Raw genomic sequence first — 57,671 nt, 5'->3', positions numbered from 1 at the left:
GAGCACGAGTGCCCCCGCCGCCAGCACGGACAATGTGGCGTAAGTACGGCGTCCGCCCCTACTCATCACTGAAGTCTCCACCCATCTATGTGTCGCCTGATGCGAAGAAATGGCTGTACGTATCCGGGCGAGGACGCCCACGAACTCTCGGTCAGCGAGCCGTCTTTGGATCGAAGGCATCCCGGACCGAGTCCCCGAGCAGGTTGAACGCGACGACGAAGATGACCATCGAGACGCCGGGGAAGAACATGTAGGTGATGTCGTTCTGGAGCACGAGTTCGGTCGACGCCTTGGAGAACATCTGCCCCCAGTCGGGCGTGGGCTCGACGATGCCGACACCGAGGAACGACAGGCCCGCCTCGATCGTGACGAAACTGGGGAGCATGTACGTGGTCTGCACCAGCAGCGGTGTCACCACGTTCGGCAGGATCTCCTTGCGGATGATCCGCCAGGGCGAGGCGCCGCTGACCCTCGCCGCCTCGATGAACTCCCGTTCGCGCAGGGCGAGTGTCGTGCCGCGCAGGATGCGCGCGAGGCTCATCCAGCCGAGCGCCCACTGCACGACGATCAGTGCGACCACGCGCACATACGTCGGCGTCTCGTCCCGGGGGCTGACGAACAGCGAGACCACGACGGGCATGCTGGCGATGAAGAACAGCTGCGAGGGGAAGGCGAGCAGGAAGTCGATGAACCGGCCGATGGCGTAGTCGGTCTTGCCGCCGAGGTAGCCCGCTGTGATGCCGAGCAGGATGCCGGTCACGACGACCGAGAGGGTGACGGCCACGGAGATCGTCAGCGAGGTGCGGATGCCGTAGATCAGCTTGGTGAACACGTCGTAGCCGTTGCCCGGTTCGAGTCCGAACCAGAAGTCGCTGCTGATACCGCCGTTGGGCTGCACCGGCACACCCGCGCTGTCGAAGAGCTCCGGGCGCTCGTCGGCGTAGATGGTGTAGGGGTCCTTACCGTACAACTTCGAGATCAGTGGCGCCGCGGCCGCGATGACGAAGAAGAAGAGCACGACGAATGCCGAGACGACGCCGGTGCGGTCGCGCCTGAAGCGGATCCACATCAGCTGGCCGGGAGACCGGCCCTCAAGTTTCTTGACCTCGGGTTCGGTCTGCGGCCCTGGTTCGCCGTCGACGACGACCGAGGTCCCGCCGTCCTCAATGTCGATAGGACTTGTCACTGTTCGCCCATTTCACAGGTGTGGATGTGCCGAGCGGGCGACCGGCGCAGGGTGTGCGCGATCACCGATCGGATCTAGGAGAGGTGTCCGGAGCGTCCGGCACGGCGGGAGATCCCGCAGTCGGACGCGCGTAGTTGAACGGCGGCACTAGGCCACCGGCCGACTCCTCAGAGCCAATCTCCGTATGGGCGGGCGAGGTTGCTACTGACGGACGGCGTGTCCCACCTGGCGTTCGTGACACCACGCATGGGGCTCCTCCTCATGACTCCACGTGTTCACCAACAGGAGGGGGTTCACGTCTTTCCCCCGTCACCCCTGACGGAGGGTCAGACACCCCCTGGTGCTCGCGAGTCGGCGCCGTCCCCACGGCGCGGTGACCCATTGACCCGAGCGCTACGCGGCTAACTATCTGCCATGCGCCAGGTGCCGACCACTGTCTTTAAATCTCAATTCAGTCACAGCTCACGCGTACATCTTCCAAAACATGGACAAACTGTTCGAGCAGAGAAGGCCACGAAACGGACTTGTTACATGGCTATCGGGCGAGGATCTCCGCATTACGGACAGACCGCTCCAGGGAACGGGACTTAAATCGGTTGCAAAAAGCCCGGGCGCCCCCAAGATGGGGGCACCCGGGCTCAGTTGGCCGGTAATCAGCGCTTCAGATCGCCTCGGATTGCATGCATCAGCCGTGCTTGGCTCGCCTGCATCAGCCGTGCTTGGCGCGGCTCGCGGAGCGACCGCGCTCCTTCTGGTCGAGGACGACCTTGCGGATGCGAACGGACTCCGGGGTCACCTCGACGCACTCGTCGTCGCGGCAGAACTCCAGGGACTGCTCCAGGGAGAGCTTGCGCGGCGGCACGATCGCCTCGAACGAGTCGGCGGCGGCCGAGCGCATGTTGGTGAGCTTCTTCTCCTTGGTGATGTTCACGTCCATGTCGTCGGCGCGCGAGTTCTCGCCGACGATCATGCCCTCGTACACCTCGGTGCCGGGGTCGGTGAACAGCACACCGCGCTCCTGGAGGTTCGTCATCGCGAACGCGGTGACGGCGCCGGCGCGGTCGGCGACCAGCGAACCGTTGTTCCGGGTCGTCAGCACACCGAACCACGGCTCGTGGCCCTCGTGGATGGAGTGGGCGATGCCCGTGCCGCGCGTCCCGGTCAGGAACTCGGTACGGAAGCCGATGAGACCGCGGGACGGGACGACGAACTCCAGCCGGACCCAGCCCGAGCCGTGGTTGGACATGTTGTCCATCCGGCCCTTGCGGACACCCATGAGCTGCGTGACCGCGCCCATGTGCTCCTCGGGCACGTCGATCGTCATGCGCTCGACCGGCTCGTACGTCTTGCCCTCGACCTGCTGGGTGACGACCTGCGGCTTGCCGATGGTCAGCTCGAAGCCCTCGCGGCGCATCTGCTCGACCAGGATGGCCAGCGCCAGCTCACCGCGGCCCTGCACCTCCCAGGCGTCGGGGCGCTCGGTGTCGAGGACGCGCAGCGACACGTTACCGATCAGCTCGCGGTCCAGGCGGTCCTTGACCTGACGGGCGGTGACCTTGCGGTCCTTGACCGCGGCCTTCGCGGAGGCGCCCTTGCCGGTGCCGCCGCGGCCGACCAGCGGCGAGGTGTTCGTGCCGATGGTCATGGAGATCGCCGGCTCGTCGACCGTGATGAGCGGCAGCGCGATCGGGTTCTCGGGGTCGGCGAGGGTCTCGCCGATCATGATGTCCGGGATACCGGCCACGGCGCAGATGTCACCGGGGCCCGCCATCTCGGCCGGCTTGCGGGTGAGCGCCTCGGTCATCAGCAGCTCGGTGATGCGCACGTTGGACATCGTGCCGTCGCGCTTGATCCACGTGACGGTCTGGCCCTTGCGCAGCTCGCCCTGCTCGACGCGGAGCAGCGCGATACGGCCGAGGAAGTTGTCCGCGTCCAGGTTGGTGACGTGCGCCTGGAGGGGGGCGGCCTCGTCGAACTCGGGGGCCGGGACGTGCGACAGGATCGTGGTGAAGAACGGCTCCAGGCTGTCGCTGTCCTGCGGGACCGTGCCGTTCTCGGGCTTGGTCAGCGAGGCCACGCCGTCGCGCGCGCACGCGTAGACGATGGGGAACTCGATCTGCTCCTCGTCCGCGTCCAGGTCCAGGAACAGGTCGTACGTCTCGTTGACGACCTCGTCGATCCGGGAGTCCGGGCGGTCCGTCTTGTTGATACACAGGATGACGGGCAGGCGCTGCTGGAGCGCCTTGCGCAGCACGAAGCGCGTCTGGGGCAGCGGGCCCTCGGACGCGTCGACGAGCAGCACCACCGCGTCCACCATCGACAGACCGCGCTCGACCTCGCCACCGAAGTCGGCGTGGCCCGGGGTGTCGATGATGTTGATGGTGATGACGTCGCCGCCATCCTTCGGGTGGTACTTGACGGCCGTGTTCTTGGCCAGGATCGTGATGCCCTTCTCACGCTCCAGATCGTTCGAGTCCATCATTCGGTCGTCGAGCGATTCGGCGGCGTGCGCAGCGAAGGCACCGGCCTGCTTCAGCATGGCGTCGACGAGGGTCGTCTTCCCGTGGTCGACGTGGGCGACGATGGCGACGTTGCGGATGTCGTGGCGCGTGGCCATATTGCGGCGAACTCCCGGAGAGTGAGGAAGGCCTGCGCGTACGTCTGTGTTACGCGGACCCTGCCGGGCTGGACACGCCACGGCCTTACCCCATCGTACGTGGCGTACGGGGAAGGGGCCTCCGCAGGGCCTTACGGGCGACGCCGGGACCGGGTCAGAAGGGCTCGGTCGCCGGGGATCCGGCCGGGCACAGCCGCAGGGCCGCGGCGTGCGCGGCCTGCTCGGCGATGTCGTACAGGGGCTCGGAGCAGGGCAGGAACCCCACGCCGACCGTCTCCCAGGTCCGCACATGGCCCCGCACCGGTGCGGTGGACCCGCAGGTGTAAGTGAAGTCGGCCTCAACGAGGCTGATCGACCCCCAGGCGTAGTACGGGCCCTCCAGGTCCCCGGTGTCGGTGAAGTACTGCGACTGCTCGGGCCGCATCACCTCCGACGGGTCGGCCAGGGGCACGTCCACCTTCAGCCGGTCGCCCAGCGCCGTGATCACGCGGGCGGCGCCGACCCCCTTGGGCACACGGGAGACGACGACGCGGTAGACGGTGTCGTCGACGGGCTTGAGGGTCGACTCGTAGTGCTCGGTCCCCTTGGGGAAGGTGGCCGGGTCGGCGAGCGCGGTGAGCTGCTGCCACTGCCGGACACCGGACCAGTGGTACGTCCCGTGCGCGCAGATCGTGGCCGCGTCGGCGGCAAGCCGGCTGCTGCCGGCCGTGACGCCACAGCCCGCCGAACCCGCCCCCAGTACCACCACGGTCAGCGCCGCTCCCCAGCCCCGCATGTCCCACCCCCGTACGACGACCGCCGCCCCGCAAGTCGCTGCGGGACGGCGGCGGTGCTCGTCACGTGCGGGTGATGCTAATCCCTCAGTCCTTGGTCGGGCTCGCCGAGGGGTGGGCGCCCTTCTTCAGGAAGCCCATGTCCTCGTAGACCGGGGTCTGGAAGCCGAAGGAGCCGGCGTTGACGATCGTCCTGCGGGCGGCGGTGAGCTGGGGGCGCTGGTAGAGGGGGATCGAGCCGGCCGTCGCCCAGATGCGGGCGTCGGCCTTGCGGACGAGGGCGGCGGACTCGTCCTCGTCGAGGGTGGAGGCGGCCTGGTCGAAGAGCTGGTCGACCTGGTCGGTGCCGACGCGGGTGTAGTTCTGCTCGACGTTGAGGGAGCCGTCCGCGGCCGGGACCGGCTTGGCGAAGATCGGGCGGGCGTCGGTGGCGGGGAAGGCGGACGCGGGCCAGGAGTAGAGGGCGAGGTCGTACTGGCCGGACGCGATGTGGTCCTTGAAGTAGCTGTCGTCGGAGACCTTGGTGATCTCCGTGCGGATGCCGACCCTCTCCAGCATCCGGGAGATGCTGTCGGCGACCGCGTTCAGCGACTCCGAGCCGGTGCCGGAGGGGAGCACGAAGCGAAGGGTGAGCGGCTTGCCGTCCTTGGCGAGCGGCCCGGTCTTCGCGCCGGCGGGGGCGGCCGTGCCCTTCGGGGCGTACGCGCCGGGCGCACCACCCTGCTTCACCTTGCGGCCGTCGTACTGCTTGCCGTCGGCGAGGTGCTTGGAGCCCTCCTCGCCGCCGTGCCCGGAACTCTTCTCGTCCTTCTTGGTGTGGTCCTGCGGGTCCTTGTTGTCCTCGCCGACGATGTACTGCCCGTCGGAGCCGCCCTCGGACTCGTCGTCGGCCTTCTTGCTCTTCTTGCCCTCGGCGCCGGCCGCCTTCTCGCCCTTGTCCTTGAGGGGTCCGCCGGGCACCCATCCGGCGTCGGCGAGGAGCGCCTGCGCCTCCATGGTGTCCTGGCCGCCGAGCGCGCCGCTGTTGTCGGCGTACGCGGCCTGCCCGGAGAGCGCGAGGTGGCTGCCGACCGGCACGGCGGGCAGGCCGAGCGGCTTGAGTACGACCTGTGCCAGCTCGGTGCGGTCGAGCGCGCGGGCCACGGCACGCCGGACGCGTTCGTCGGCGAGGGGGCCTTCGGAGCCGTTGAGGGCGAGCTGGGTGTAGGCGGGCTCGAAGGAGCGGCGGACGGTGAAGGCGCGCAGCGCGTCCTGCTCGCGGACGTACGTGGCGAGCGCCTTGCGCTGCTTCTTGCTGAGCTTCTTCTCCTGCCGGCTCTCGTTCTTGCTCTCGTCCTTGCTCGTGGGGCTCGCGCCCTGGAGCGGGGTGCTCGTGCCCTTGGCGCGGCCCGCGACCGCGATACGGCTCGCGTCGGCGGGGTCGATCTCGGCCAGGTCGACCGTGCCGTCGGCGAGCGCGGCGGCCCGCTTGTCGAGCGGTACGGCGTGCAGCACGATCTGGGAGAGCTTCGCGGGCCGGCCCCACCAGTGCGGGTTGCGGCCGAGGACGATCTCCTTGTCCTTGCGGTCGATCTTCTGCACGGCGAAGGCGCCGGCGGTGACCTTCAGCTTGCGGCGCGCGCCGTCGTTGAAGGCGTCCGGGGTGCCCATGACGTCCTTGGGGTACAGCGGCGAGAACAGGGACTTCCAGTCGGCGTACGGCCTGCTGAAGGTGACCTTGACCTGAAGGTTGTTGGCGCCGCGCTCGATCTTCTCGATGCGGTCGTAGCCGGCGTTGCGGGCGGTCCAGTACGCGGAGTCCTTGCCGGACAGGGCGCGCCACTGGGCTGCGAAGTCGGCGGCGCCGATCTCGCGGCCGTCGCTCCACACGGCCTGCTGGTCGAGCTTGTAGAGGACGACCTGCTTGGGCTCGGTGTCGACGACCTTCGCGGACTCCAGGTAGTCGGCGTCGCGCTGCGGGCGGCCCTGGGCGTCGAGCCGGAACATGGCGGGCAGGACGGCCTGGGCGACGCGGGTGGTGGTGTCGTCGGCGTCGGACTGGAACGTGTTGAGGGTCTCCGGTACGTCGTCCACGGCCCAGTTGAGAGTGCCGCCGTCGGCGACCAGGTCACGGCCGACGGGCGCGATGTCCTGTCCGGCCAGCGGCTTGCCCGACTCGTCTTCGGAGCTGCACGCCGCGAGGGTGGGCACCGCGAGCGCGCCCGCGGTGAGGAAGGCGACCGAGCGCATGACCGCGCGCAGTCTGACGCCGTCGTGGGACATCACTGCTACCTCCGGTAGACCGCGGGACTTCTGATCACTTTTGGCCGTATATGGTGCTGATCAGATCTTTGCGGCCACTGAAGAGGAAACGGTTCGGCCATGAGGGGCGACACGGCGGGGGACGCCGGGAAGCCCACCCGTGCGGCGCAATGTTCGAATCTGCCCCCGTACACACCAACGCACCCCGGCCAATCCGTGCACACCGCTTCCCACCGGTAGGTGTGGCGCGCAACACTCGCAGGCGCATGAACGTTGCCGTCCAGGGCCGACGCCCGCGGAAGTGAGGTCACGTCATGTCCGTGCACGACGAACTGACGTCAGTCCAGCGCTGTCTCGACGACCTGTTCAGGTCGGTGGGACGGCTGGAGAACCAATTCGGCAGCGGCGGCCTGGAAATGCGCAGGGTCAAGGCCGACGCCGACCGGCTGCGCGAGAGCGTCGCGCTGCTGCGCGACGCCGCACCAGGGATCGAGCGCCCCCGGCGCCCCGATCTCGTCCCCATCTCCGACGCCCCGTACGACAAGAGCCTGTGGACGGACACGGACGACGAGGGACTCGGCGCCCACCACGGCCCCGGCCACTGAGCGTCCCCAGCAACCGACCGGAGTCTTCAAGTTGGCCACTGGTACGGAACCCCATCTGAACAGCGGCGGCGTACACACCGGTACGCGCGCCGCGATCGACGCCCCGCATCTGCGGACCGACCGCTGGTGGCTGGCCCCGGCCGTCACCGCCGCCGGACTGCTGGCCTTCGTCGTCTACTCGACGTGGCGGGCCTTCGCGGACTCGAACTACTACTCGGCGCCCTACGTCTCGCCGTTCTACTCGCCCTGTCTGGCCGACCGGTGCAGAACCATGCACGCGGGCCCGAACGCCGACCTCTTCGGGAGCTGGTGGGGCATCTCCCCCGCCATCATCATCCTGATCTTCCCGCTCGGCTTCCGCCTGACCTGCTACTACTACCGCAAGGCCTACTACCGCGGCTTCTGGGCCTCGCCCCCGGCCTGCGCGGTGGCCGAGCCGCACAAGAAGTACAGCGGCGAGACCCGCTTCCCGCTGATCCTGCAGAACGTCCACCGGTACTTCTTCTACGCGGCGCTCCTGGTGGCGGGCACGCTGACGTACGACACCGTGCTGACCTTCCGCGACGAGCACTACCACTGGGGCCATATGGGCCTCGGCACCCTCGTCTTCCTGGCCAACATCGTGCTGATCTGGGCGTACACCCTCTCCTGCCACTCCTGCCGGCACATCGTCGGCGGCAAGCTCAAGCACTTCTCCAAGCATCCCGTGCGCTACAAGACGTGGAAGTTCGTGGGGAAGCTGAACAACCGTCATATGCAGCTCGCCTGGGCGTCGTTGATCAGCGTGGCGGCTGCCGATTTCTACGTGTACCTGGTCGCATCCGGAGCTTTCAATGATCCGCGCTTCTTTTAGATTGGATGGGGCCTTCTGATGTCCGTGGTCGAGCGACAGGAGTGGGACGTCGTCGTGGTCGGTGCCGGTGGCGCCGGTCTGCGGGCCGCCATCGAGGCGCGCGAGCGCGGTGCCCGTACGGCGGTGATCTGCAAGTCGCTGTTCGGCAAGGCGCACACGGTGATGGCCGAGGGCGGCATCGCGGCGGCGATGGCCAACGTCAACGAGCACGACAACTGGCAGGTCCACTTCCGCGACACCCTGCGCGGCGGCAAGTTCCTCAACCAGTGGCGCATGTCGGAGCTGCACGCGAAGGAAGCCCCGGACCGGGTATGGGAGTTGGAGACCTGGGGCGCCCTCTTCGACCGTACGAAGGACGGCAAGATCTCCCAGCGCAACTTCGGGGGCCACGAGTACCCGCGCCTCGCACACGTCGGCGACCGTACGGGACTTGAGCTGATCCGCACGCTCCAGCAGAAGATCGTGTCGCTCCAGCAGGAGGACCACAAGGAGACCGGCGACTACGAGTCCCGTCTGAAGGTCTATCAGGAGTGCACCGTCACAAGGGTGTTGAAGGACGGCAGCCGAGTCTCCGGGGTCTTCGCCTACGAACGCGAGACCGGCCGCTTCCTGGTCCTCGAAGCGCCCTCCGTGGTGATCGCGACGGGCGGGATCGGCAAGTCCTTCAAGGTGACGTCCAACTCGTGGGAGTACACGGGCGACGGGCACGCGCTCGCGCTGCTCGCCGGGGCGCCGCTCCTCAACATGGAGTTCGTGCAGTTCCACCCCACGGGCATGGTCTGGCCGCCGTCCGTGAAGGGCATCCTCGTCACGGAGTCGGTGCGCGGCGACGGCGGAGTGCTGCGCAACTCCGAGAACAAGCGGTTCATGTTCGACTACATCCCCGACGTCTTCAAGGAGAAGTACGCCGAGTCGGAGGCGGAGGGCGACCGCTGGTACGAGGACCCGGACCACAACCGCCGTCCCCCCGAGCTGCTCCCCCGCGACGAGGTCGCCCGCGCCATCAACTCCGAGGTGAAGGCGGGCCGCGGCTCACCGCACGGCGGGGTCTTCCTGGACGTGTCGACGCGTATGCCGGCGGAGGTCATCCGGCGCCGACTCCCGTCCATGTACCACCAGTTCAAGGAACTGGCCGACGTCGACATCACGGCGGAGGCGATGGAGGTCGGGCCGACCTGTCACTACGTGATGGGCGGTATCGCGGTCGAGTCGGACACGGCGGCGGCGCGCGGGGTTGAGGGGCTGTTCGCGGCCGGTGAGGTGGCGGGCGGCATGCACGGCTCGAACCGGCTCGGCGGCAACTCCCTGTCCGACCTGCTGGTGTTCGGCCGTAGGGCGGGCTGGCACGCGGCGGACCACGCGGCGGACCTGGCGGACAGCCGCCCGCTGGTGGACGACACCGAGGTCGACCTCGCGGCGGCGGAGGCACTGCGCCCCTTCTCGGCCGAGGGCCCCGAACCCGGCAAGGAGAACGGGCGTCCACCGGAGAACCCGTACACCCTCCACCAGGAACTCCAGCAGACCATGAACGACCTCGTCGGCATCATCCGCCGCGAGGGCGAGATGGAGCAGGCGCTGGAGAAACTGGCCGATCTGCGGGTGCGGGCCCGCCGGGCCGGGGTCGAGGGCCACCGGCAGTTCAACCCCGGCTGGCATCTCGCCCTGGACCTGCGGAACATGCTGCTGGTCAGCGAGTGCGTGGCCCGGGCCGCCCTGGAACGCACCGAGTCGCGCGGCGGACACACCCGCGAGGACCACCCCGGCATGAACCGCGACTGGCGCCGCATCAACCTGATCTGCCAACTGACCGACCCCACCGGCGGGTTGGCGGCCACGGATCCGGTGTCCGGCCAGATCAGCCTGACCCGCGAGACCACCGACCCCATCCGCGCCGACCTGCTCGCTCTCTTCGAGAAGGAAGAGCTGGTCAAGTACCTCGCCGAAGAGGAGCTCTACGAGTGAGCAGCTACGAGGCCCGCTTCAAGGTGTGGCGGGGGGACGTCAAGGGCGGCGACCTGAAGGACTTCGAGGTCGAGGTCAACGACGGCGAGGTGATCCTGGACATCATCCACCGCATCCAGGCGACCCAGGCCTCCGACCTCGCCGTGCGCTGGAACTGCAAGGCGGGCAAGTGCGGTTCGTGCTCGGCGGAGATCAACGGGCGCCCCCGGCTGATGTGCATGACCCGCATGTCGACGTTCAACCGCGAGGAGACGATCACCGTCACCCCGCTGCGCGCCTTCCCCGTCGTCCGCGACCTCGTCACGGACGTCGGCTTCAACTACCAGAAGGCCAGGGAGGTTCCGGCGTTCGTGCCGCCGGAGGGTGTGGGTCTCGGCGAGTACCGGATGATGCAGGAGGACGTCGACCGCTCGCAGGAGTTCCGCAAGTGCATCGAGTGCTTCCTGTGCCAGGACACCTGTCACGTCGTCCGCGACCATGAGGAGAACAAGACGGCGTTCGCCGGTCCCCGATTCCTCATGCGGGTCGCGGAGTTGGACATGCACCCCCTGGACGCGGCGGCCGAGAGCGGCCTCGACCGCAAGAAGACCGCCCAGGACGAACATGGCCTCGGCTACTGCAACATCACCAAGTGCTGCACCGAGGTCTGCCCCGAGGGCATCCACATCACGGACAACGCGCTGATTCCCTTGAAGGAACGGGCAGTTGACCGCAAGTACGACCCGCTGGTGTGGCTGGGGTCAAAGATCAGGAGGCGTTCTTCGTAGGCTTCCCGGGCCTGGCGGCGGCCTGCTGGACGAAGATCCCGACGAACGCCACGACCATGCACGCCACGGCGAGGTACGGGTGCGAGTGCGGACTCAGGTACGGGCCGAAGTAGATGAACCCGGCCAGTCCCGCGTCGCTGACCAGCAGGCCGTACCCCCACCGCCGGGGCCACGCGATCCCTCTCCGTCCGGCGAGAGGGGTCCGGCCGAGCGTGATCGCGCCGATACCGACGCACCCCACGGCCGCGAGGACCAGCGCGGCCACGGCCAGTTCGGGGCTGCTCATGTCCGCTCCGCGAGGCACAGGGCCTGCTGGAGGCTGTGTTCCGCGATGCCGCGCATGAACTCCGGGTCGTGGAAGTCCCCGACGTCGAGGAGGCGCAGGGGGCCGGCCACCAGGGAGAGGTGCATCGCCAGGCGGTAGAGGCGCAGGCGGTCGTCGTCGAGGTGTTCGGTGCGCAGGGCGTCGTAGTGGCGGCCGAAGCGCTGGCGCAGGAAGACGTGTTCCCACTCGGCGTCGAAGTACATCAGGCCTTCGATGTCGATGAGCGCGAGGTCGCCGTCGGGGGTCACGAGGACGTGGTCGCCGCCGAGTTCGCCGTGGATGAGGGCGGGTGGATCGGTGCGGGGGCGGACCCGGGCGGCCAGTGTCCTTACGGCGTCGGCCAGTTGGGGGTGGGCCGCGGCGGCCCGTGGATCGCGGTCGGGCAGTTCGTCGAGGTCGCTCAGGGCGCGTGTGACGACCAGCTCCTCGCACGAACCGCCGTACGAGGAGCCGCCGTTGTCGACGACCGCGACCTTCCCGAAGCGCGGGCCCGTACAGGCGTGCAGGGTGTCCAGGAGGGCCGCCATCCGCTCCAGGGCCTCCGGCGCGGCGGCCGGGTCCCCGTCCAGCAGGTCCTCCAGGGTGCCGCCGGGGAGGTCCTCGACGATCGCCGTGTCCGCCGGGAGGTGGGTGTGGGTGGGGTCGGCGTACAGGAGCCGGGGTGCGCGGACGCCGACCGCGGCGAGACGGTCGGCCGCCGCGGTGAACAGGCCGAGGCCCGAGGCGGGGGAGAAGGGGTCGCGGGGGTCGCCGGGGCCGGCGTCCCAGAAGTCCTCCTCGGGGGACCAGACGTAGGCGACGGCGGTCGAGCCGTCCTCGAAGGCGAGCCGGTAGACGCCCTTCTTCGTGCCGCCCCGGAGACGGGCCACATCCTTCAGCGTGTGGCCGATGGCGTGTGCGAGCGGTGCCAGGTCGTCGCGGGTGAGGGGCCTGCGGGTGACGGTCACCGGAGCGCGGGGCGCTGCGCACGCCACTGGAGTACACCGCCGAGGACGAACAGGGCGAGCGCCGTCGCCGCGCCCGCGTTGTCCATGGCCAGGGAGTCCGCCCACCAGTGCAGGGACATCCCCGCCCCCATGCCCAGCGCCGAGATCAGCACGCCGTATCCCCACAGGTCCGGCCGTACGACCCTGCCGCGCGCCGTCGGTGGCGTCCAGCCGGTCGTCACCGCGACGACTCCGATCACCGCCACGAGCAGCCAGGCCACCGCGGCCAGCACCGTCCACATCATCGCCCACCCCCATCGGACCGGGCAGATCATCTCACCCACAGCTGTGAACAGCACAGTGTTTTCACCGCACTTGAGCGCCCGTTCAGTGCACCCAGCCGTCCCGGTACGCCGTCCAGTCCGCCTCCGTCGCCGCGAAGTCGACGTACAGGGCGACGCCGAAGTTCGTGCGGTCCGCGTCCGTGCGGGACAGGCCTAGGCGTACGCCCCGGACGGCGGCGGGGACCGTCTCGGCGGCGCCGCGGTGACCGAAGCGGTTCTCGTGGAAGAAGGGCAGGCCCATGAGGAGGTCGGTGGAATCCGGGGTGACCTCCAGGGCGAGCGAGGTCTGCTGGGCGACGTAGCCGCCGTAGAGGCTCTGCAGGGGCTGCATCGTGTCGTACGACATGACGGCGATCTGGTCGACGCGGCGGGCGACCTGGCCGAAGTACGCCTGCGACCACCACTTGGGGTGGTCGGTGAGGGTGCCCCAGAAGGAGTGGAAGGCGGGGAGCGGGTCGATCTGGTGGGCCGCGACGGAGAGAAGGGCGTGGTGGGAGCGGGTGAGTGCGCGCAGTCTGTCGAGGAGGTCGAGGTAGTCGGTGTCGCCGGAGTGGAGGGGTTCCAGGTCGAAGTGGGCGCCCTCGAAGCCGGCGGCGAGGATCTGGCGGGTCGAGGCGACGACGGCGGCGCGGGTCGCGTCGTTCTGCAGGCGCAGGCCGTCCGGGCTCTCGGTGGCGAGCTTGTCGCCCAGCCAGGCCTGGACGCGGACGCCGGGCAGTTCCCGGTGGACCGACTCGATCAGCCAGGCGGCCCTGGGGTAGTCCGACTCCGGGAGGGTGCCGTCGTGCTCCAGGGGGCCTGAATGGACGTACAGGTCACGGATGCCGGTGCCTTGCAGGCTGCGGGCGAGGGCTGCCATGTCCGCGTCCGTCTTACGACCGTCCACCCACGCGTGGCCGAGCCAGATCGCGTCCCGGTTCCTGGTGTACGTGCCGTCGGACGGGTCACCGGTGTAGTTCACCCGGAGGGCGATCTCGGCGGCGAGGGTCGGGAGGAGCACGGCGAGGACAAGGCCCAGGACGCTGCGGCGGGCCCACCGGACCCACTTGCTTTTCCCACCCGCACCACCCGTACTACTTTCGTCGCCGGGTGCGGGTGGCCCCTGCGGGGGTACGACACCATCGGCGGCCTCGGGTGGATCGGCGGCCTCGGGCGCGCCGGCCGCCACAGGCCCGCCGGCCGCTTCGCTCCCGCCCCGCTTCCCGGTCTCCGGTCCGACCGGCTCAGCTCCGGCCTCCGGCCCCGCTGCCGCTTCCTCCTCCCCTGCCCCCTCCCCCACGCTCACGCCCACGCCCGTTCCTGCCCCGGTCTCCGCGCCCCCTGTGTTCCCCATCCCCGCGTCTCCCCTCCCCGTAGCCCTAGCCGTACACACCGCACCGCACCGCACCCCACCCGTCCCCCGCGCGCCCCCACCTCCCACCCCCGCCTCACCCCGGTCGCGCGCCCGCATTCCTGCTCATACGCTCCGAAATGTGACGTCATCCTTGATACGAGGCAGGCCGCGGCGCGGTGCCTCTCACATATCCGTGCGGGTGGCGCATGCCGTGCTGGGTGGGGCGGCCGGGGTCGTGTGGCTGGTGTTGCCGGTGATGACGATCAATGCGGAGGTTCCGGTTGCGGGTACCGGGGCCGGGCCCGTCGCCGCCGCGGCCGAGCAGGAGGCCGACGGGACGTCCGCGGCCGACCTCGTCCTGCCGCTCGTCGCGGTGGGCGGGGTGGGGGTACTCGCGGGGTACGGGTACGTACGGCGTACCCGTAGGGCCCGGACCCGTACGACTCCCGGTGTGGTCTCGCACCGGCCGCCCGAGGCCCCGCTCCCCGTACGGGAACGGCAGGCCGCCGCGGCGCTCGTCCTGGCCGACGACTGCATTCGCACCAGCCGGGACGAACTCGCCTTCGCCGAGGCCCGGTTCGGGGCGACGGCCGTCGGACCGTACGTCCGCGTCCTGCGGGAGGCCGAGCGCGAACTCTCCGCCGCCTTCGCGATACGCCTGCGCTACGACCAGGGGGTCCCGGAAGAGGAAGCGGCCCGGCGTCAGGCGCTCGCCGGCATCGTCGGGCGGTGTGCCGAAGCCGGACGGCTGCTGGACGCGGAAGCCCCCGCGTTCGATCAACTCCGGGCGCTGGAGCGGGAGACGGGCGAGGCGCTCGGTGTCGCGGAAGGACGGTTCCGGGAACTGGCGGGCCGTACCGGGGCCGTGGAGGCCACCCTCGCCGACCTGGACACGCGCTACCCGGCCGCGGCCACCGCCGCGGTCACCGGATACGTCGAACAGGCCAAGGACCGGCTCGTGTTCGCGACGACCCACCTCAACCAGTCCCGCCAGGCAGCCGACTTGGGACACGCGGACCGGGCGATACGCGATCTCCGCGCCGCCGAGGGGGCCGTAGGCCAGGCCGATGTCTTCCTGACGGACGTCGGCCGGCTCGCCGACTCGCTCGCGGCGGCTGCCGAACTCGTCCCGGCCGCGCTCACCGGCGCGGAGTGGGAGATCGCGAGGGCGGCGACGGAGGGTGAGCCGCGCTCCCGGCTGGCTCAGGCCGACTCCGACCTCGCCGCCGTACGGGAAGAGCTGACCGGTGACGGGCCGTACGACCCCCTCGGCGCCCTGCGTCGCGTCGTGCGGGCCGTGCGGGCGCTGGGGGTGGGGCGGGACGGGGTGCTCGGTGCCGCCGCGTGGCTCGTCGGCCGGAGTGACGTGGCTGCGGCGGGCGGCTTCGTGGCCACGCACCGGGGTGCCGTGGGCGCCGGGGCGCGGACGGCGCTGGCGGAGGCGGAGCGGCTGCTCGGTACGGACCCCGGCGCGGCCGACGTGCCCGCGCTGGCGGCCCGGGAGGCGGCCGAGCAGGACGTACGTGTGCACGGGAACCCGTACGCCGGTGCCGCCGAGCACGTGGGCGGGGTCGGCGGGGCCGTCCTCGGCGGAGTCCTCCTGGGGGAGGACCCGGACGGCGGCCCGCCCCTCGGCTTCGGCGGACCCGACACCCGGAAACGTCGGGGTCTTCCCGTACGGGCCGAGTAAGCCCGAGTAAGCCCCCCTCAGAACAGGCTGAGCAACGCCTCCGCCGGATCCACCATCCCGGTCTCGCCGTCGGGTAGCGGGAGTTCGAACCACACCGTCTTGCCGCGAGGTGTCCGGCGTGAGCCCCACGCGGCCGAGAGGAGGCCGACCAGTTGCAGGCCCCGGCCGCCCTCGTCCGTGTCGCGGGCGCGGCGGCGGCGCGGCTGGACCAGGCCCGCGTCCCAGACCTCGCACACCAGGGTGCGGTCCAGCAACAACCTCAACCTGATCTCGCCCTCGCCGTACCGCAGCGCGTTCGTCACCAGCTCGCTGACGAGCAACTCGGTGGTGTCGATGAGGGGTTCGAGGTCCCAGGACTTCAGCTGGGCGCGCGCGTACTCACGGGCGCGGCCCACGCTGCGCGGCTCGCGCGGCAGGGTCCAGTCGCCGACCGAGTCGGCGGGCAGGCCCTGGACGCGGGCCATGAGCAGCGCGATGTCGTCCTCGCCGTGATGGGTGTCGAGGGTACTGAGGACGTGGTCGCAGACGTCCTCCAGGTCGCGGTGGGTCTCGGCGTTCAGTGCCGCCGTCGAGGGGTGACCGGCGGGTGACGAGTGGACGGGGTCGGTGAGGGCGCCCACGAATGCCTGGAGGCCCTCGTCGAGGGGATGGTCGCGGGATTCGACCAGTCCATCCGTGTAGAGCGCCAACAGTGCGCCTTCGGGCAGTTCGACCTCCACCTCCTCGAAGGGCTCGCCGCCGACGCCGAGCGGCATGCCGGGCGGTACGTCGAGCATCAGCGCCGCTTCGCCGGGTTCCACCAGGACCGGCGGGAGGTGGCCCGCGTTGGCGAAGGTGCAGCGCCTGGTCACCGAGTCGTAGACCGCGTAGATGCAGGTCGCGAGGTACACCTCGGAGAGGTCGGCCTCGCGGGGGCGGCGGGCGGCGCGGGTGGCCTGTTGGACTCCGCCGGGGGTGCCGAGGCCGCGGGCGATCTCGTCCAACGCGGAGAGTACTTCGGCCGGTTCGAGGTCGAGGAGGGCCAAGGTGCGGACCGCGGTGCGGAGTTCACCCATCGCGACCGCCGCGCGCAGTCCGCGGCCCATGACGTCTCCGACGACCAACGCCGTGCGGTGGCCGGGGAGTTCGATGACGTCGAACCAGTCGCCGCCGACCTCCGTCGCCGCGTTTCCGGGCAGGTAGCGGCAGGCGATGTCGAGGCCGGAGGCCTCCGGGTCGCCGGGCGGGAGGAGGGATCGCTGGAGTATCAGGGCGCGTTCGTGCTCGCGCCGGTACAGCCGGGCGTTGTCGATACAGACGGCGGCCCGCGCCGCCAGCTCCACCGCGAGATCCCGGTCCCGGTCGCCGAACGGCTCGCTGCCCTTCGTCCGGGCGAACTGCGCGAGTCCTACGACGGTGTCGTGGGCGACCATCGGCACGGCCAGCGTGGACTGGACGGGGCCGCCCTCCTCGGCGGGGACGTACTGCGGGCGGGCGGTGCGCAGGGCGTCCGCGCAGGGCGAGTTGAAGGGGTAGTGGTGCACCGCGCCCACCGTGACGGGTGCGCCCCCGCCGGCGAAGGGGGCGTCGGAGACGGCGCTGGCGAAGGCGACCCGGCGCAGTTCGGCGCTGCCGTCGGAGCGGCCCGGCGGGGTCTCGTCGCCGGCCAGGAGGCCCTGGTAGAGGTCGACGGTGGCGAGGTCGCAGAAGCCGGGGACGACGACGTCGAGGAGTTCGCGGGCCGTGGTCTCCAGGTCGAGGGAGTTGCCTATGCGGGCGCCGGCCTCGTTCAGAAGGGCGAGATTGCGCCGTGCGGAGGCGGCCTCGCGGGCGGCGGCGCGGCGGGCGGTGACGTCGGTCCCGAGCCAGGCGATGCCGATGGGGCGTCCGCTGCCGCTGTGCACGCGGTAGAGGTTGATGGACCAGTGCCGGCGCTCTTCGGAGCCCGGCACGAAGCCGGTGACGTGCATGTCCGTGATGGAGTTGCCGGTCTCCAGGACCCGGCGCAGCGTCGCGGTGACCCGCTCGGCCTCGGGGCTCTGCAGGTAGTCCTGGACGCCGTTGCCGCGGTGGTCGTCGGGGGTGCCGCCGAAGGTGTTGGCGATCTGCTGGTTGGCCCGCCGGACCCGCAGCTCGGGGTCGATCAGCAGGAACCCGAACGGAGATTGACCGAATATCGACTGCGAGGCGGCGAGGTCGGTCTCGATACGACGCAGGATGCGGACGTCGACGACGATGCAGACGGCGGCCCGCTCGCCCTCCTCGGTCCGGGTCGGCATCACATAGACCTCGGCGAGACCCTCCTCGCCCAGTTCGCGGTCCGCCGACGGCGGCACCCGGAAGGGGACCACTCCGGTCCACTCCCGGCCGTCGAGGATCTCGGCCATCTTCCGCTGGCCCCGCTCACGCAGCTCGGGGTCGACGAACGCCTCGATGGGGTCCATGCCGACCGCGTGCTCCGTGGGGATGCCGAAGAGCTGCTCGGCCCGCAGACTCCACTGGTCGACGAGCCCGTCGGGGCCGATGGAGAAGGAGGCGACCTTGATGTAGTCGTAGATCGAGCCGGGCGGGCTGCTCTGCCACATGGCGTCACCGACGGACATGGCGTCGCCCGAAGGCACGTCGACGAAACCCGCGGCCTCGGCCCTGGCGCCGCCCGACGGGTCCTCGGACTCCGTGGCCTTCGCTGGTATCTCGCTCACGCGAACCGTCCCCTCCAGCTCACCGCGTCCGGCACCGGTCACCGGGGGCGGCTGCCCGCAGTATCCAGCACTACGGCCCCCCACAACACGGTGTTCACGATCACAGGACAATCCCGATGCATTTCGGACCTGCCCGCGACAACACTTCCAGTCTTCTAACCAGCGGACACGCAGTCGAACCACGCGGATCGACAACCGTCACAGGCCTTGACCAATCGATGGACACCACTGTCCGGTTCGTACAGGCACATGCGACTGTGCGCCGGCCGCGGTTCACCGGGGCACCGCGAGTTCGAACCACACCGTCTTGCCCGTCTCCCCGGGCCGGGTGCCCCAGCGACTGCAGGCGCCGGCGACCAGCTGGAGGCCTCGGCCGCTCTCGTCCTCGGGGCGGGCGACGCGCTCGCGTGGCGGGTCGGGCAGCGGGTCGGAGACCTCGACGAGCAGCACGCCGTGCGGGCCGACGGGGCGGACCAGCCGGACGCCGATGGGGCCGGTGGCGTGCCGCAGCGCGTTGGTGACCAGCTCGCTGACCAGCAGCGTCGCGATGTCGGCGAGGCTGTCGAGGTCCCAGTCGCGCAGCTGTCCGCGGACGGCGGAGCGTGCGGTGCGGACGGCTCCGGGGTCCGCGGGGAAGGTCCACTCGGCGCAGTCGCCTTCGGTGTCGATCAAGCCGATCACATCCCGGGCCAGCCAGCTCACCCATGTCCGATTTCATGGGGTTAATGGGCACATACCCGATATTCAGGGCCCGGTACCGTCTCCGAGGGCGCACTGTGGCACGAACGGCGTACGCCGAGCCCGACGCGCTCCGCCCTCACGACGCAAGACGGGTTCAGCGCGCCCGGATATCGAGGTGCACGAGCGTCTCCTTTACGGCGGGCACATCCTGGTCGAGCCAGTCGACGGCCCAGACGTCCGCGGGGGCCAGCCAGCGCAGCTCGTCGTGGTCCTCCAGGGGCCGCGGCGCGGCCGAACCGGGGAGCAGCCGGGCCGTCCAGACCTGGAGGACGTACGGCGGCTTCAGCGGCCACTCCCCCGGGACGCGCGCGACGGTCTCGGCGTCGACGCCGAGTTCCTCGCGCAGCTCGCGCACCAGCGCGGCCTCGGGGCGCTCGCCGGGCTCGACCTTGCCGCCGGGCAGTTCCCAGCGCCCGGCCAGTTCGGGGGGAGCGGTGCGGCGCGCGGCGAGCAGTCTGCCGTTGTCGAACAGGGCGGCTCCGACCACCACGATCCGTTCCGTCATGCGCCGGAGCCTACGGGGTGGGGTCAGTTGCGGGTGACGTCGCCGTGCTGCCCGATCTGCTCGACCCAGTAGAGCTGCTTGTGCCCGCGGTCGTCGAGGCTGTCCGCGATCTTCTGAGCCTCGGCGCGGGTCGCGTACCTGCCCACGCGGTAGCGATTGCCGTTGTCGTCCTGCCGTATCACGAGCCAGGGCAGGGTGATCGTGTTGTCGTTCATCGCGCCCCTCCGCTTCCCGCTCGCGGTTCGTGCCGTGCCCCACCCCATAAGGAAACCGCAATCCGCATATGCCGGAGCCTACGCCTAACCTTCACGCAGCGAATACGGCTTTTCACAAAGAGGTACGCAACCAGCCAAGACGCAGGGGGCGCACGATGACGAACGCGCCGTTGGCGCACCTCGATGCATCCGGTCGGAGGCGCGCCACAGGTGCCGTGGACGACCTGCGAGAAGGGCCGGAATCCAACGGCGGGCAGGACAGGGCGGATTGACCGGTTCCGGCGCCAAGTACGGGGAGGCGTGCGCTACTTCACCGGAAGGTGGTACGCGATGCGGTAGCGGTCGGCCGGGACGACCACGTCGGCCGTCTCCACCGGGCGGCCCGAGGCGTAGTACGTGCGCTGGATGACCAGGACCACATGCCCGGGGACTCCCCCCAGGGCGAGCAGCTCCTCGGCGAGGCCCGGCCGGGCGCCGACCTCCTCCGTGACGTTGTCCACGACGACGTCGATGGCGCGCATCCGCTCGACGACCCCCATGCCGCCGAGCGGGCCCTCCTCGGGCAGCATCACGGGCGTACGGCCGGTCACCGCGAGGGGCTCCCAGGACGTGGAGAGCATCATCGTCTCGCCGGCGTCCCGGAACACGTACTTCGTGCGCATCACGCGCTCACCGGGCTGGAGGGCGAGCCGCTCGGCGATCGTGCCGCCGGCCTCGACCTGCTCACTGCTGGACTCCCAGGTGCCGCGCGCCTCCCCCTCGGCCTGCTCCTGGCGGAAGGGTGTCGCACCGGCGGGCGGCCGGAACCCGGAGCGGGAGACGCGCCGCGGCACGGGACGCTCGCGCACGTACGTCCCCGAGCCGGAACGGCCCTCGACCAGCCCCTCGGCCATCAGCACCTTGCGCGCTTCGAGGGCGACCGTGTCGGAGACGCCGTACTCCTCGCGGATCCTGGCCTGGGAAGGCAGCCGGGTGTGCGGGGGGAGCAGGCCGTCGGCGATCTTCTTGCGGAGATCACCCGCGACGCGCAGATACGCCGGCTGCTCACCGAATGTCACTGGCCACTCCCATCAGGTTGTACAGACAGCTACAGCCTGGCAACCGTGGGTTGTGCCATGCAAGCAAAGGCCAGAGAATCACTCGATGTGATGACTTGTGCCCGGCGTGGGCTTTACCCAGGCACTTTCTCCCCGCTATAGGAGCCGTCACACCTCCAGGCCGGTGTCGCCTCCCCCGCTGTCCCCGCCGTCGTTGTTCTCGTCGTACGACGGAGGGGTCGTGGCGAGCCCCAGAGCCTTGCGGGCGGTGACCGACTTCTTGGGGTCGATGAGCTCGGCGCCCTTGTCGTAGTGCGCGTAGAACTCGTCGGCGTCGGAGGCCTCGGCCGCCTGCGCCCACTCCTTCTGCGCCGCCCGCAGGTCCTTGACCAGGGCCGCGACCGGCTTGTCGGAGGCGCCCGGCCACTGGTGGCCGTCCAGCAGGTCGGCCTGCTCGGTCAGCGCGGTCGAGACCCGGCCCGCCCATGCCTTGTGCCCCGGCAGGTCGTCCTCGACGTACTGCGCGTCGGGCGCCGAGTCCAACGCCGCGTTGAGGACGTGGGCCGCCTTCAGATACGCGACCTGGTCGGAGTCGAGGGTCGTGGCGTCGTTGCGCAGCGAACCACCGGGCAGGCTCGCCTCCTCGTCCGTGTTGCCGAACGCGCAGGTGATCTCGCGGTCGCCGAGACTCCAGCTCTGCGAGGTCGGGGTGACGTAGTAGATGTCCACGTCGTCGGGTACGGCCCAGCCGTCCATGGCGTAGGAGTCCTGGAGCGCGTAGCACCTGTCGTCGGCGGTGGCGGTGACCTTCTTCTCGCCGGGGTAGGAGTCGCCGCTCATCCGCACGACGGCGAACACCTCCCCGTCGTGCTCACCGGCGCAGGACACCACGTCGAAGTCGTAGGCCATGCCCTCCAGCGAACCGCTGGGCGCGTCGAAGCACTCGCCCTTCACGGGAGAGGCGCTCGTGTTGTTCCGCGCGCTCTCCTTGACGTCGTCCCAGAGGCCGGTGGCGGCGCCGGTCACCCCGAGCACCCACACCATCAGCCCGAACGACGAGAGCACGATGCCGGCCGCCGCCATGCTCCGCCCGCGCTCGCCCCGCTTCTTGATCTGGCTCAGCGCGATCAGCCCGAGGACCAGCCCGACGCCCGGTATGCAGCACAGGATGCCGAGGACGAGGGCGGCGACGGACATGCTGTTGAGGGGCGCGGGGTTGTTGTACGGGGTGTAGCCCTGGGCCCAGGGCTGGTAGGGCTGCGGGCCGTACGGGGAGGGGGGACCCTGGGGGTACGGGGCGTACGGGGGTTGGGGCTGTGCGCCGTAAGGGCCCGGGGGCGGCGGGGTGTACGGGTCCTGTGACGGCGGGGCGTAGGGGTTGTACGGGGTGGAGGGCGCCTGGTCCTGGGGCCCTTGGGGCTCCGGAGGCTGGAACGGCCCGGGGGGCGGGGGTATGGACACAGGTACCGTGCTCCTGGTTCAGGCGGGGATCTTCAGCGCGAGGCCTTCGGACGGAGGGCCCTGGAGAGCTGAAGATCTTCAGATGCGGAACTGACGTACGACTCGCGCATGGTAAGCGCGAGGTGAGCGGGGGTGGAATGCGGGCTGCGGAGACGACGGTCCGGGCGGTGAACGCGCTGACCGCGCGATGGGCCGGGGTCGTCGACGGGGGCACGGTGTTCTCGGCGGCGGGGGTGTGGCCGTTGCTTGCCTTCCTCGCGGACGGTGCCGGAGGTGCGGCGCGGGCGGAGCTGGCGGACGCGGTGGGGATACCGGCCGGCCAAGCAGCCGCCGCCGCACGGGAGTTGCTGGGCGGGCTGCCCGCGATGCGAGGAGTGGATTCGGCCCTCGGGCTGTGGACCAAGCGGACGCTGGCGTTGCGGGAGGAGTGGTCGGCGGGACTGCCGACGGAGGCGCACGGGGTGCTCACGGGCGACCTCGGCGCCGACCGTGCCGCCCTGGACGCGTGGGCGGCGAAGCGGACCGGTGGGCTGATCGAACGGATGCCGGTGGCGCTGACGGACGCCACCGAACTGGTGCTGGCGAGCGCGCTGGCCCTGCGCACCGAGTGGCTGCGGCCGTTCCGCGAGGTGCCGATGGAGAGCGTGCACTGGAGCGACCGGGTCCCGCTCGGCCTGCGCCGCGAGACCGTCCTCCTGGACCGGATCGGCGTGGCGGACACACCGGACGGCCATGTCACCCGACTGAAGGTCCTCGGCAACGCGGCGCTCGACGTCCATCTGCTGCTCGGGGAGGAGGGAATGACGTCCGGACAGGTGCTGGGCGCGGGCGTGGAGATCCTCGACGGCCGTCATCCCGTAGTACCCGGAGACCGACTCCCCTACGGCGCCCCTGGCCCCGGCCTGCACGTGGCGAAGGAACACCGCACGAGCCCACGGCCGCCGACGCTCGACGTGACGACGGTGGCGTACGACATGAGCGCGCGGCACGATCTCCTGCGCCTGCACCGCCTGTTCGGCCTCACGACGGCGCGGGACAGCGCGCGGGGTCACTTCCCCGGGATCAGCGGGTTCCCGCTGGCGATCGGGTCGGCCGGGCAGTCCACGACGGCGAGGTTCGGCGCGCGCGGCTTCCGCGCGGCGGCTGCGACGGCCTTGGCCGCCGCCCCCGGCGGTGCCCCGCCCGACCTCCGCTACGTGACCACCACCGTCACCGCCCGCTTCGACCGCCCCTTCGCCTTCCTCGCCCTGCACCGTCACTCACGGCTGGTGCTGGCGGCGGGGTGGGTCACGGACCCGGAGCTGTTCCCGGGCACGACCGGGGCTGATCGTCGGAGGCCGGGCGGCCGACGATAATCTTCCCGTGCGCGATCTTGCGCCACGGCACTCACGGGGGCGGAATTGGGAGCGGTCCAGGGGACGGCGGTTCAGGGCGCGGCGGTCGGGGGGACGGTCGACGCGGTCAACCGGCTGACGGCGCGCTGGGCGGACACGGCGACCGGTGGGACGGTGTTCTCGGCGGCCGGTGTCTGGCCGCTGCTCGCGTTCCTCGCCGACGGGGCCTCGGGCGCCGCGCGGGCGGAGCTGGCGGACGCGCTGGGCATGCCGGCCGACCAAGCAGCCGCCGCCGCACGGGAGTTGCTGGCCGCGCTGGGGTCGATGCCCGGTCTGAACTCCGCGCTCGGCCTGTGGACCAGGCGCGAACTGACCGTACGGGAGGAGTGGCGGGCGGGGCTGCCGGCGGACACGCACGGCGTGCTCACCGATGATCTGCGCGCCTCCCAGCAGGCGTTGGACGCGTGGGCGGCCGAGCGGACGGGCGGGCTCATCGAGCGGATGCCGGTCACCTTGGACGAGGACGTGCTGATGGTCCTGGCGAGCGCGCTCGCGCTCCGCACGGAATGGCCGCGCCCCTTCGACGAGTTGACGCTCCGCCCGGACGCCGGACCGTGGCAGGGACGGCAGTTGGCGGGCCTGCACCGCACCGGCGTCCGCCTCGACCGGGTCGGCGTGACGACCGGCCCGCACGGCTACGTCACCGAACTGAAGGTCCCCGGCGACAACGGAATCGACGTCCACCTCCTGCTCGGCGAGCAACGCATGACCCCGGGCCAGGTACTGGGCACGGGAGTCGACATTCTGGCCCGCCGTCTTCCCGTCGTCCCGAGCGGCCAACTCCCGTACGGCGACGTGGGACCGGGCCTGCGCGTCGAGCAACAGCGGTGCGCCACACCGCAACCGCCACAGCTGTCCGTGACCACGGTGGCGTACGACATGCGGGCGCGGCACGATCTCCTCGACCTGCACGCCCTGTTCGGGCTCACGACGGCGAGGGACACCGGCCGCGGCCACTTCCCCGGCATCAGCCCGTCCGCGCTGGCCGTCGGGCAGGCCCAACAGTCCACGACGGCCCAGTTCGGCGCCCTCGGCTTCCGTGCCGCCTCGGTGACCGCGGTCGCGCCCGGCTACGGCGCCGCCCGGCCCGAACTCCGCCACACGACCACCGTGGTCACCGCCCGCTTCGACCGCCCGTTCGGCTTCCTGGCCGTGCACCGGGAGTCGCGGCTGATCCTCACGGCGGGCTGGGTCACGGATCCGACGCCGTACGGAAGGTAGCGAGGGCTCGGGCCGGCGGGGCTGCCGCGTGCGCTCCGTCCGTGGGAACCGCCCGCGCGCTTCCCACCCCCGCCCCGCGGCGCACCGCATCGTCGGACGGTGACCAAGCCGACCCGTCTGCTGCTCCCACTCCTCGCCGCCGCACTCCTCCTCCCACCGCCCCCGGCATCCGCCGCACCACGCCCTCTCGACGACTGCGCGGTGCGCGGCTGGGCGCCCTCGGCCACCCGGATCGACCCGACCGACACGTACCACCCATACGTCGGCAACGGCTACCTCGGCACCCGCGTCCCGCCCTCCGGCGCGGGCTACGCGGCGTCCGGCGAGAAGACCGGCTGGCCGCTCTACACCCCGCGCTACGACGGCGCGTTCGTCTCCGGTCTCTACGGCCGGGGCCCCGCGAACACCGCCGGACGCGAGGCCCTCGCCGCACTCCCGACCTGGACCGGCCTCGACGTCACGGCGGGCTCCGAGACCTACGGCGGCGACAGCCACGGCCGGGTCACCCACTACCGACAAACCCTCAACCTCCGCTGCGGCTACGTCCGTACGTCCCTCACCTGGACCACGACGGACGGCCGCCGCACCGACCTCACCTACGACCTCCTCACCGCTCGCGACACCCCGCACACCGGCGCCGTGCACCTGCGGGTGACCCCGCACTGGGACGGCGAACTCACCCTCACCGACCGCCTCGACGGCCGCGGCGCCCGCCGGATCACGCAGACGGACGGCGGCCGGGTCGGCGACCACACCATCGGCGTGGCGTTCCGCACGGACGGCACGGGTGTCGACGGGGCCGTGGCGTCCGTACTGGATGCACCCGGGCGCGTCCAACAGGCCCGCGAACAGGGCAAGTTGAGCGCCGGCCAGTCGACCGTCCTCGCCGTCAGTTCCGGCCGCAGCTACACCGCCACCAAGTACGTCGGCGTCGACACCTCCCTCACCTCCCACGATCCCCGTTCCGCCGCCCAGGACGCCGCCGGGCGGGCCGCGCGGCGCGGATGGGACGCGCTGCTCGCCTCGCACACCGCCGCGTGGCGGGCGCTGTGGTCGGCCGACATCGAGGTTCCCGGCCATCCGGACCTGCAACTCTGGGTCCGCTCGGCCCAGTACGGACTGCTGTCCGCGCTGCGCCCCGGCGCCCGCAACAGCATCGCGCCCGCCGGTCTGACCAGCGACAACTACGCGGGCATGATCTTCTGGGACGCCGAGACCTGGATGTTCCCGTCCCTGCTCGCCACCCACCCCGACCTCGCCCGCCCGGTCCTCGAATACCGCTACCGCACCCGCACGGCCGCCGCCGAGAACGCGGCGAAGACCTCGGTGAAGGGCCTGTTCTTCCCCTGGACGAGCGCGAGCCACGGCCTGCTGTGGAACGAGTGCCAGAGCTGGCAGCCGCCGCACTGCGTCACCCAGAACCACCTCCAGGGCGACATCGCCCTCGCCGCCTGGCAGTACTACCTCGCCACCGGCGACCGCACCTGGCTCCGCACCCGCGGCCGGCCCCTCCTCAACGGCCTTGCCCAGTACTGGACTTCACGGGTCACGAAGAACCCCGACGGCTCGTACTCCGTCAAGGAGGTCGCCGGCCCCGACGAGTACAGCAACGGTGTCAACGACGCCGTCTACACCAACGCCGTCGCCACCACCGCCCTGCGCGCCGCGACCGACGCGGCCCATGCCCTGGGCACCGACGCCCCCGCCGACTGGCTCACCATCGCGAACCGTCTGCGCATCCCCTACGACCCGGAGCGCAGGATCTTCCTCCAGTACGACGGCTACAACGGCTCCCAGATCAAGCAGGCCGACACCGTGCTGCTGATCTACCCGCTGGAGTGGCCGATGCCCGCCGGTGCCGCGGCAGCCACCCTCGACTACTACGCGCAGCGCACCGACCCGGACGGCCCCGCCATGACCGACGCCGTCCACGCGATCGACGCGGCGGCGATCGGCGAGCCGGGCTGCGCCGCCTACACCTTTCTGCGGCGGGCCTACCAGCCCTTCGCGCGCGGCCCGTTCGCCCTGTTCTCCGAGTCCCGGGGCGACAAGGCGGGCGCGTCCGACCCCCTCGCGGGCTCCCCCGCGCAGGACTTCCTCACCGGCAAGGGCGGCTTCCTCCAGGTCTTCACCCACGGCCTGACCGGCCTGCGGCTGCGCCCCGACGCCCTCCACCTCGACCCGAGCCTGCCGCCCCAACTCAGCGACGGTGTACGCCTGTCGGGCCTGCGCTGGCACGGTCGTACGTACGACATCGCCATCGGTGCGAAGACGACGACGGTACGGCTGCGCTCGGGGGCGCCGTTCGTGCTGGAGACCCCCGAGGGCCGCCGCACGCTCTCCGGCACGGTCACCCTCAGGACCCGGCGACCGGACCTCGCCCCCACCACCGACCTGGCCCGCTGCCGGCCGGCGACGGCGACCTCCTCGGAGTCCGGTCTCTACCCGGAGGCGGCGGTGGACGGCAGCCCCGCGACCGCCTGGTCCCCGGCCGCCGACCGCGCCTCCCTCACCGTCGACCTGGGCCGGTCGGTGCGGGTCGGGACGGTACGGCCCACGTGGACGAAGCAGCCGGGGTCGTACACCGTCGAGGTCTCGGCGGACGGGCACGCCTGGCACGCCCCGGACGGGACGCCTGCCCGGTACGTCCGCGTCACCGTGCAGGGCGGCGCGGGTGCCGCTCTCGCCGAACTCGACGTGCGCCCGTAACGGCCGGTCGCCCGAACTGGCGGCGGGGCACGGTCAGTTGGCCTCCGCCGCCAGTCGCTGCTGTTCCTCCTCCACGATGCGGCGCGCCAGCGTGGCGTCCGAGATGTCGATCGCGTCGGGGGTGGCGTCCGCCAGGGCGCTGCGCCGGGCGAACCGGTCGAAGAGGCGGTCCTTGTTCTTGAGGATGGTCAGGAGCCGGTCGTCCACGCTGTCGGTGGCGAGCATGCGGTGCACCTGGACCGTGCGTATCTGGCCCATGCGGTGGACGCGGGCCACGGCCTGGTGCTCCACCGTCGGCTTGACCTGGGGTTCGCAGAGGATGACCAGGGAGGCGGCCTGGAGGTTGAGGCCGACGCCGCCCGCCTCGATCTGGGAGAGGAGGACGGCGTGGCCGGGGGTCCGTGTGAAGTCGTCGACGAGTTGCTGTCGGCGGGCCGCCGGGACGCTTCCGGAGATCGTCCCGGTCACGCGCTCGTCCGGCCCGTCCAGTGCCTCCCGGACCGTGGTGAGCACGTCCCGGAAGTAGGAGAAGACCACCACCTTCACGCCGTTGTCCGCGGCCTCGGCGACCAGCTCCCGCAGGCGTTGCAGTTTCGCCGACTTCTCGGCGTCCACGTAGGCGGCCCGGCGCATCGCCATGAAGTTCCCGTCGCCGACCGCGCGGTCGTACGCCTCTCGGTCGGCGACACCGAACTCCACCCACTCGTCGACCTGGACCAGGGCGGGCAGTTCGGTGAGCACGTCCTCCTGGTTGCGGCGCAGATAGGCGGGGGCGACGGACTTGCGGAAGGCGTGCGGTCCGGCCGCCGCGGTGCCGTTGCGGACGGTCGGCAGCAGTTCGGGGCGGAGGTGGCGGACGAGGGTGCGGAACTCGTCGACGTGGTTCTCCATGGGCGTGCCGGTCAGGAACAGGACGCGGTCGCAGCGCTCGGTCCAGACGGCGACGGACTTGGTGCGGCGGGTGTCCGGGTTCTTCACGTAGTGCGCTTCGTCCACGACGAGCATGCCCGGGGTGGGGCCGGTCGGGGCCTCAGCCCTCGACCTCTTCTTGCCCTTCGGTGTCCTGTCGACCGGCGCGGGCAAGGTGTGCAGCGTGTCGAAGGTGGTGATCGCGACGCCGCCGCGCTCGCCCCACTCCGCGTAGGCGTCGTGCCGGTCGGGGCCGTGCACGGGCAGGGCGCGCAGGGTGCTGCGGGCGCCGATCTCGCGGGTCCAGTTGATCAGCACACTGGCCGGGCAGACCACCAGGAAGTGGCTGTGCCCCTCGGCCGCGAGATGGGCCAGTACGGCGATGGCCTGGACGGTCTTGCCGAGTCCCATCTCGTCCCCGAGGACGACCCGGCGCTGGGCGAGGGCGAAGCGGGCGCCGAACGACTGGTACCCGCGCAGCGAGACCCGGCGGTGGGTGTCGTCCAGCGGCTGGGCGTGCACGCGCTCGGCAAGCTCCGACGGCAGGAAGCCCTCGCTCGCCGCGAGGTCCGGCTGCTGCCCGTCGACCTCGGCGAGCTGGCTGTAGTACTCCGCGGACCGCAGTTCGAAGTCGACCCAGGCCTCGATGTCGGAGACCGGCGGGCGCAGCAGATCGGTGGAGGCCTGCGCGATCAGCAGTCGTACGTCCTTTGCGGTCGCGTCGGCGACCAGTTGACGGACTTCGGCGACCGCCGCGAGCGCGCCGTCCCTGCGTCGGCGACCGGCGAGCGCCATCAGCAGCCTGCTGCTGGCGGGCCGGGCCACGGGCAGCAGCGCGCCGAGCCGCTCGTCGAGCCGTGTGGCCGCGTCCAGGGCGCGGCGCAGCTCGGGTCCTGCCTCGACCAGTCGCTGCAGGGCGATGACCAGGGCGGTGGTGCGGGGTTCGGGGTGGTCGACGTCGATGCGGACGGAGACGGTGTCCGCCACGGCCCGCGCGATCTGCCGGGCCGCGGCGAGCGCCCGGTCGGCGGTCTGCTGTCCCACCCCGGGCAGCTGCCGCAGCTCGTACCGGCTCGCGTCGTGCACCGCGCGCACGGAGGTCAGCCCCGCCGCCTCCACGGCCCCGAGCCGCAGCCGCCCCTCGGTGACGTCCTTCAGCCGGGCGACCGGGATGGACTCCAGCTCCTGGGCGACGAGTTCGGCCCGCAGCGGCTCCAGTGCGGAGCGGACGGCGTCGAGCGCGCGGGTGTGGTCGTCCCGCAGGGCGCGCGCCACGTCGTACAACCGTGTGCCCCGCGCACACAGCTCCCTGGCCCGCCGCCCGGCCCGCGGAAACTCGCCCTCCATGTCACCCCCCGCTCCCCATTCGTCTCCCTGCGCACCCATCGTGGCACGCGGCACTGACAACGGGAGCGGGCCCGGCTTCTCAGCCCTCCGTCAGGCGTCGAACCCCGTCGCGCGGGTCCGCTTCTCCCAGGCCGCGATGTCGCCGCGTACCTCGTCGAGGTGGCCGAGCACGGCGTCGACCGCGTCGTCGCCCAGCGGCAGGTGCAGCGGGGTCTGTTCGGCGTCGAGGGCGGCGAGGATGAGCGCCGCCGCCTTCGCTGGGTCGCCGGCTTGGGTGCCGCCGCCGCCGGAGACGAAGCCGCGGGTCACGCTCACCTTGGCGTACACACCGCTGTCGGCGCTGACCCCGGCCCGACTCGTGTCGAAGAGGGCGGTGCGGAAGGCGCCCGGCTCGACGATCAGCACCTTGATGCCGTACTCGGCGACCTCGTCCGCGAGCGCCTCGGACAGTCCCTCCAGGGCGAACTTCGTTCCGCTGTACGCCGAGAAGCCCGCGAAGGACATCTGCCCGCCCATGCTGCTCATCTGCACGATCGCCCCGGACCGCCGCTCCCGCATGGACGGCAGCACCGCGCGCGTGAGCGCGGCGGGCCCGAAGACGTGCAGGTCGAACAGGTCCCGCAGCTCCTGCTCGGTGGTCTCCTCGAAGGCGCCGACGTGCGTACGGCCCGCGTTGTTGACGAGTACGTCGATCCGCCCGTGCCGCGCCACCACGTCCCGTACGGCCGCCTCCGCCGCGCCCGTGTCGGTGACGTCCAGGCGCAGCGCCTCCAGCTGGTCGGGCCACGCGACCACCAGGTCGTCCAGCCCCTCGGTCCGCCGCGCCGCACCGATCACCACGTCACCGGCCGCGAGCGCCGCCTCGACGATCGCCCGCCCGAACCCGCTGCTCGCGCCGGTCACCAGCCACACCTTGTTCATGACGTCTCCCCTTGAGATCCCAGATCCCTGTTGTCCAGCTGCCGACCAGCCTGCTCCCGCCCCCGATCGCCCGTCCAAGACCTACGCTGATAACCGATGGCTATGACGACGGACGTCCACGTACGGGACCTGCGCTACTTCGTCGCGGTCGCCGAGGAGCTCCACTTCACGCGCGCGGCCGAGAAGCTGTACGTCTCGCAACCCGCCCTGAGCAAGCAGATCCGGGCGCTGGAGCGGCAGTTGGGCGCCCAGCTGCTCCGGCGTGACCGGCAGGGCGTGGCGCTCACGGCCGCCGGTACAGCCCTACTGCCGTACGCCGAGCGGGTGTTGGCGGTCTGGGCGGAGGGCGCGTCCGCGTTGGCGGAGGTGAGCGCGGCCGAACGCAGCACCCTGGTGGTCGGCATGAGCACCAGCCCCGGCCGCGGCGGTCTGCTGCCCGCGATCCGCTCGCGCTTCACGGCCGCGCATCCGGAGGCCAACGTACGGCTGCGCCAGGTGAGTTGGGACGATCCGACGGCGGGTCTGGCGGACGGCGACACGGATGTGGCCTTCGTCTGGCTGCCGCTGCCCGACGGGGAGCGCTACGGCTGGACGGTGGTCGCCGAGGAACCCCGTCTGGTCGCGCTCCCGGACTCCCATCCGCTGGCCGCTCGCGCCGAGGTCGACTTCGCAGACCTCGTCGACGAGCCGTTCCTCGCCCTGCCGCCCGGCGCGGGCCCCCTCCGCGACTACTGGCTCGCGCTCGACGAACGCGGTGGACGTCCACCGCGCATCGGCGCGGAGATCGCGAGCACGGAGGAGACGTACGAGGCGCTGGTCGCCGGTCTCGGCATCTGTCTCGTGGCCACGGGCAACGCCCGCCTGATCAGCCTCGGCGGCGTCATCACCCGTCCTGTGCAAGGCATTTCGCCGAGCCGTTACGCCCTGGCGTGGCGGCGCGAGGACGGCGGACGACCGCTGGTGGGGGCGTACGCGGAGTCCTGCCGGGGGGTCATGAGTGGGGGGTGAGGCGCGTGGCTACTATGAGTCGGCTTTGGGGAGTCTGGATCTTGGGGGGTAGTCATGAGCGCAGGTCGTGTCGGACGTACAAGACGCATACCGTTCGCTTTCGTCGGCGTGGCCATGCTCGCGCCGTTGGTCGTTCCCGCCGCCTCCGCGCAGGCGGCGTCGGGCTCGCTAACCGTCACCACGCTGGGGCGGCACGGCGCCAAGGTCGCGACCACGGTGACCGTCGTCTCCGCGACGTCCGGTGAGACGTACAGCGTCAAGTCCGGCAAGAAGCTCAGCCTGCCCTCGGGGCGCTATCTGGCGATGACCGACATCTACGAGAGCGCCACGGACGGTCTGGGCACCGACACCATCGGCGCGCAGGTCGTGACGGTGTCGGGGGCCAAGTCCACGACGCTGGACGCCCGCAAGGGCAAGGCGGTGAAGGTGTCGCTGGACACCCCGGCCGATGTGACCGGACCGGCTCGGATCAGCGCGCAGGTGTGCGCCGCCGGCACGGACATGCCCTCGGCGTTCAGCGCGGGCGGCTGGAACGACGCGGGGGCCCTCTACGCCATCCCCAACTCCTCCAAGCTGCTGCAGTTCGGCTACATGGCGCAGTGGTCCGGCACCGACAGCTATGTCGCGGTGAAGAACACGACCGGCATCCCGGCGGCGCCCGGTGGGTCGTTCAAGCGGTCCGGGCTGGCGACGATGCGTTTCTCGGTGCGCAGCGGGACGCAGATGGGCAGCGACAACTACACCATGCTCCGGGCCGCGCCGAAGGCCGACGACTGCACGACCGACCTGAAGGCGGACGTCCTCAACGAGGACGCGCCCTACAGCGCCACCTTCCATGTGACTCCCGGGAGTTGGCAGCCGAGCGACGACGTCATCGCGAGCAACGGCGAGAACGTCTCCGGGGGTTACCCGGCGGTCAGAACGCTGAAGTCGAAGCAGAGTTTCACCCAGTCCTTCGGCCGCGCCGCGTGGAGTCCGCTGCACTACCTGCCCATGGTTGCTGAAAAATCCGTGGGGTTCATCCCGGACGCCCTGATCGGCGACCCCGACGTGGGCACGAGCGGGGCCGACCCGACGAAGGAGACGGTGGCCCTGTACAAGGGCGGCACCACCGTGAAGAAGCAGACCCTGACCAACTGGGGCAACGGCGAAGCCGACTTCTCCGCCCGTATCAACTCGGCCGGTTCGTACCGGCTGACCGTGGACGCCCATCGCTACCGTCCGGGCATCACCTTCCCGTCGGGCATGCTGTCGTCGCGCGTCACGCTCGACTGGCGGTTCAAGGCAGACCCGAACAAGTCGGTGGTCGCCCCCGTCTTCATGACCCGTTTCCTGCCCGCGGGCCTCGACAGCCGCAACCGGGCGAAGGCGAACAGCATCACCGCGGTCACCGTCAGCGCGGGCCGCGGATCCCAGGGCCCGGACGTCAAGTTCACCAAGTCGACGGTCAAGTCCCTGAAGGTCTGGGCGTCTTCGGACGGCGGCACGACCTGGAAGGCCGTCTCCGTCACCCGTTCCGGCTCGTCCTGGAAGGCGTCCGTGCACAACCCGGCGTCCGGCGCGGTCGCCCTGCGCTCGCAGGTGACCGACTCCGCCGGTGGCACGTCGGTGGAGACGGTCTACCGCGCCTACGCCATCGGCTGATTCACCTCGGCCCAGGACAGGGCGGATCACTCGCCGGGGTGGACGGTTCGGGTGAGGGTGTGGAGGGGGTCGTGGGCTCCGGGGTCGTGGGCTCCGGGGTCTCCTTCACAGGACTGCCCGGTGTTTCGTTGCCCCCTCCGGCCGACGGGGGCGTCGGGTCCGCGGGCGTCGGCTCCGTGGGCGCGGGTTCGGTGGGTGTCGGCTCCGGGTCCGTGGTCACCGGCGGTGCGGGAGTCGGTTCCGGGTCCGGCTTCGTCGTCACCGGCGGAGCGGGAACCGGCTCGGTGGTCACCGGCGGCGGCTCAACAGGCACCGTAGGAACGGGTGTTCCTCCGTCACCCCCCACCGGTGTCACGGTCGACCCGCCCCCGGTGTCGCCAAGCAAGGTCGGAGGGACGGCACTTACGGACCCGTCCGCCACAGGCGCCGCGGAACCACCGCTCTTGCTCGGCGTCTTCGAGGGCTTCTCCGTCCGCGGCTGGGACGCCACCGGTGCCTGGGACACCGGGACTTCGGCCACCGGGCCCTTCGCGACCGGGACTTCGGCGGCGTCGGTGCCGCCGAGGAGGACGCACACCGCGACGGCACCCGCCACGGCTGTGCCGACCGCTGCCGCCACCTGCGTCTTGGAGGCGCCGGCCGCCGCATGCCGTACGCCGTGCAGCAGCCCGCCGCCATGGCCGCCGGCCGCGAAGGCCGTACCCGCGGAGCCCGCGCCGAACGCGAGCAGGAACTTGCCCGCGCCGCCGAGCACGAACACGAGCAGGGCCGGTGCCACGAGCGCGGGCAGCCGGTCGTTGGCGCGCATCAGGGCCGCGAGCCGGGCGCGGCAGTCGTCGCACGTGTCGACGTGGCCGAGGAGTCGTTCGGACTGCCGCTCGGTGGCGCCGCCGCGCACGTACGCGGGCATCCGGGCCCAGTGGACCTGGCACGCGGGATCGTCCGGGGCGCCGGTCTGTTCGCGCAGGAACGCCTGCCGCATGCCCTCCCGCGCACGGTGCAGCAGTACGGCCGTGGCGCCCTGCTTGGTGCCGAGCTGGGGGCCTATCGCGGCCAGCGGCAGGCCCTCCGCCTCGGCCAGCCACAGCGCCTTCACCCAGCGCTCGGGCAACTGCTCAAGTACCCGTACCAGCAGGTCGGTCGAGGACACCTGCTCGGCCGGGTCACCCCCGTGGACGTGCGCGTGGTTCGCGTCCGCCCGCTCGTCGGCCTGCGGATCGCGCGGCGTCTCGCGTGCGGCGCTCCCCGCGGCCGTGGCGAGGTGCTTCACCGTGGTCATGAGGTACGCCGGTACGTTGTCGATCTCGTGCCCGGCGGACAGCCTGCGCCACACCCTGAAGTGCGCCTCGGCGACAAGGTCTTCGGCGACCCAGGTGTTCCGGGTGAGCGAGCGGGCGTAGGCGACGAGGCGCGGCTGCTGCTCCTCGTAGATCCGGGCGTACGCGGCGGTGGGACCGTCGTTCATGGCAGCAACGCTCCAGTTGCCAGGGGGGCGGGGAAGGATTTGTAAGCCTAGATGGCGAAACTTTCAACTAAAGTTGCAGCAATATCGGAAGGTGACCCAGATCACATCAACCATCTTCCGTAACGGCGTAATCAAGCGCCCCTCCGCGCGCTCAAGGAGGGTGAGTCGGCACAACCGGCCGCCGCCCCGCCCGAATCGGAGACCGTCCATGCGCCACATCACCCTGGAACAGCCCACCAGCGCCCGCCTGCTGGCCGACGACGACCAGGAGTTGGCCGTGACGGCCACCCTCCGCTACTCCTCCGGCGACCCCTTCGCCGTCCAACTCCTGTTCCCCGCCTGGATCTCGCTCGACGGCAAGAAGGTGACGTGGACCTTCGCGCGAGCACTCCTGGAGGAGGGGCTCGCCGCCCCCTCCGGGATGGGCAACGTCCACATCCGGCCGTACGGCCCCGCCCACACGGCAGTTGAGTTCCACTCGCCGGAGGGCATCGCGATGATCCGCTTCGACACCGTCGCCCTGCACCACTTCCTGCGCCGCACGTACCGGGTGACCGAGCCGGGCCGGGAGGCCCTGGAACCGTCCCTCGACCGAGGCCTGGCCTCGCTGCTCGACGGCGCGTGACGCGGGGGCCGGGCAGGCGGGTCGGTCAACTGCCCTCTGTGGTACGCCAATTGGGCTTGTTACCTTCCCCTCATGAGCGAATCGCCGCAGCGGCCGCCCCAGGTGTCCCGGACATCCCGGATGTCCACCCGTGCCGTCGTCGTCGGAGGCAGCCTCGCCGGCATGCTCGCCGCGGCCGCCGTCAGGGACCACGTCGACAGCGTCGAGATCATCGAGGCGCACGGCATGCCCGACGGGCCCGAGTCACGCCCGGGCGTTCCCCAAGCAGCGCATTTCCACGTCCTGTTGTCCGGTGGGGCGAACGCGATCGACGAACTCCTGCCGGGCACCGTCAAGGAGTTGCTGGGCGCGGGCGCCCACCGGGTGCCGATGACGACGAACATGGTGATCCACTCGCCCGAGGGCTGGTACCGCCGCTGGACGCGCGACAGCCACTACCTGATCACCGCCGGCCGCGACCTCACGGATTCCGTGGTCCGCAGGCAGGTGTTGAAAGACCCGCGCATCACCGTGCGCCCGCACACCAAAGTCACGGCTCTGCTGGGGAGTTCGCGCCGCGTCACCGGCGTACGGCTGCGCGCGGCGGACGGCATCGAGACCGAGCTGACCGCGGATCTGGTCGTCGACGCCTCCGGCCGGGCGGCCCGCACTCCGCAGTGGCTGGCCGAGTTGGGCATCTCCGGCCTTGCGCAGGACCGCATCGACTCCGGCATCGCGTACGCCAGCCGTATCTACCGCGCCTCCGTCTCCACCGAGAACTGGCCCGTGATCAGCGTCCAGGCCGACCCGCGGTCGGGCGCACCCGGCCGGACGGGCGGCATCGTACCGATCGAGGACGGCCGCTGGCACGTCAGCCTGATCGGCACACCGGGCGCCCAACCCACCCGCGAGGAAGCCGAGTTCGAGCCCTACGCACGCACACTCCGCCACCCCGTCATCGCCGACCTCCTGGCCCACGCCGAACCTCTCACCGACGTCGTCATGACCCACAGCACGGTCAACCGCAGGTACTACTACGAACGCCTCAAGTCCTGGCCCGAAGGACTCGTCGCCCTCGGCGACTCGGTCGCCGCGTTCAACCCCGTCTACGGCCACGGCATGTCGGTGGCAGCCATCGGCGCCGTCGCCCTGCGCACCCGACTGGCGTCCCTCGGCCTCGCCAACGGCCTCTCCCGCAAGGCACAGCGAGCCATCGCCGGCCCCGTCGAACTCGCCTGGAGCCTCGCCGTGGGCCAGGACATCCACTACAGAACAACAAAGGGCAAGAACGCGAGCACGGCCGACCGCCTCCTCCAGCGCTACGTCAGCCGCCTCTCCCACACCGCCACCGGTTCGTACCACGTGGCAACGGCGATGACAGAAGTACTGACACTCCAGTCCCCGGGCACGACCCTGCTCCGCCCCGGCGTCCTGACGGCCGCACTGCTCGGACCACGCCGACCGCAACTCGACCGGCCGACGTTCACGGCGGGGGAGCTACGGCTGCTGACCGACGCGGGCATCCCGTTGCCCGGACTCGCCGAGTAGCGCGCCGAGTTGTCAGTGGCGGCTGCTTCCATGACGTCATGAGCACCGTGCACGGGACTCCCGCTGCCTCCACCGCCCTCAGGGGGCCACGGCGCGGCCGGTCTGTGGGGAGATCATTCCGGCGCACAGGTTGCGGGCGGCCAGGCCCTGCGCGATGCGTGGGATCGCCGCGACGGTGTTGGCCGGCCAGTCGTGCATGAGGATGATCTGGCCGTTGGTGAGGCGGCCGGCCGCCTGGACGATCGCGTCGGTGCTCGCGCCGTTCCAGTCCTGCGAGTCGACGTCCCAAATGATCTCCGTCAGGCCGTACTTGGCCTCCACGGCCTTCACCGTCGCGTTGGTCTCGCCGTACGGCGGGCGAAAGAGCCTGGGGGTACCGCCGCCCGCGGCCGCGATGGCCTGCTGGGTCCGGTAGATCTCCGAGTCGATCGTCGCCTGGGTCTGCTGGGTGAGGTGCGGGTGGGTGTAGCTGTGGTTGCCGACCCACATACCGGCGGCGACCTCCGCCCTGACCTGTGCCGGGTACGCGGCCGCGTACTGGCCCTCGTTGAACATCGTGGCCCGAAGACCGTTCTGCTTCAGCGCGTTGAGCAGGGCGGGTGTGTTGCCGGACGGGCCGTCGTCGAAGGTGAGCCCGACGTAACCACCACAAGTGGCGGCCTGTGCCGGGGAGTTCACGCCGACGGCGAGGGTGGCCGCGGCGGCCAGGGCGACGACGGCCGGCCCGACGACCAGGGAGCGTAACGAGAAGTGCGGTGCTGCTTTCATGCGAAGTGGTCCTCCAGCAAGGGGAGTTGGGGTGGCGGTACCGGTCAGCTCACGGTGATGCGGGAGTTCCCGCTGCTCTGATAGCCCTCGGTCGCGAGGATCATGTAGTAGCTGAAACTGCCCAGCGGCATTCCGGCGCGGGCCCAGGCGTCGAAGTGGTTGCCGGTGGTGATGGTGCCGCCGGTGCGCTTCGTCTGCCGGACGCTCCAGTACTGGTCGAAGGTCTTCGTGCCCTCCACCGAAGGGGCGTTGTACCGGGTGGTCTTGTAGATGTCGTAGGTGCCGCCGTCGCTGGTGACGGTGCCCTTGTACGTGCCCGTGGGCCGGTAGGTGCCCCAGTTGTCGACGATGTAGTACTCGACGAGCGGGTTCGACGTCCAGCCGTACAGCGACAGATAGCCGTTGCCGGACGGGTTGAAGGTCCCCGAGTACGTCACGCTACGGCGGGCGCCGGTACTCCAGCCCTTGCCCGCGACGAAGTTGCCGGTGTTGCTCCATGTGGTGCTGTAGCTGCCGCCGGAGCCGAGGTTCATGGAGACCGACCCCTGGGTGTCGGTCCAGAACGAGTAGTAGTAGCCGTTGTTGGTGCCGGTCTGGTTCGTGGTGACGACCGTGTCGGCACTGGCGGTGCCGGGCAGGGTCATCGCCGCGAGGAGAGCCAGCAGCAGGGCGCAGGCGCCGCCGGCTAACAGCCTGAAGCGGCTCGTGGTGCGTGCGGGTGTGGTGTCCATGCGGCGCAGTGTTGATACGCCCCTGCCAACTGTCAATAGTTTCGGTACGGAGTGCGAAATATTCGCTGGCGCATCAGGGTGCGAGATCGGCGAGAATGCGCAGCTCATGCATCGACTTGAACGATTCACGGCCGGAGAACCCGGAGAGAGAACAAAGGGTCAAGATCCGCAGCCCGAATGTTTCGGTCGAATGTTTCGAAGAATTCACCGATCATCCGGCCGCACTGCAGAACGTCGGTTGCGCCACCGGGTGACCGCCCACAGGACGTTGATGCCACCCAGGGTGACCAGCACCGCCGCCGAGTCCGCGTTGCCCGCGAGGCCGTGCCCCGGCCCCAGCCCCCGCGCCGCACGGACCAGCAGGGTGACGTCGATGGGAAGAGTGACGGCGGCCATGAACGCCAGGCAGGCCACCGTCCCGACGACGAGAACGACGCTGTAAATCCGCACGGCCCGGCGCTCATGCGGGGGCAACATGGCGCTCGGGTCAGCGGTTCCGGTGGTCTTGGTGGTGCTGGTGGTGCTGGTGGTGCTGGTGATCCCGCCGGGGCGCAGCGGTCGTATCGCACGCCGGAAGACGTACCCGGCGTAGGCGAGACCGTCGCCGTACAGGTTCCGGCAGCCGGTGAGGTCCTGGAGGACGAAGTACAGGTCGGTGCGGGTGAACACCATGAGCTGGAAGGGCAGCGGCAGCAGGGTCAACAGCAGTGCTGCGGACAGCAGTTGGTGGGCCGTCGTCCCGGTGTCGGCCAGGGCGAGGACCAGGACCAGGGAGGCCGCGACGGAGAGGTTGAGGGCGATACCGGCCAGGTAGGCCGTCAACCGGTGGCGGCGGGGGGCGAGTTCGATGCCACTGATGTCGGTCTGCATGACGAGGAACTGCAGCCGGGTGCCCAGCCGTATCCTCCCCGGCACACCCACCGCGCGGGCGGTGACCAGGGCGCCGAGAGCGCACTGAAAGCCCTCCGCTGACCCTCCACTCCACCCCCGCTCCTCCCCTCACCGACCGGCGAGGAGCGCGGCCACCCCGAACTCGAACCGCTCGTCGAAGGACGCCGGCGCGAGATGTCCGGCCACGCGGTGGAGGGCGGGGTGGGTCGCCTCGGAGATCGCGCGCGCCAGGATGTCGCCGAGCGGGCGGTGGTCGACCGCCTGTTCCTCCTGGGTGAGGCCCAGGGCGAAGTAGACGACCGCCCACGAGGTCCACGCGGCCTCGCGGTCGCCCAGGCCGCACTTCAGCAGCGTGTCCACCAGGCTCTCCGCGAAGGCGAGGGTCTTCGGCTCGGCGGCGTAGGTGCCGACCACGAGTGCCGCGCCGTCGCGATGGGACAGCAGGGCACGACGGAAGCGACGGGCCAGTTCGCGGGCCCGTTCGGCGGGGGCCTCGGGCAGGTCGGTCAGCGGGATCTCGCCGAGTACGGCGTCCGCCATCAGCTCCAGCATTCGGGCCTTGGTCTTCACATGCCACTGCACGGTGTTGATGCGCACGCCGAGCCGGTCGGCGACCGCCCGCGTGGACACCGCGTCCAGGCCCTTCTCGTCCAGGAGATCCAGCCCTGCGCGGATCACCGTGGCCGGATCAAGTCGGTCACTCTGTTGCCTGTTGGTCACTGACCTAGTTTACTTCACCCCAGGACTCTAGGTCAGCGACCAAGAAACAGGTGATCCCATGGCAGCACAGCGGGTGGAAACAGCACAGGTCGTCATCGCCGGAGGCGGCCCCGTCGGCCTCTGGCTCGCCGCCGAACTACGGCTCAACAACATCTCCGTCACCGTCCTGGAGATCCGCACCGAGATCGACGACCGCTCCAAGGCGCTCACCGTGCACCCGCGCGGCATCGAGGTGCTGGCCTCACGCGGCATCCACCAGCGCTTCCTCGACGAGAGCCTGAAGATCTCCACGGGCCACTTCGCCAACCTGTCCAACCGGCTCGACTTCTCCGTCATGGACACCCCGTTCCCGTACACCCTGTTCATCCCCCAGGCCCGCACCGAGGCACTCTTCGAGGAGTACGCCCTCGGTCTCGGCGCCACCGTCCGGCGCGGGCATCGCGTCACCGGCTTCACCGAGCACGCGGACTCGGTGACCGTCCAAGTGACGGGACCGGAGGGGCCGTACGAGATCGAGGCGGAGTACATCGCCGGCTGCGACGGCACCCGGAGCACCGTCCGTGAGGCGGCCGGGATCGAGTTCCCCGGCACGGACTCCCGCTACCTCGGCTGGCTCGGCGACGTCCTCTTCGACAACCCGCCGGCGCCCGGCTTCAACCGCTTCACCGAGCGCGGCGGCCTGATGATCGTGCCGCTGCCCGACAACCGTTGGCGCATCGCCGGCACCAGCCCCGACAGCGCGACCACCGAGTGGCCCGGCGACTTCACGATGGACGAACTGCGGCAGAAGGTCGTCGACATCGCGGGCGAGGACTTCGGCATGCGCGACCCGTCCTGGCTCTCCCGCTACGGCAACGCCACCCGCCTCGCCTCCCACTACCGGCGCGGACGCGTCGTGTTGGCGGGCGACGCGGCCCACCAGCACTACCCCACCGGCGGCGTCGGCATGAACGTCGGTTTCCAGGACGCCTTCAACCTCGGCTGGAAGCTGGCCGCGACGATCGACGGCTGGGCCTCGGACGGGCTGCTGGACAGCTACCACACCGACCGCTACCCGGTCGGCGAGCAGCTGATGGAGCACAGCCGCGCCCAGACCTACCTCTTCCACGCCTTCACACCCGAGGGACTCGCCCTGCGCGACCTGCTGAGCCGAATGGTCCCGGAATCAAGGGAGTTCAGCGACGTACTGGCCGGCCGCCTCACCGCGCTCGACGTCGCCTACCCGAGCCCCGACCCGACAGCCCACCCGGTGACCGGCACCCGCGCCCCCGACCTCCCCCTCCCCAGCACAGACAGCACCCTGTTCGGCGCGCTGCGGGCGGACTCGTACGTCCTGCTCGACCTCACGGCCGAGGGCGCGCTCGCCGACCGCGCCCGGAACCGGATCACCGTCCACGCCGGTGCACCGGACCAGACACGCCCCACCTGGGCGAACGTACGCGCCGCCCTGATCCGCCCCGACGGACACGTCACCTGGGCGTGGACGGAGGAGGACGACACGAAGCTGGCGGCGCAGGTGGACGCGGTCATCACCAAGGCCCTGAGCCGCTAGAGCGAGAAGGGAACCGGATTTCATGGACCTCGGACTGAAGAACAGGGTGTACGTCCTCACCGGCGCCACCCGCGGGCTGGGCCACGCCGTCGCCCGCGAACTGGTCGCCGACGGCGCCAAGGTGGTCGTCACCGGCCGCGACGAGAAGCGCGCCGCCGAGGCGGCGGCCGAGCTGGGCCCGAACGCGGCCGGAGTCGCCGTAGCCAACTCCGACCCGCGAGCACCGCACCAACTGATCGCCACAGCAAGGGAGTTGTTCGGCGGCTTCGACGGCATCCTCATCAGCGTCGGCGGCCCACCCGCGGGCAACGTGGCGGCCACCACCGACGAACAGTGGCAGGCGGCCTTCGAGTCGGTGTTCCTGGGCGCGGTACGACTGGCCCGAGCAGCCGCCGCGGAGTTGCAGCCCGGCGGCTCGATCGGCTTCGTCCTCTCCGGCACGGCACACGAACCGGCCCCCGGCATGGCCATCTCCAACGGCCTGCGCCCCGGCCTGGCCGGTTTCGCCAAGTCCCTGGCAGACGAACTGGGCCCCCGCGGAATCCGCGTCGTCGGCCTGCTCCCGGGCCGGATCGGCACGGCCCGCATGCGCGAACTGGACGGCCTGTCCCCCGACCCCGACGCGAAGCGGGCCGCCAACGAGTCCGCGATCCCACTCCGCCGTTACGGGACCCCGGAGGAGTTCGGCCGGACGGGCGCGTTCATGCTGTCACCGGCGGCGTCGTACGTCACCGGGGTGATGGTGTCGGTGGACGGCGGGGCTCGGCGGGGCTTCTGACAGCAACGGACAGTCATTTTCGCCGCGCGACTGCCGTGCCTCCATCACCGATGTGCCGCTGCCGACCAGCAGCAGAAGCATGGGCTCGGAAGACAGCTGACGGTCCCAGACCGTCTGGAGTACGCCCTCGAACTCCTGATCCTGCTCGACCAGCCAGGGCACCTCGTCCATCACCGCGATGCCGGGAGAGTCCTCGGGCACCGCAAGCGCCAGCCAGCGCAGAGCATGGTTCCAGTCCTGCGACTGACGTCCGGCGACCGGCTCAGCCCCCGGCAGCAGCGACTGTGCGAGCGTCGCGGCGAAGTCGGCGCGCTCCGCCGCACAGGGAAGAAATGGGGAGGGAGGTGGCGGCGGAGTCCACGTGAAGACGGCTATCACCGATCACCGCTGACAAAGGGCACGATTTTCCCTGGTACCGAGCGCCTCAAATGTGTAAGAGAGCTGCTCTGCGACGACTAAGATCTGCCGCGTCGCCCGGTGCCCCGGCGTGGCACCGGACAACAAGCACGCCCCACAGTCGGCGCGTGCGGGGTAGAAAGGCACTGCAGGTGCTGAGAGAGACGAGCGGCCCCGAGTACGTCTCGGACCTGGTGGACATCACCGACCTGCCCCTTGACGCCCTGGAGGACCTGCCGGACACCGTTCTGGCGTCAGTGCTCCGCGACATTCGATTCCCGTCGGGCGAGAGCTTCGCCGCGTTCACGTCGGCTCTTCTCTGACCCGCCGACCGCCCTCTTGGCCGCCTTTCGGCCAACTACGATCCGTCCCCCCGTGGTGAGTTGAGCCCCCGCCCATCGGGGTATCACTGCCACGCACGTATCCCGGCTCATCGGCGCGGTGAAACGCCTGCGGCCGGATACGACGGCCGGGGGGTGCTTTGGAGCGAGAGCCGTACTTCTTCCTCAGCTACGCGCGCCGGGACGACCGTAGTAGCGCCTTCGTGGGCCGTTTCTACGACGACCTGGTCGCGGAGCTGGACCGCCTGGGCGCGGACTGCAGCGGACAGCAGCCGTTCCTCGACATCGAGCGGATCGGCCTGGGCATGGACTGGGCGAATGCGCTCGGCAGCGAGATCGGGCACTGTCGGGCACTGGTGGCCCTGTGCTCTCCCGCGTACGTCAACAGTCTCTTCTGCGGAAAGGAATGGGCTGCCTTCGAATCCCGGCTGCTGAGGTATCGCGAGCAGACCGACATCGAGGTACCGGCGCTCATACCGGTCCTGTGGGTCCCCCTGCACCATGCGATGCCGCCGGAGATCAGCAAGTACCAGTACTTCGAGGCGCCGATGGGTCAGGAGTACCTGGAGCAGGGTCTGATGGGGCTGCTGCGTTCCGCTCCCGGAGGCCGGGCCTACCGCGCCGTCCTGGAACTCGTCGCGAAGCGGGTGCAGCACGTAGCCGATCTCTTCCGACTGCCGCGAGCACAGGGCCTGGACCTACGGACCGTGCTCAGCCCCTTCGAAGGGCTGGAACCCGCGGGGCCTGGGAGACGTACCACGGGACACGTCAGGGTGTTCGTCGCCGCCGGCGTCACCGACCCCCTGCCCACGGGCCGACAGAGGCGCGAGTACTACGGGTCCTCACCGCTCGACTGGACGCCGTACCACCCTCCGATCCATCCCACCGCGGCCTATCGTGCTCAGCGCGTGATCATAGACGAGGGGTGCACGACCAGCCTGGAAGTCGTCGACCGCGGCCTCGGCGAGAAGCTCGACGAGGCCATGCACAACAACCAGACATCGGTGCTGCTGGTCGACGCCTGGGCCGCCCGGGAAAGCCACTACCGCGCTCCCCTGTCCGACTTCGACCGGCAGAACCACCCTGTCACCGGAGTCCTCGTGCCGTGTCACGAGACGGACGAGGAATCCGGTGACGAGAAGTTGTGGACCGACCTGCAGCAGGTCTTCAGACGCAACTGGATGCGACGCAACGATCCCTACGATCCGCTCTTCCAGATCCAGGTGGAAAGACACCGGTTCGAGGACCGGCTGGCCCAGATGGTGGTCGTCGCGCAGAACCGCCTCATGGAGAAAGCCGTTCCGCGCCGACTGCCCGCCGGGCCGTCGGCACCGCCCATGCCGGGACTCAGTGTCCCGTACACACCACCGTCCGGCACCGACGACCCGACCGACCCGCCGGGTCGCACGCCCCCGCAGAAGGACCAGGACGATGAGCACTGAGGCCGAGGCTCAGGACACCGGCAGGGTAGTCACCTTCTATTCCTACAAAGGTGGTACGGGCCGCACGATGGCCCTGGTCAACGTCGGTTGGATCATGGCAAGCAACGGCAAGCGGGTGCTGTTGGTCGACTGGGATCTGGAGGCCCCCGGCCTGCACCGGTATCTGCGGCCCTTCCTTCTCGACCCGAAGCTGCGGGACACCGACGGCCTGATCAACATGGTGAACTCCTTCGTCGGACACGTGATGCACCCCGGAGAGCCGCCGGAACCCGGCCCTGGGGCCACCGTGATGAGTGACGACGAACTGCGTTCCCACGTACGGCTCGGACCGCGCACCACCGGCCTCGACCTGCGGTTCCCCGCAGGCGGCCGGCTCGACTTCCTGCCCGCGGGGCGGATGTCCCCCTCGTACTCCGCGGACGTGACCAGCTTCAACTGGCGGGCGTTCTACGAACGTCTGGGCGGCGGCTCCTTCCTCCAAGTGCTGCGGGAGGAGATGAAGGCCTCGTACGACTACGTCCTCATCGACAGCCGCACGGGCGTCAGCGACATCTCGGGGATCTGCACCACCCTGATGCCGGACGTCCTCGTCGACGGGTTCGTCCTGAACCACCAGAGCATCGAGGGCAGCCTCGACGTCGCGCAGTCCGTGGCCTCGGAGGTGCGCCACCCCGTGCGCATCCTCCCGGTCCCCATGCGCGTGGAGGACGGCGAACAGGAACTGCTCGAATGGGGCCGCGACCTGGCTCGTGCCGAGTTCGGACCGTTCCTCTCCTGGCTGGTCGAATCGGAACACGACCAGTACTGGGGAGAGGTCGAGATTCCCTACAAGAAGTACTACGCCTACGCCGAGATCCCGGCGACGGTCCGGGACCGGCCCTCCCAGCCGGGCAACCTGCTCGCAGCCTTCGAGCGGCTCACCGAGTGGATCACCGACGGCCGGGTGCGGTCCCTCGTCCCCCACCCGGAGGAGGAACGGCAGCGGATGCGTGCCGCCTACCTCGACCCCAGGACATCCTGGCCACGCATCCACGTCAGCTACACCTCGGCCGACCGGATGTGGGCGGAATGGATCGCGGCCCGGCTGGAGGCCACCGGGTACCAGGTTTCACTGCACAGCACCACTGAACCGGGCGCCGGGACGCTGCCCGAGGTCGCCCCCGTTCTGAAGGGGCAGGGACGGCTGCTCGCCCTGCTCTCCCCCGAGTACATGGTGCAGCGGCGTGCCCAGGACATCTGGAACCAGTTGAGAGGCCATGAGAGCGCCGACGGGTCGCTGCTGGCGGTACGCGTCCAGGAGTTCGAAAGCACTGCCAGGGACCCGTTCAGCGGACAGTTCGCCGCCGACCTCACCCACTCCAGTCCCGAGGAGGCGGAGACCCAGTTGCTGTCGGTCGTGGGCCCGGTCCGCCGCAGCCGCGTTCCGGGCAGCGTCGTACCGGCCACCGGCACACCCACACCGCCGTTTCCCGGTACGTCGCCCGCGGTGCAGCGGGTTCCCTCCAGGAACGTCTCGTTCACCGGCCGGGGCTTTCTGCTGGAGAGACTGCGCAACGGCTTCACCTCCGACAGCACCACACAGGTCCTCTACGGGCTCGGAGGGGTAGGAAAGACGCAGATCGCCCAAGAGTATGCACATCGCTTCAAAGCAGCCTATGACGTGGTCTGGTGGGTCACCGCCGCCCAGCCCAGCCTGATCCGCCCCGCCCTTGCCGATCTCGCGCCGCGCCTCGGCCTGGAAGTCGGCGAGGACATGGCGAGCACGGCGGAGTCGGTGCTCAGGGCGCTGCGACGGGGGGAGCCTTTCGACCGCTGGCTCCTGGTCTACGACAACGCCGGCCGCCCCGAACAGCTTGCGGAGTTCATCCCGACCGGCCCGACCGGCGGGCACGTCCTCCTCAGCTCCCGCGACCGCACCTGGGTGAACGACGCGGGGCTGGTCGAGGTCGAGGTGTTCCAGCGTCAGGAGAGCACCGACCTGCTGCACCGCCTCAACACCGGGCTCACGGCCTCGGACGCCGAAGAGGTGGCCAGGGAGCTGGGCGACCTGCCGCTGGCCGTCGCCCAGGCCGCGGTCTGGCTGAGCGAGAGCAGCATGCCGGTGGCCACCTATCTGGCACTGCTCAAGGACCGCCTCACCGAGGTGCTGCAGACCACCCAGCTACCGGCGCGGGACTACCCCCACTCCGCCGCGGCGACCTGGCATCTGGCGGTGGACGAGCTGCGCCGGGTCAACCAGGCGGCGGCCGAGATGCTGGAGATCTGCTCCTTCTTCGGCCCCGACCCCATTCCCCTGCGACTCCTCTACAGCAAAGCCGTCACCAAGGCCCTGACCCTGCCCTCGGGTGAGCCGCGCGACGAGATGGCCGTAGCCCAACTGGTGCGTGCGATCAATCGGTTCGGCCTGGCCAAGAGTGACCAGAGCAGCGCGACCCTCACGGTGCACCGACTTGTGCAGGCCGTCATCCGCGACCAGGTCGACGACGTACGCAAACCGCAGGCTCGCGGCGTGGTGCACGCCGCGCTGGTGGACGCCGACCCGGGCGACCCCGACATACCCGGGGACTGGGACCGCTACGCGGAACTCCTGCCCCATCTGCGGCCCAGCCTGGCCGCCGAGAGTCCGGACCCCGAAGTGCGCAAGTGGGTCACCGACTCAGTGCGCTACCTGTGGAAACGAGGCCTGCACACCGACGGCCAAGAACTCGCGGAACGCACACTCGCCCGCTGGAAAGCATGCGGCATCGGACACCCCGACGACCCGCAGACCCTGATGCTGCGCATCCAGCTCGGCAACCTCCTTCGCTCAAGGGGACGGCTGGGGAAAGCGTACGAGACCGACCAGGACACCTTCGAGCGGTTCCGCCGCACCAAGGGCCCGGACTACGCCCACACGCTCGCGGCGGCCGGGAACGTCGCCGCCGACCAGCGCGCGCTGGGCCGCTACCTCGAGGCCCGGGAACTCGACCGTCAGACCCTCGACGGGGCCCTGCGGACGCTGGGTGACGACCACCCGCGCACCCTCATGTACACCAACAACCTCGGCATGTCGGAGTATCTCGCGGGTGATCGCCGGGCGGCCCTGGCCCTCCACGAACTCGCCTACCGGCAGCAGAGCGACGCACGCGGCCGGGACAACTTCTACTCTCTGCAGTTCGCCAGCAACTACGCCCGGGACCTGCGCGAGACGGGAAGCCTGAGGGAGGCTCTGGAACTTCTGCGCACCACCGTCCAGCTACTCGAGCAGACCCTCGGGGACGGTCACACGGAAACGCTGAGGATCCGCCGCAACCTCGCCGTGGCCCTGCGCCGGGCCGGGGACTACGAACAGGCCAGAAAGACCGACGAGGACATCCACTCCCGGTACGTCGAGGCACACGGCACGGAGCACGCGGACACACTCGCCGCGGCCTGCGGTCTCGCCTGCGATCTCGCGGCACTCGGCGAGCCGCAGCGGGCACGGCAACTGGCCGAACGGGCGATGGACCGCTACAGCACCTATCTGGGTGCGGAACATCCCGTCACGCTGGCCTGTGCCAGCAACCTCTCGGTGTACCGGCGGCTGACCGGCAGTACGGACTCCGCACGCGAGTTGTCCCACAAAGCTCTGCACCAGATGTCACGGATCATCGGAGAGAGTCACCCGTACAGCCTCAGCTGCATGATCAATCACGCGAACGACCTCGTTCTGGCCGGCCACCTGGAAAAGGCGGCCGAGTGGGACCGGCGTGCACGGCAGTACTTCCTCGACACCCTGGGCCCCGGCCACTACGACACCATCAGCAGCACCTCCAACCTGGGTCTGAGCCTGCGTGCGATCGGCCATACCGAGGAGGCGGAGCAGTTGGCTGCGGAGGCCGCGCAAAGGTCCCGGGACAAACTGGGCGAGGCACACCCCACGACCCGGACCATACTGGCGGGAAAACGGCTCGACTCGGACATCGAACCACCGACCACCTGATCAGGGGACCTCATCCGCCCCGAAAGCCACACGGCACCCACGGGATACCTATGATGGCCTCTTTCCTCCGCCGCCGTACCGGAGCGATCGATGCCGATGCCCGCCACCAACGCCCCGCCCGCCGCGCCGGACGGCGGGACGGAGTCCGTGCCCTTCCGCCAGTTCCTGCTGAAGATCCACAGCCGGTGCAACCTGGCCTGCACGTACTGCTACATGTACGAGGCAGCCGACCAGAGTTGGCGGCAACGGCCCAGGAGCATGGCTCCGGCGACGGTGCAGCGGGCGGCGCGGTTGATGGCCGAACACGCCGCGGAGCACGGGCTGTCCGAGGTGCACGTGGTCCTCCACGGCGGCGAGCCTCTCCTGGTCGGGGCGGAGCGCCTGGAAGCACTCATCGGGACGGTCACGGGGGCCCTGGCCGGGATCGCCGCGCCGCGGTTCACCCTGCAGACCAACGGCATCCGGCTCGCCGAGGACCCGCGACTGCTCCCCGTTCTGGATCGTCACGGGGTACGGATCGGGGTGAGCCTGGACGGCACCCCGGCCGGACACGACCGCCACCGGCTACGGGCCGACGGGGGAGGCAGTCACGCCGCCACCGCCCGCGCGCTGGAACTGTTGACGCAACCGGCCCACCAGCACCTGTTCGCCGGCCTGTTGTGCGTGATCGACCCCACCACTGATCCGCTGGAGACGTACGACGCGCTCCTGCAGTTCGCTCCTCCCCGGCTGGACCTCTTGCTCCCGCATGGGACCTGGCAGACTCGGCCGCCCGGGGTCGCCGCATCGACATCCCCGCCCTCGGCACCGCCCGCACCGGGCGCGAGCAGGCGTCCCACCCCGTATGCCGACTGGCTGTGCGCGGTCTTCGACCGCTGGTACAGCGCCCCCAGGCGGGAGACCGGCATCCGGCTGTTCGAGGAGATCATGGTGCTGCTGTTCGGCGGTACCGCCCGAAGCGAAGTGGTCGGACTGACACCCGTAGACCTCGTCGTCGTGGAGACCGACGGGGCGATCGAGCAGGCCGACTCGCTCAAGGTGAGCTATCCCGGGGCGCCTGAAACCGGGTTGCACGTGTTCCGCGACACCTTCGCCGACGCCGCCGCGCATCCCGCCTTCCGCGCCCGGCAACGCGGGTTGAGCGGGCTCGGCCCGGTCTGCCGTTCCTGCGTCCGCTCCCGCGTCTGCGGCGGCGGCCTGTACGCCCACAGATATTCTCCCGGGGCCGCCCCGGTCTTCTCGGCTCCCTCCGTGTACTGCGACGACCTGGCGGTGCTCATCGACCACATCGGTGCCCAGTTGCGCCGGGACGTCGCCGCACTGACTGTGCACCGACCGAAGGCATCCCGATGAGAACAGCGGAGGGGCAGGGGGCCGGTGTCGCACCACACCCCGGCCAGAAGCTCGCCCCGCACACCGTCCCCGCCATCACCTTCAGAGCCCTGGCCCGCGCCAGGGGCGGTGCGACCGCCGTGGGCCTGCTTCGGGGCGGACAACTGAGCAAACGCATGCTGATGGTTCGGGCCCTGCGGCAGGCGGCGGACGGGCGGCCGGAGGAGGGCGCCGCCGAAGCGGCGTACCGCGGCCTGGTGGAACTGAACCGGCGGGACCGAGCGGCCTGGCGCGAGGTCATGCTGCACCCGTACCTGGACGAGGGACTGACCCGGGCCCTCACCGCTCTGGAGCGTGGACTGCCCACTGATCTACGGTGGTTGGAACAGCTGTCGGCGAACCCCGGTCGGGAAGGATGGCACCGCGTCCACGCCATCTGTGACGGCAAGACGCTCGACCTACGGCTGGCCGACCGAGGTCCCTTCCGTGAGGCGCACGGCCACCAGCTTGCCGAACCACTCACCGCCGAACAGGCACAGAAGTGGACACAGGCCCTGCGTGCCGCCTGGGCCGTGCTCGTGCAGCGGCACCCCTGGCACGCGGAGACCATCGCCGCCGGCCTGACCACGCTGGTCCCGCTGCTTCCCAACCCCGATGGCACCGAGGTGAGTTCGGCGGCCCGCCGCGCATTCGGAGCCGTCGCCGCCTCCCTCCCCGACGACCCGGTGCTTCTCGCGCTGACCCTCGTCCACGAGTTTCTGCACGTCCAACTCGGCGCGCTGCTCGACCTGTTGCCACTGCACGGCCCTCCGACGGACGCTCGGTACCACGCCCCGTGGCGGCCCGATCGGCGGCCCGCCGGAGCACTGCTCCAGGGGACGTACGCGCATCTGGGCGTGACGGACTTCTGGCGCACCGAGTTGGCCTCCGGGGCGGGGGGCGAGCGTCCCCGACGCGAGTACAACACCTGGCGCGCGCACACCGACGCCGCCGCGGACACGCTGCTCGAAAGCGGCGAACTCCTGCCTGCGGGAACGCGGTTCGTGACGGAGCTGCGCGAGGCCGTGCGCCGTAGGCCCGTGCCGGCCGGGGTGCCGCGCGGCGGAGCGGACCTCATCCGGGACCTTCGCAGACTGGGGCTGCGGGCCGGAGACACCGTCCTCGTGCACTCCGCCCTGAGCACCGTGGGACTCGTCTCGAACGGCGCGGACACCGTGGTGAGGGCGCTGTCGGACGTTCTCGGACCCAGCGGGACGCTCGTGGTGTACACCCCGACACCTGACGACTCCCACCCCGGCACACCCGCGTCCGCCCCGGACACCACACCGGGTTTCGGCGTCGGTGTCCTGGCCGGGACGGTACGGACCTGGCCCGCGGCCCTGCGCAGCGCTCATCCGCGCAGTTCCTTCACAGCACTGGGCGCCCAGGCGGAGTACATCACCTCCGACCACTCCCCCGACTGCTCCTTGGGCGAGGAGTCACCCCTGGGCAGGCTGGAGAAACTCGACGCCCGGGTGCTGTTGATGGGCGTCGATTTCGAGGCGTGCACCGCGTTCCACCTGGCGGAGTACCGCATCCCGAGCCGTCTTACGGGCCCGCACGAAGGTGCCGAAATGCTCCTGGACTCCTCCCCGTTCGCGGTAGTGGGGGCCGCCTACGAGGCGACCGGGGCGGTGCGCTCCGGTCGGGTCGGTCATGCCCCCTGCCGGCTGTTCGACCTCGCTGACGCCGTCGCGTACGCCGTCGGGCAGTTGACGGACAGGGCCTCCGGGGAGTGACCTTCGCCTCCTCGGCCAGGAGACCAACAATGCCGAGGAGGCGCAGATTTGTTTCCCCACAGGGCACCGAAATCACGAAGGAAGGCGACTCCGTGCGACGCCACCCTCTCCCTGCCTTCCGGTGCTGGTGCGCGAGTCAGCAACGGATGGTGCGCGCCATCCCAGTACGTGAAAACCAGGGGTCCGACCCAGAAGAGTCGGGCCCATCCTGACCTGCACATTTACAAGATCAGCGACGTGACGGTATGTCGCCCGCTACACGTTGAAGCGGAACTCCACCACATCCCCGTCCTGCATCACATAATCCTTGCCCTCCATACGCGCCTTCCCCTTCGCGCGCGCCTCCGCGACCGACCCCGTCTCCACCAGGTCGGCGAAGGAGATGACCTCCGCCTTGATGAAGCCCTTCTGGAAGTCGGTGTGGATGACTCCGGCGGCCTCGGGGGCGGTGGCGCCCTTCTTGATGGTCCAGGCGCGGGATTCCTTGGGGCCTGCCGTGAGGTAGGTCTGGAGGCCGAGGGTGTCGAAGCCGACGCGGGCCAGGGTCGTCATGCCGGGCTCCTCGACACCGACCGACTCCAGGAGCTCCATCGCCTCCTCCTCGTCGAGCTCGGCGAGGTCCGCCTCCAGCTTGGCGTTGAGGAAGATCGCCTCGGCGGGGGCGACCAGGGCGCGCTGTTCGGTCTTGAAGTCCTCGTCGACCAGTTCGTCCTCGTCGACGTTGAAGACGTAGAGGAAGGGCTTCGTCGTCAGCAGGTGCAGGTCGTGGAGGAGTTCCTCGTTGCCGGAACCCTGGACGATGCCCTGCGAGAAGAGCGTGTCGCCCTTCTCCAGGATCTCCTGCGCCGCCTCGACCGCCGCGACCTTCGGGCCGATGTCCTTCTTGATGCGCGACTCCCGCTGGAGGCGCGGCAGGACCTTCTCGATGGTCTGCAGGTCGGCGAGGATCAGCTCGGTGTTGATCGTCTCGATGTCGTCCTTGGGCGAGACCTTGCCGTCGACGTGCACGACGTTCTCGTCCTTGAAGGCGCGGATGACCTGGCAGATCGCGTCCGACTCACGGATGTTCGCGAGGAACTTGTTGCCCAGGCCCTCGCCCTCCGACGCGCCCTTCACAATGCCCGCGATGTCGACGAAGTCGACGGTCGCCGGGAGGATCTTCTGGGAGCCGAAGATCTCGGCCAGCTTCGTCAGGCGCGGGTCGGGGACGCCGACCACGCCGACGTTCGGCTCGATCGTGGCGAACGGGTAGTTGGCCGCCAGCACGTCGTTCTTGGTCAGGGCGTTGAACAGGGTCGACTTGCCGACATTCGGCAGACCGACGATTCCGATCGTGAGCGACACGTTGCGACTTCCCGTACGTGAGTGGCGTGAGAGCAGTGGAGGGGACCGGCTGGGGCTGCGGAGATTGGGGCCCGGGGCCGATCCACCAGTCTACGGCGTGAGCCGCGCCCTCCCGGCTTCGCGTCGAACACGTGGCCAAGCTCTGCCCATCGGCGTGTCTGAGGGCCCATTCGGCACATAAACCGACCTAAGTTGGTCCAGTGGAGCAACACAGGACACGACCCCCACAGCCCGGCGCAAGACGCGGGGCGCCGCCCCTGCCCCCGCAGGCGGGCCGGGGCCCGAACGGCGGCCCGGCCCGTAAGACCCCGACCCGCCCGGGACCGCAGGCACGCGGCACCGCACAGCGCCGTCCGGCGGCCGTACGACGTCCCGGTCCCGCGGCGGCCCAGACCGTACGGCAGCTCCCGAACCCCCGGCTCACCGGGCTCGGCGGCGGCCTGTTCTGCATGGCCGTGATGTTCGTGCTCGGGTGCATCGACCAGCTGCTGTTCGGGGCGTCGCTGACCGTGTACGGCGTGCTGTTCCTGCCGGTGTGCGTGCTGACCGCGCTCTGGATCCGGCGGGGGGACCTGCTGACCGCGCCGGTCGTCGTGCCGATCGCCTTCGCCGTGGGCCTGTTCCCGGTGGCCGACGGCAGCGGCGGGCTCGCCAACCGGCTGATGGGCCTGTTCACCGGGCTCGCCACACAGGCCGGCTGGCTGTACGGGGGAACCCTCGTCGCGGGGCTCATCGCGACGGTCCGCAGGATCCGCCTGCTGAACCGCCGCCGACGCGGGTGACTGCCGTAGCACCCGTAGGCACAGGCGGGTGACTCGCGTACGCGCGCGTGCCCCGCGCTCGATTCCGGGGTCTAGTCGTCCCCCGCCGCGTGCATCGCCGCGCCGACGATCCCCGCGTTGTTCTGCAGCTGGGCCGGGACGATCTCGGCCTTGATGTCCTCGATGAAGTGCAGGAACTTGTCGGCCTTGCGGCTGACTCCGCCGCCGATGATGAACAGCTCGGGCGAGAACAGCATCTCGACATGGGCGAGGTACTTCTGGACGCGGCCGGCCCAGTGCTCCCAGGTCAGCTCGCTGTCGTCCTTGGCCTTGCTGGAGGCCTTCTTCTCGGCGTCGTGGCCGTTCAGCTCAAGGTGGCCCAGCTCCGTGTTCGGGACCAGGACGCCGTTGACGAACAGGGCGCTGCCGATGCCCGTGCCGAAGGTCAGCAGGATCACCGTGCCCTTGCGGCCCTGGCCGGCGCCGAAGTGCATCTCGGCGACGCCCGCCGCGTCCGCGTCGTTGACGACGGTCACCGGGAGGCCGCCCAGTCTGTCGCTGAACAGCGCGCCCGCGTCCGTGTCGATCCAGCTCTTGTCGACGTTCGCCGCCGTACGGATCGTGGCACCGCCGGTGACCACACCCGGAAATGTGAGCCCGACCGGTCCCGTCCAGCCGAAGTGGTCGACGACTTCCTTCACGCCGTCGGCCACCCCGTCCGGTGTCGCCGGGTGCGGGGTCAGCACCTTGCACCGCTCTTGGGTCAATTCGCCCTTGTCCAGGTCCACAGGGGCGCCCTTGATCCCGGATCCACCGATGTCCACGCCGAAGATCTGCATGGATCCACGCTACGACGAACGACTGACAGTCACTGCCCGGAGGGTGCCGTACGGTCCGAACCGGTGCGCTCGGCGACCAGTGCCGCCGCCTCCTCGCGCAGGTCACGGCGGAGTTCCTTGGGCAGCGAGAACGTGATGGATTCCTCGGCCGCCTTGACCAGCTCGACGTCCTCGTAGCCGTGCCCGGACAGCCACTCCAGGACCTGCTCGACCAGGATCTCCGGCACGGAGGCGCCCGAGGTGACGCCGACCGTGGTCACGCCCTCCAGCCAGGCCGCCTCGATCTCGTCGGCGAAGTCCACGAGATACGCGGCGCGGGCGCCGGCCAGCTTGGCGACCTCGACGAGCCGTACGGAGTTGGAGGAGTTCTTCGAGCCGACCACGATCACCAGGTCGGCCTCCTCGCCCATCTGCTTCACGGCGAGCTGACGGTTCTGCGTGGCGTAGCAGATGTCGTCGCTGGGCGGGGAGATGAGCTGCGGGAACTTCTCCTTCAGGGCGTCGACCGTCTCCATGGTCTCGTCCACGGAGAGGGTCGTCTGGGAGAGCCAGACCACCCTGGACGGGTCGCGCACCTCGACCTTGGAGACATCGGACGGGCCGTCGACCAGGGTGATGTGGTCGGGGGCCTCTCCGGAGGTGCCGATGACCTCCTCGTGCCCCTCGTGGCCGATGAGGAGGATGTCGAAGTCCTCGTTCGCGAAGCGGACGGCTTCCTTGTGGACCTTGGTCACCAGGGGGCAGGTCGCGTCGATGGTGGCGAGGCGGCCCTGCTTGGCCTCGTCGTGGACGACGGGCGCGACGCCGTGCGCGGAGAACATCACGATGTTCCCCTCGGGGACCTCCTCGGTCCGCTCGACGAAGACGGCGCCCTTCTTCTCCAGGGTCTGCACGACGTACTTGTTGTGCACGATCTCGTGCCGGACATAGATCGGAGCCCCGTACTGCTCAAGGGCTTTCTCGACGGCGATCACGGCGCGGTCCACGCCCGCGCAGTAGCCCCGGGGGGCGGCGAGCAGGACACGGCGGCCAGGCGAAGCAGTCATGCGTCCCATCGTAAGGCCGCGCTCGACGGGTCAAAGATCGCGTCCTTGGGGAGACTGGCCGTGGAGTGGGAGGGGTCAGGGCCGGGCACGACGTACGGGAGACGCGAGATGGCGGACAGGGACAGCGGTACGGCCACGGATACGGCGACCACGGCCGGCGACGGGTCCCAGCTGCGGCGCAGCCTCGGATTCCGGGATCTCGTCGTCTACGGGCTGCTGTTCATCGCCCCCATGGCACCGGTCGGCGTGTTCGGCACCCTGGACGCCAAGTCGCACGGCGCGGTCGCGCTGGTCTACATCGTGGCCACGGTCGCGATGGCGTTCACGGCGTTCAGCTACGCGCAGATGGTGCGGGTCGTCCCTCAGGCGGGCTCGGTGTTCGCCTACGCGCGCGTGGGGCTCGGCAGGGAGGCCGGGTTCATCGCCGGCTGGATGGCGATGCTGGACTACGTCCTGATCCCCGCCGTCGCCTATCTCTTCTCCGGGATCGCCATGAACGCGCTGGTCCCGGACGTCTCGCGGTGGGTGTGGACCGCGCTGGCCGTCGTCATCACGACCTGCCTCAACCTCTGGGGTGTCCGCGCGGCGGCCCGCGTGGGCTTCCTCGTCCTCGCGATGGAGATCGTCGTCCTCATCATCTTCATCGTGTCGGCGATCGTCGTCCTCGCGCGCGACGGCGCCGAACGGGGCTGGCTGTCGCCGCTGTCCGGGGACGCCACGCAGGGCGCGTTCGCGCTGTCGGCGGTGATCGGCGCGGTCTCGGTCGCCGTCCTGTCCTACCTGGGCTTCGATGCCGTCGCCACCTTCGCGGAGGAGGTCACCGGCGGCTCCGAAAAGGTCGCCAGGGCGCTGCTGTTCTGCCTGGCCCTGGCCGGTGTGCTGTTCATCGCCCAGACATACCTGGTCGCCCTCCTGGAGCCGACGACGTCCGCACAGCTGGCCGCCGACGCGGGGAAGCAGGGATCGGCGTTCTACGACGCGGTCGACATCTCGGTCGGCAACTGGCTGCACAACCTGGTTGCCGTCAGCAAGGCGATCGGCGCGGCGTTCGCGGCGCTGGCCGGGCAGGCGGCAGCAGGGCGCCTGGTGTTCGCGATGGCCCGCGACCGACGGCTGCCGCGTGCCCTGTCGAAGACCGACTCCGGGGTACCGCGGGTCGCGCTGCTCTCGGCGGCCGTCATCACGCTGGTCGCCGCGGTCTGGGCGGCGCGCCGCGACGACGGGCTCGACCACCTGGTCTCGGTCGTCGACATCGGCGCCCTGACCGCGTTCACGTTGCTGCACGCGAGCGTGGTGGGCTGGTTCGCGGTACGGCGGCAGGGTGGTCCGGTGGTGTGGTGGCGGCACGTGCTGGTGCCGGTGCTGGGGGCGGCGATCACGATCGCGGTGATCGTGGAGGCGTCCGGGACGGCGCAGGTGGTGGGGGCGATCTGGTTGGCGGTGGGGTTGGTGGTGCTGGCGGTGCAGTCGCGTGGGGCGGTCCGGCAGTAGGTACCCGGCGTGGGGGGCGGGGCCGGATATGCGCGGCCTGTGTTGCAGGGGTACTGGACGACACGTCAACGACAGCCCCCACAGGCAAACCCACCAGCCCGCCCCCTGCCCCCATGTCCCGCCCCACCCCACCCCACCCCGCACCTCGCCCCCGTTGTCACAGGCGGCCGTTACCCTCGGGCGCATGGCTCTCAACACGGCTCCGGACGCTCCGCTCCCCGTCGGTGAGGTCTCCCGGCTGATCGGCGGGTGGATCGACCGGCTCGGTGCGGTGTGGGTCGAGGGGCAGATCACCCAGTTGTCGCGGCGGCCCGGTGCCGGTGTCGTGTTTCTGACGTTGCGCGACCCGTCGTACGACATCTCGGTGAGCGTGACGTGCTTCCGGCAGGTGTTCGACGAGGTCGCCGACGTCGTCAGCGAGGGCGCGCGCGTCGTCGTACTCGCGAAGCCGGAGTGGTACGCGCCGCG

General features: G+C 70.4%; 47 protein-coding genes and 1 pseudogene (2 of these 48 running past the window's edge). 22 read left to right on the top strand and 26 right to left on the bottom strand.

All coding sequences use genetic code 11. From position 1 onward, the window contains the following. From AB0I69_RS43680 to AB0I69_RS43660, 5 genes are all read right to left on the bottom strand, one after another. Positions 1–66, bottom strand: partial view of an ABC transporter substrate-binding protein gene (locus tag AB0I69_RS43680; RefSeq protein WP_363101391.1) — the 5' end (the start) only. It extends 1,746 nt beyond the left edge of the window; the window shows 66 of its 1,812 coding nt (coding positions 1–66); it begins with the start codon at positions 64–66; the stop codon falls past the left edge of the window. An 85-nt stretch (positions 67–151) separates the two neighbouring features. Next, positions 152–1,186 (bottom strand): ABC transporter permease, encoded by a 1,035-nt coding sequence (locus tag AB0I69_RS43675; RefSeq protein WP_363101390.1) that lies wholly within the window; start codon positions 1,184–1,186, stop codon positions 152–154. A gap of 709 nt (positions 1,187–1,895) precedes the next feature. Beyond that, a complete protein-coding gene (gene typA / locus AB0I69_RS43670; RefSeq protein ID WP_363101389.1) occupies positions 1,896–3,803 on the bottom strand; it encodes a translational GTPase TypA in 1,908 nt (635 codons plus the stop codon). A gap of 154 nt (positions 3,804–3,957) precedes the next feature. Then, positions 3,958–4,578 (bottom strand): hypothetical protein, encoded by a 621-nt coding sequence (locus AB0I69_RS43665; RefSeq protein WP_363101388.1) that lies wholly within the window; start codon positions 4,576–4,578, stop codon positions 3,958–3,960. Between the two features lie 85 nt (positions 4,579–4,663). Then, a complete protein-coding gene (locus AB0I69_RS43660; protein ID WP_363101387.1) occupies positions 4,664–6,838 on the bottom strand; it encodes an ABC transporter family substrate-binding protein in 2,175 nt (724 codons plus the stop codon). A gap of 293 nt (positions 6,839–7,131) precedes the next feature. On the opposite strand from AB0I69_RS43660, the gene AB0I69_RS43655 reads away from it, so the two are divergent. Genes AB0I69_RS43655 through AB0I69_RS43640 form a run of 4 tightly spaced genes read left to right on the top strand, consistent with a single transcriptional unit; the run spans position 7,132 to position 11,004 of the window. Continuing rightward, positions 7,132–7,422, top strand: coding sequence for a hypothetical protein (locus AB0I69_RS43655; RefSeq protein WP_329256769.1), 291 nt, complete (start codon positions 7,132–7,134; stop codon positions 7,420–7,422). A gap of 31 nt (positions 7,423–7,453) precedes the next feature. After that, complete coding sequence (locus AB0I69_RS43650; protein WP_363101386.1) at positions 7,454–8,275, top strand: hypothetical protein; 822 nt, start codon at positions 7,454–7,456, stop codon at positions 8,273–8,275. Between the two features lie 18 nt (positions 8,276–8,293). Continuing rightward, positions 8,294–10,237, top strand: coding sequence for a fumarate reductase/succinate dehydrogenase flavoprotein subunit (locus tag AB0I69_RS43645; RefSeq protein WP_363101385.1), 1,944 nt, complete (start codon positions 8,294–8,296; stop codon positions 10,235–10,237). Further along, positions 10,234–11,004, top strand: coding sequence for a succinate dehydrogenase/fumarate reductase iron-sulfur subunit (locus AB0I69_RS43640; RefSeq protein WP_363101384.1), 771 nt, complete (start codon positions 10,234–10,236; stop codon positions 11,002–11,004). The genes AB0I69_RS43645 and AB0I69_RS43640 overlap by 4 nt, the downstream gene beginning before the upstream one ends. Here AB0I69_RS43640 and AB0I69_RS43635 read toward each other — a convergent pair. From AB0I69_RS43635 to AB0I69_RS43620, 4 genes are all read right to left on the bottom strand, one after another. Continuing rightward, the gene (locus tag AB0I69_RS43635; protein WP_363101383.1) at positions 10,985–11,290 is read right to left on the bottom strand and encodes a hypothetical protein; all 306 of its coding nucleotides are present in this window, start codon (positions 11,288–11,290) and stop codon (positions 10,985–10,987) included. The genes AB0I69_RS43640 and AB0I69_RS43635 overlap by 20 nt on opposite strands. After that, on the bottom strand, positions 11,287–12,276 hold the full coding sequence (locus tag AB0I69_RS43630; protein WP_363101382.1) for a phosphotransferase: 990 nt from the start codon (positions 12,274–12,276) through the stop codon (positions 11,287–11,289). Before AB0I69_RS43630 ends, AB0I69_RS43635 begins: the two co-directional genes overlap by 4 nt. Then, entirely contained in the window at positions 12,273–12,560 is a 288-nt protein-coding gene (locus AB0I69_RS43625) for a hypothetical protein (RefSeq protein WP_363101381.1), read from the bottom strand. Before AB0I69_RS43625 ends, AB0I69_RS43630 begins: the two co-directional genes overlap by 4 nt. 82 nt (positions 12,561–12,642) lie before the next feature. Then, positions 12,643–13,932 (bottom strand): hypothetical protein, encoded by a 1,290-nt coding sequence (locus AB0I69_RS43620; protein ID WP_363101380.1) that lies wholly within the window; start codon positions 13,930–13,932, stop codon positions 12,643–12,645. Positions 13,933–14,188: 256 nt separating this feature from the next. Between AB0I69_RS43620 and AB0I69_RS43615 the strand changes: the two genes are divergently transcribed. Then, entirely contained in the window at positions 14,189–15,622 is a 1,434-nt protein-coding gene (locus AB0I69_RS43615; protein ID WP_363101398.1) for a hypothetical protein, read from the top strand. A gap of 17 nt (positions 15,623–15,639) precedes the next feature. Here the strand turns inward: AB0I69_RS43615 and AB0I69_RS43610 are convergent, their stop codons facing one another. The 6 genes from AB0I69_RS43610 to AB0I69_RS43585 form a co-directional block, all read right to left on the bottom strand. After that, positions 15,640–18,303, bottom strand: a complete 2,664-nt coding sequence (locus AB0I69_RS43610; RefSeq protein ID WP_363101379.1) for a SpoIIE family protein phosphatase — start codon at positions 18,301–18,303, stop codon at positions 15,640–15,642. A 273-nt stretch (positions 18,304–18,576) separates the two neighbouring features. Beyond that, positions 18,577–19,005, bottom strand: coding sequence for an ATP-binding protein (locus tag AB0I69_RS43605; RefSeq protein ID WP_363101378.1), 429 nt, complete (start codon positions 19,003–19,005; stop codon positions 18,577–18,579). Between the two features lie 133 nt (positions 19,006–19,138). Further along, complete coding sequence (locus AB0I69_RS43600; RefSeq protein ID WP_363101377.1) at positions 19,139–19,549, bottom strand: (deoxy)nucleoside triphosphate pyrophosphohydrolase; 411 nt, start codon at positions 19,547–19,549, stop codon at positions 19,139–19,141. A gap of 23 nt (positions 19,550–19,572) precedes the next feature. After that, positions 19,573–19,764, bottom strand: coding sequence for an SPOR domain-containing protein (locus AB0I69_RS43595; RefSeq protein ID WP_363101376.1), 192 nt, complete (start codon positions 19,762–19,764; stop codon positions 19,573–19,575). A gap of 305 nt (positions 19,765–20,069) precedes the next feature. Further along, positions 20,070–20,822, bottom strand: a complete 753-nt coding sequence (locus tag AB0I69_RS43590) for a GntR family transcriptional regulator (protein WP_363101375.1) — start codon at positions 20,820–20,822, stop codon at positions 20,070–20,072. 147 nt (positions 20,823–20,969) lie between these two features. Beyond that, positions 20,970–22,262 (bottom strand): DUF4190 domain-containing protein, encoded by a 1,293-nt coding sequence (locus tag AB0I69_RS43585; RefSeq protein WP_363101374.1) that lies wholly within the window; start codon positions 22,260–22,262, stop codon positions 20,970–20,972. 137 nt (positions 22,263–22,399) lie between these two features. Between AB0I69_RS43585 and AB0I69_RS43580 the strand changes: the two genes are divergently transcribed. The 3 genes from AB0I69_RS43580 (at position 22,400) to AB0I69_RS43570 (ending at position 27,586) form a co-directional block, all read left to right on the top strand. Continuing rightward, positions 22,400–23,617 carry a serpin family protein gene (locus AB0I69_RS43580; protein WP_363101373.1) on the top strand — a complete coding sequence of 406 codons (1,218 nt, stop codon included), beginning with the start codon at positions 22,400–22,402 and terminating at the stop codon, positions 23,615–23,617. Positions 23,618–23,662: 45 nt separating this feature from the next. Beyond that, entirely contained in the window at positions 23,663–24,877 is a 1,215-nt protein-coding gene (locus AB0I69_RS43575) for a serpin family protein (protein WP_363101372.1), read from the top strand. Positions 24,878–24,976: 99 nt separating this feature from the next. After that, a complete protein-coding gene (locus AB0I69_RS43570; RefSeq protein WP_363101371.1) occupies positions 24,977–27,586 on the top strand; it encodes a discoidin domain-containing protein in 2,610 nt (869 codons plus the stop codon). Positions 27,587–27,619: 33 nt separating this feature from the next. Here the strand turns inward: AB0I69_RS43570 and AB0I69_RS43565 are convergent, their stop codons facing one another. Both AB0I69_RS43565 and AB0I69_RS43560 read right to left on the bottom strand, forming a co-directional pair. Beyond that, entirely contained in the window at positions 27,620–29,842 is a 2,223-nt protein-coding gene (locus AB0I69_RS43565) for a DEAD/DEAH box helicase (RefSeq protein WP_363101370.1), read from the bottom strand. Positions 29,843–29,932: 90 nt separating this feature from the next. Next, positions 29,933–30,763 (bottom strand): SDR family NAD(P)-dependent oxidoreductase, encoded by an 831-nt coding sequence (locus AB0I69_RS43560; RefSeq protein WP_363101369.1) that lies wholly within the window; start codon positions 30,761–30,763, stop codon positions 29,933–29,935. Between the two features lie 96 nt (positions 30,764–30,859). Here AB0I69_RS43560 and AB0I69_RS43555 point away from each other — a divergent pair, with 96 nt between their 5' ends. Both AB0I69_RS43555 and AB0I69_RS43550 read left to right on the top strand, forming a co-directional pair. Next, the gene (locus AB0I69_RS43555; RefSeq protein ID WP_363101368.1) at positions 30,860–31,771 is read left to right on the top strand and encodes a LysR family transcriptional regulator; all 912 of its coding nucleotides are present in this window, start codon (positions 30,860–30,862) and stop codon (positions 31,769–31,771) included. 108 nt (positions 31,772–31,879) lie between these two features. Then, positions 31,880–33,415: a hypothetical protein gene (locus tag AB0I69_RS43550; RefSeq protein ID WP_363101367.1), complete on the top strand. Its 1,536-nt coding sequence runs from the start codon at positions 31,880–31,882 to the stop codon at positions 33,413–33,415. Position 33,416: 1 nt separating this feature from the next. On the opposite strand, the gene AB0I69_RS43545 is transcribed toward AB0I69_RS43550, so the two are convergent. Continuing rightward, positions 33,417–34,880, bottom strand: coding sequence for a sigma-70 family RNA polymerase sigma factor (locus tag AB0I69_RS43545; RefSeq protein WP_363101366.1), 1,464 nt, complete (start codon positions 34,878–34,880; stop codon positions 33,417–33,419). A gap of 208 nt (positions 34,881–35,088) precedes the next feature. Here AB0I69_RS43545 and AB0I69_RS43540 point away from each other — a divergent pair, with 208 nt between their 5' ends. Then, positions 35,089–35,505, top strand: coding sequence for an SsgA family sporulation/cell division regulator (locus AB0I69_RS43540; protein WP_363101365.1), 417 nt, complete (start codon positions 35,089–35,091; stop codon positions 35,503–35,505). A 72-nt stretch (positions 35,506–35,577) separates the two neighbouring features. Next, entirely contained in the window at positions 35,578–37,032 is a 1,455-nt protein-coding gene (locus tag AB0I69_RS43535) for an FAD-dependent oxidoreductase (RefSeq protein WP_363101364.1), read from the top strand. A gap of 78 nt (positions 37,033–37,110) precedes the next feature. On the opposite strand, the gene AB0I69_RS43530 is transcribed toward AB0I69_RS43535, so the two are convergent. From AB0I69_RS43530 to AB0I69_RS43515, 4 genes and pseudogenes are all read right to left on the bottom strand, one after another. After that, positions 37,111–37,800, bottom strand: coding sequence for a polysaccharide deacetylase family protein (locus AB0I69_RS43530; RefSeq protein ID WP_363101363.1), 690 nt, complete (start codon positions 37,798–37,800; stop codon positions 37,111–37,113). Between the two features lie 44 nt (positions 37,801–37,844). Continuing rightward, a complete protein-coding gene (locus AB0I69_RS43525; protein ID WP_363101362.1) occupies positions 37,845–38,531 on the bottom strand; it encodes a glycoside hydrolase family 11 protein in 687 nt (228 codons plus the stop codon). Between the two features lie 204 nt (positions 38,532–38,735). Further along, positions 38,736–39,470 (bottom strand): annotated as a pseudogene (locus tag AB0I69_RS43520) (hypothetical protein); the annotation flags it as partial. Positions 39,471–39,530: 60 nt separating this feature from the next. Continuing rightward, the gene (locus AB0I69_RS43515; protein ID WP_363101361.1) at positions 39,531–40,142 is read right to left on the bottom strand and encodes a TetR/AcrR family transcriptional regulator C-terminal domain-containing protein; all 612 of its coding nucleotides are present in this window, start codon (positions 40,140–40,142) and stop codon (positions 39,531–39,533) included. 58 nt (positions 40,143–40,200) lie between these two features. On the opposite strand from AB0I69_RS43515, the gene AB0I69_RS43510 reads away from it, so the two are divergent. Beyond that, positions 40,201–41,694: an FAD-dependent monooxygenase gene (locus tag AB0I69_RS43510; RefSeq protein ID WP_363101360.1), complete on the top strand. Its 1,494-nt coding sequence runs from the start codon at positions 40,201–40,203 to the stop codon at positions 41,692–41,694. Between the two features lie 22 nt (positions 41,695–41,716). After that, entirely contained in the window at positions 41,717–42,472 is a 756-nt protein-coding gene (locus tag AB0I69_RS43505; RefSeq protein WP_363101359.1) for an SDR family oxidoreductase, read from the top strand. On the opposite strand, the gene AB0I69_RS43500 is transcribed toward AB0I69_RS43505, so the two are convergent. Continuing rightward, positions 42,404–42,850 carry a hypothetical protein gene (locus tag AB0I69_RS43500; RefSeq protein WP_363101358.1) on the bottom strand — a complete coding sequence of 149 codons (447 nt, stop codon included), beginning with the start codon at positions 42,848–42,850 and terminating at the stop codon, positions 42,404–42,406. The two genes, AB0I69_RS43505 and AB0I69_RS43500, sit on opposite strands and share 69 nt — an antisense overlap. Before the next feature lie 146 nt (positions 42,851–42,996). Here AB0I69_RS43500 and fxsA point away from each other — a divergent pair, with 146 nt between their 5' ends. The 5 genes from fxsA to AB0I69_RS43475 all read left to right on the top strand — a co-directional run bounded on the left by fxsA (position 42,997) and on the right by AB0I69_RS43475 (position 51,722). Further along, on the top strand, positions 42,997–43,191 hold the full coding sequence (fxsA, locus tag AB0I69_RS43495) for an FxSxx-COOH cyclophane-containing RiPP peptide (protein WP_363101357.1): 195 nt from the start codon (positions 42,997–42,999) through the stop codon (positions 43,189–43,191). Positions 43,192–43,349: 158 nt separating this feature from the next. Further along, positions 43,350–44,651 carry a TIR-like protein FxsC gene (locus AB0I69_RS43490; RefSeq protein WP_363101356.1) on the top strand — a complete coding sequence of 434 codons (1,302 nt, stop codon included), beginning with the start codon at positions 43,350–43,352 and terminating at the stop codon, positions 44,649–44,651. Then, on the top strand, positions 44,641–48,612 hold the full coding sequence (gene fxsT / locus AB0I69_RS43485) for an FxSxx-COOH system tetratricopeptide repeat protein (RefSeq protein ID WP_363101355.1): 3,972 nt from the start codon (positions 44,641–44,643) through the stop codon (positions 48,610–48,612). Before AB0I69_RS43490 ends, fxsT begins: the two co-directional genes overlap by 11 nt. A gap of 90 nt (positions 48,613–48,702) precedes the next feature. Beyond that, the gene (locus AB0I69_RS43480) at positions 48,703–49,965 is read left to right on the top strand and encodes an FxsB family cyclophane-forming radical SAM/SPASM peptide maturase (RefSeq protein WP_363101354.1); all 1,263 of its coding nucleotides are present in this window, start codon (positions 48,703–48,705) and stop codon (positions 49,963–49,965) included. Then, positions 49,962–51,722 (top strand): AAC(3) family N-acetyltransferase, encoded by a 1,761-nt coding sequence (locus tag AB0I69_RS43475; RefSeq protein ID WP_363101353.1) that lies wholly within the window; start codon positions 49,962–49,964, stop codon positions 51,720–51,722. The genes AB0I69_RS43480 and AB0I69_RS43475 overlap by 4 nt, the downstream gene beginning before the upstream one ends. Before the next feature lie 255 nt (positions 51,723–51,977). Here the strand turns inward: AB0I69_RS43475 and ychF are convergent, their stop codons facing one another. Next, positions 51,978–53,066: a redox-regulated ATPase YchF gene (ychF, locus tag AB0I69_RS43470; RefSeq protein WP_363101352.1), complete on the bottom strand. Its 1,089-nt coding sequence runs from the start codon at positions 53,064–53,066 to the stop codon at positions 51,978–51,980. Between the two features lie 200 nt (positions 53,067–53,266). Here ychF and AB0I69_RS43465 point away from each other — a divergent pair, with 200 nt between their 5' ends. Continuing rightward, positions 53,267–53,848, top strand: coding sequence for a DUF6542 domain-containing protein (locus AB0I69_RS43465; protein WP_363101351.1), 582 nt, complete (start codon positions 53,267–53,269; stop codon positions 53,846–53,848). A gap of 71 nt (positions 53,849–53,919) precedes the next feature. Here AB0I69_RS43465 and ppgK read toward each other — a convergent pair whose 3' ends face one another. Together ppgK and AB0I69_RS43455 are read right to left on the bottom strand one after the other, a co-directional pair. Then, entirely contained in the window at positions 53,920–54,666 is a 747-nt protein-coding gene (gene ppgK / locus AB0I69_RS43460) for a polyphosphate--glucose phosphotransferase (RefSeq protein WP_363101350.1), read from the bottom strand. A 29-nt stretch (positions 54,667–54,695) separates the two neighbouring features. Further along, positions 54,696–55,721, bottom strand: a complete 1,026-nt coding sequence (locus AB0I69_RS43455) for a 4-hydroxy-3-methylbut-2-enyl diphosphate reductase (protein ID WP_363101349.1) — start codon at positions 55,719–55,721, stop codon at positions 54,696–54,698. Between the two features lie 99 nt (positions 55,722–55,820). On the opposite strand from AB0I69_RS43455, the gene AB0I69_RS43450 reads away from it, so the two are divergent. Beyond that, a complete protein-coding gene (locus AB0I69_RS43450) occupies positions 55,821–57,203 on the top strand; it encodes an APC family permease (RefSeq protein ID WP_363101348.1) in 1,383 nt (460 codons plus the stop codon). 184 nt (positions 57,204–57,387) lie between these two features. Then, a protein-coding gene (xseA, locus tag AB0I69_RS43445; RefSeq protein ID WP_363101347.1) for an exodeoxyribonuclease VII large subunit crosses the window boundary here: on the top strand, positions 57,388–57,671 show its start. 925 nt of this gene lie beyond the right edge of the window; only the first 284 of its 1,209 coding nucleotides appear in the window; its start codon is at positions 57,388–57,390; its stop codon lies off the right edge, out of view.

It is taken from the genome of Streptomyces sp. NPDC050508, assembly GCF_040655155.1.
Classification (GTDB): Bacteria; Actinomycetota; Actinomycetes; order Streptomycetales; family Streptomycetaceae; genus Streptomyces.
This window is presented reverse-complemented; position numbering and strand designations above follow the sequence as displayed.

What these genes read in the sequence shown, in the direction of transcription:
- AB0I69_RS43635 (WP_363101383.1), bottom strand. Translation starts at nt 11,290, where the DNA reads ATGAGCAGCCCCGAACTGGCCGTGGCCGCGCTGGTCCTCGCGGCCGTG.
- AB0I69_RS43535 (WP_363101364.1), top strand. Translation starts at nt 35,578, where the DNA reads ATGAGCGAATCGCCGCAGCGGCCGCCCCAGGTGTCCCGGACATCCCGG.
- AB0I69_RS43660 (WP_363101387.1), bottom strand. Translation starts at nt 6,838, where the DNA reads ATGTCCCACGACGGCGTCAGACTGCGCGCGGTCATGCGCTCGGTCGCC.
- ppgK (WP_363101350.1), bottom strand. Translation starts at nt 54,666, where the DNA reads ATGCAGATCTTCGGCGTGGACATCGGTGGATCCGGGATCAAGGGCGCC.
- AB0I69_RS43530 (WP_363101363.1), bottom strand. Translation starts at nt 37,800, where the DNA reads ATGAAAGCAGCACCGCACTTCTCGTTACGCTCCCTGGTCGTCGGGCCG.
- AB0I69_RS43600 (WP_363101377.1), bottom strand. Translation starts at nt 19,549, where the DNA reads ATGACGGAACGGATCGTGGTGGTCGGAGCCGCCCTGTTCGACAACGGC.
- fxsT (WP_363101355.1), top strand. Translation starts at nt 44,641, where the DNA reads ATGAGCACTGAGGCCGAGGCTCAGGACACCGGCAGGGTAGTCACCTTC.
- AB0I69_RS43555 (WP_363101368.1), top strand. Translation starts at nt 30,860, where the DNA reads ATGGCTATGACGACGGACGTCCACGTACGGGACCTGCGCTACTTCGTC.
- AB0I69_RS43625 (WP_363101381.1), bottom strand. Translation starts at nt 12,560, where the DNA reads ATGATGTGGACGGTGCTGGCCGCGGTGGCCTGGCTGCTCGTGGCGGTG.
- AB0I69_RS43565 (WP_363101370.1), bottom strand. Translation starts at nt 29,842, where the DNA reads ATGGAGGGCGAGTTTCCGCGGGCCGGGCGGCGGGCCAGGGAGCTGTGT.
- AB0I69_RS43665 (WP_363101388.1), bottom strand. Translation starts at nt 4,578, where the DNA reads ATGCGGGGCTGGGGAGCGGCGCTGACCGTGGTGGTACTGGGGGCGGGT.
- AB0I69_RS43655 (WP_329256769.1), top strand. Translation starts at nt 7,132, where the DNA reads ATGTCCGTGCACGACGAACTGACGTCAGTCCAGCGCTGTCTCGACGAC.
- AB0I69_RS43450 (WP_363101348.1), top strand. Translation starts at nt 55,821, where the DNA reads ATGGCGGACAGGGACAGCGGTACGGCCACGGATACGGCGACCACGGCC.
- AB0I69_RS43580 (WP_363101373.1), top strand. Translation starts at nt 22,400, where the DNA reads ATGCGGGCTGCGGAGACGACGGTCCGGGCGGTGAACGCGCTGACCGCG.
- typA (WP_363101389.1), bottom strand. Translation starts at nt 3,803, where the DNA reads ATGGCCACGCGCCACGACATCCGCAACGTCGCCATCGTCGCCCACGTC.
- AB0I69_RS43620 (WP_363101380.1), bottom strand. Translation starts at nt 13,932, where the DNA reads ATGGGGAACACAGGGGGCGCGGAGACCGGGGCAGGAACGGGCGTGGGC.
- AB0I69_RS43475 (WP_363101353.1), top strand. Translation starts at nt 49,962, where the DNA reads ATGAGAACAGCGGAGGGGCAGGGGGCCGGTGTCGCACCACACCCCGGC.
- AB0I69_RS43645 (WP_363101385.1), top strand. Translation starts at nt 8,294, where the DNA reads ATGTCCGTGGTCGAGCGACAGGAGTGGGACGTCGTCGTGGTCGGTGCC.
- AB0I69_RS43525 (WP_363101362.1), bottom strand. Translation starts at nt 38,531, where the DNA reads ATGGACACCACACCCGCACGCACCACGAGCCGCTTCAGGCTGTTAGCC.
- AB0I69_RS43480 (WP_363101354.1), top strand. Translation starts at nt 48,703, where the DNA reads ATGCCGATGCCCGCCACCAACGCCCCGCCCGCCGCGCCGGACGGCGGG.
- AB0I69_RS43540 (WP_363101365.1), top strand. Translation starts at nt 35,089, where the DNA reads ATGCGCCACATCACCCTGGAACAGCCCACCAGCGCCCGCCTGCTGGCC.
- AB0I69_RS43510 (WP_363101360.1), top strand. Translation starts at nt 40,201, where the DNA reads ATGGCAGCACAGCGGGTGGAAACAGCACAGGTCGTCATCGCCGGAGGC.
- AB0I69_RS43595 (WP_363101376.1), bottom strand. Translation starts at nt 19,764, where the DNA reads ATGAACGACAACACGATCACCCTGCCCTGGCTCGTGATACGGCAGGAC.
- AB0I69_RS43545 (WP_363101366.1), bottom strand. Translation starts at nt 34,880, where the DNA reads ATGAACGACGGTCCCACCGCCGCGTACGCCCGGATCTACGAGGAGCAG.
- AB0I69_RS43615 (WP_363101398.1), top strand. Translation starts at nt 14,189, where the DNA reads ATGACGATCAATGCGGAGGTTCCGGTTGCGGGTACCGGGGCCGGGCCC.
- AB0I69_RS43455 (WP_363101349.1), bottom strand. Translation starts at nt 55,721, where the DNA reads ATGGGACGCATGACTGCTTCGCCTGGCCGCCGTGTCCTGCTCGCCGCC.
- AB0I69_RS43560 (WP_363101369.1), bottom strand. Translation starts at nt 30,763, where the DNA reads ATGAACAAGGTGTGGCTGGTGACCGGCGCGAGCAGCGGGTTCGGGCGG.
- AB0I69_RS43505 (WP_363101359.1), top strand. Translation starts at nt 41,717, where the DNA reads ATGGACCTCGGACTGAAGAACAGGGTGTACGTCCTCACCGGCGCCACC.